This window comes from Streptomyces sporangiiformans (genome assembly GCF_005768555.2).
Taxonomy (GTDB): domain Bacteria; phylum Actinomycetota; class Actinomycetes; order Streptomycetales; family Streptomycetaceae; genus Streptomyces; species Streptomyces sporangiiformans.
On record NZ_VCHX02000061.1, the window covers coordinates 1 to 57,243 of the forward strand.

48 protein-coding genes and 2 pseudogenes (1 of these 50 only partly in view) are annotated in these 57,243 nt (G+C 69.9%); 27 read left to right on the top strand and 23 right to left on the bottom strand.

The genetic code is table 11. The annotated features are described in order from the left end of the window. Positions 1–92: 92 nt before the first annotated feature. On the bottom strand, positions 93–1,349 hold the full coding sequence (locus FGD71_RS05460; RefSeq protein ID WP_162931039.1) for an ABC transporter substrate-binding protein: 1,257 nt from the start codon (positions 1,347–1,349) through the stop codon (positions 93–95). A 294-nt stretch (positions 1,350–1,643) separates the two neighbouring features. Here FGD71_RS05460 and FGD71_RS05465 point away from each other — a divergent pair, with 294 nt between their 5' ends. Continuing rightward, positions 1,644–2,429 (top strand): FadR/GntR family transcriptional regulator, encoded by a 786-nt coding sequence (locus tag FGD71_RS05465; RefSeq protein WP_119099234.1) that lies wholly within the window; start codon positions 1,644–1,646, stop codon positions 2,427–2,429. A 135-nt stretch (positions 2,430–2,564) separates the two neighbouring features. On the opposite strand, the gene FGD71_RS05470 is transcribed toward FGD71_RS05465, so the two are convergent. Next, entirely contained in the window at positions 2,565–3,773 is a 1,209-nt protein-coding gene (locus FGD71_RS05470) for a mandelate racemase/muconate lactonizing enzyme family protein (protein ID WP_240436408.1), read from the bottom strand. 185 nt (positions 3,774–3,958) lie between these two features. On the opposite strand from FGD71_RS05470, the gene FGD71_RS05475 reads away from it, so the two are divergent. After that, entirely contained in the window at positions 3,959–4,720 is a 762-nt protein-coding gene (locus FGD71_RS05475) for an SDR family NAD(P)-dependent oxidoreductase (RefSeq protein ID WP_162931040.1), read from the top strand. Between the two features lie 151 nt (positions 4,721–4,871). Here the strand turns inward: FGD71_RS05475 and FGD71_RS05480 are convergent, their stop codons facing one another. Together FGD71_RS05480 and FGD71_RS05485 are read right to left on the bottom strand one after the other, a co-directional pair. After that, complete coding sequence (locus FGD71_RS05480; protein ID WP_119099290.1) at positions 4,872–5,393, bottom strand: DinB family protein; 522 nt, start codon at positions 5,391–5,393, stop codon at positions 4,872–4,874. Positions 5,394–5,567: 174 nt separating this feature from the next. After that, the gene (locus FGD71_RS05485; RefSeq protein WP_119099236.1) at positions 5,568–6,791 is read right to left on the bottom strand and encodes a DUF6777 domain-containing protein; all 1,224 of its coding nucleotides are present in this window, start codon (positions 6,789–6,791) and stop codon (positions 5,568–5,570) included. Positions 6,792–6,959: 168 nt separating this feature from the next. On the opposite strand from FGD71_RS05485, the gene FGD71_RS05490 reads away from it, so the two are divergent. Continuing rightward, the gene (locus FGD71_RS05490) at positions 6,960–8,255 is read left to right on the top strand and encodes a streptophobe family protein (RefSeq protein WP_119099237.1); all 1,296 of its coding nucleotides are present in this window, start codon (positions 6,960–6,962) and stop codon (positions 8,253–8,255) included. 30 nt (positions 8,256–8,285) lie between these two features. Continuing rightward, positions 8,286–8,930, top strand: coding sequence for a class I SAM-dependent methyltransferase (locus FGD71_RS05495; RefSeq protein ID WP_119099238.1), 645 nt, complete (start codon positions 8,286–8,288; stop codon positions 8,928–8,930). On the opposite strand, the gene FGD71_RS05500 is transcribed toward FGD71_RS05495, so the two are convergent. The 4 genes and pseudogenes from FGD71_RS05500 to FGD71_RS05515 all read right to left on the bottom strand — a co-directional run bounded on the left by FGD71_RS05500 (position 8,927) and on the right by FGD71_RS05515 (position 14,055). Next, complete coding sequence (locus FGD71_RS05500; protein WP_119099239.1) at positions 8,927–9,958, bottom strand: serine/threonine-protein kinase; 1,032 nt, start codon at positions 9,956–9,958, stop codon at positions 8,927–8,929. The genes FGD71_RS05495 and FGD71_RS05500 overlap by 4 nt on opposite strands. Then, positions 9,958–10,431: pseudogene (locus FGD71_RS47260) on the bottom strand (hypothetical protein); the annotation flags it as partial. The pseudogene FGD71_RS47260 and the gene FGD71_RS05500, both read right to left, overlap by 1 nt. Positions 10,432–11,209: 778 nt before the next feature. Further along, on the bottom strand, positions 11,210–13,555 hold the full coding sequence (locus tag FGD71_RS05510; protein ID WP_119099240.1) for an FHA domain-containing protein: 2,346 nt from the start codon (positions 13,553–13,555) through the stop codon (positions 11,210–11,212). 89 nt (positions 13,556–13,644) lie between these two features. Continuing rightward, complete coding sequence (locus tag FGD71_RS05515) at positions 13,645–14,055, bottom strand: hypothetical protein (protein ID WP_119099241.1); 411 nt, start codon at positions 14,053–14,055, stop codon at positions 13,645–13,647. Between the two features lie 482 nt (positions 14,056–14,537). Here FGD71_RS05515 and FGD71_RS05520 point away from each other — a divergent pair, with 482 nt between their 5' ends. Then, on the top strand, positions 14,538–14,837 hold the full coding sequence (locus FGD71_RS05520; RefSeq protein ID WP_119099242.1) for a DUF1905 domain-containing protein: 300 nt from the start codon (positions 14,538–14,540) through the stop codon (positions 14,835–14,837). On the opposite strand, the gene mgrA is transcribed toward FGD71_RS05520, so the two are convergent. Next, positions 14,827–15,816 (bottom strand): L-glyceraldehyde 3-phosphate reductase, encoded by a 990-nt coding sequence (mgrA, locus tag FGD71_RS05525; protein WP_119099243.1) that lies wholly within the window; start codon positions 15,814–15,816, stop codon positions 14,827–14,829. The two genes, FGD71_RS05520 and mgrA, sit on opposite strands and share 11 nt — an antisense overlap. Positions 15,817–15,920: 104 nt before the next feature. On the opposite strand from mgrA, the gene FGD71_RS05530 reads away from it, so the two are divergent. The 3 genes from FGD71_RS05530 to FGD71_RS05540 all read left to right on the top strand — a co-directional run bounded on the left by FGD71_RS05530 (position 15,921) and on the right by FGD71_RS05540 (position 19,026). Further along, the gene (locus tag FGD71_RS05530) at positions 15,921–16,799 is read left to right on the top strand and encodes a LysR family transcriptional regulator (RefSeq protein ID WP_119099244.1); all 879 of its coding nucleotides are present in this window, start codon (positions 15,921–15,923) and stop codon (positions 16,797–16,799) included. A gap of 170 nt (positions 16,800–16,969) precedes the next feature. Next, positions 16,970–18,157 carry a peptidoglycan recognition protein family protein gene (locus FGD71_RS05535; RefSeq protein ID WP_119099245.1) on the top strand — a complete coding sequence of 396 codons (1,188 nt, stop codon included), beginning with the start codon at positions 16,970–16,972 and terminating at the stop codon, positions 18,155–18,157. Positions 18,158–18,315: 158 nt separating this feature from the next. Then, positions 18,316–19,026: a dienelactone hydrolase family protein gene (locus tag FGD71_RS05540; protein WP_119099246.1), complete on the top strand. Its 711-nt coding sequence runs from the start codon at positions 18,316–18,318 to the stop codon at positions 19,024–19,026. Between the two features lie 26 nt (positions 19,027–19,052). On the opposite strand, the gene FGD71_RS05545 is transcribed toward FGD71_RS05540, so the two are convergent. Together FGD71_RS05545 and FGD71_RS05550 are read right to left on the bottom strand one after the other, a co-directional pair. Continuing rightward, positions 19,053–20,426, bottom strand: a complete 1,374-nt coding sequence (locus FGD71_RS05545) for a phosphoinositide-specific phospholipase C-related protein (RefSeq protein WP_119099247.1) — start codon at positions 20,424–20,426, stop codon at positions 19,053–19,055. Positions 20,427–20,516: 90 nt separating this feature from the next. Beyond that, positions 20,517–21,617 (bottom strand): acyl-CoA dehydrogenase family protein, encoded by a 1,101-nt coding sequence (locus FGD71_RS05550; protein ID WP_119099248.1) that lies wholly within the window; start codon positions 21,615–21,617, stop codon positions 20,517–20,519. A 94-nt stretch (positions 21,618–21,711) separates the two neighbouring features. On the opposite strand from FGD71_RS05550, the gene FGD71_RS05555 reads away from it, so the two are divergent. Then, positions 21,712–22,887, top strand: coding sequence for an acyl-CoA dehydrogenase family protein (locus FGD71_RS05555; protein ID WP_119099249.1), 1,176 nt, complete (start codon positions 21,712–21,714; stop codon positions 22,885–22,887). Between the two features lie 62 nt (positions 22,888–22,949). Here the strand turns inward: FGD71_RS05555 and FGD71_RS05560 are convergent, their stop codons facing one another. Both FGD71_RS05560 and FGD71_RS05565 read right to left on the bottom strand, forming a co-directional pair. Beyond that, on the bottom strand, positions 22,950–24,542 hold the full coding sequence (locus FGD71_RS05560; RefSeq protein WP_205571098.1) for a CocE/NonD family hydrolase: 1,593 nt from the start codon (positions 24,540–24,542) through the stop codon (positions 22,950–22,952). Between the two features lie 20 nt (positions 24,543–24,562). Continuing rightward, complete coding sequence (locus FGD71_RS05565; RefSeq protein ID WP_181359128.1) at positions 24,563–25,963, bottom strand: CitMHS family transporter; 1,401 nt, start codon at positions 25,961–25,963, stop codon at positions 24,563–24,565. A 177-nt stretch (positions 25,964–26,140) separates the two neighbouring features. Between FGD71_RS05565 and FGD71_RS05570 the strand changes: the two genes are divergently transcribed. The 5 genes from FGD71_RS05570 to FGD71_RS05590 all read left to right on the top strand — a co-directional run bounded on the left by FGD71_RS05570 (position 26,141) and on the right by FGD71_RS05590 (position 32,437). Next, the gene (locus FGD71_RS05570) at positions 26,141–27,067 is read left to right on the top strand and encodes a LysR family transcriptional regulator (RefSeq protein WP_119099251.1); all 927 of its coding nucleotides are present in this window, start codon (positions 26,141–26,143) and stop codon (positions 27,065–27,067) included. 172 nt (positions 27,068–27,239) lie between these two features. Then, positions 27,240–28,457, top strand: a complete 1,218-nt coding sequence (locus tag FGD71_RS05575; RefSeq protein ID WP_119099252.1) for a CaiB/BaiF CoA transferase family protein — start codon at positions 27,240–27,242, stop codon at positions 28,455–28,457. A gap of 76 nt (positions 28,458–28,533) precedes the next feature. Then, entirely contained in the window at positions 28,534–29,478 is a 945-nt protein-coding gene (locus FGD71_RS05580; protein WP_240436409.1) for an HpcH/HpaI aldolase/citrate lyase family protein, read from the top strand. Between the two features lie 148 nt (positions 29,479–29,626). Continuing rightward, positions 29,627–31,345 carry an IlvD/Edd family dehydratase gene (locus FGD71_RS05585; protein WP_119099254.1) on the top strand — a complete coding sequence of 573 codons (1,719 nt, stop codon included), beginning with the start codon at positions 29,627–29,629 and terminating at the stop codon, positions 31,343–31,345. Between the two features lie 66 nt (positions 31,346–31,411). Continuing rightward, positions 31,412–32,437 carry a zinc-dependent alcohol dehydrogenase gene (locus FGD71_RS05590; RefSeq protein ID WP_119099255.1) on the top strand — a complete coding sequence of 342 codons (1,026 nt, stop codon included), beginning with the start codon at positions 31,412–31,414 and terminating at the stop codon, positions 32,435–32,437. Here FGD71_RS05590 and FGD71_RS05595 read toward each other — a convergent pair. Further along, complete coding sequence (locus FGD71_RS05595; RefSeq protein WP_119099256.1) at positions 32,434–33,147, bottom strand: response regulator transcription factor; 714 nt, start codon at positions 33,145–33,147, stop codon at positions 32,434–32,436. The genes FGD71_RS05590 and FGD71_RS05595 overlap by 4 nt on opposite strands. Further along, on the bottom strand, positions 33,144–34,151 hold the full coding sequence (locus FGD71_RS05600; RefSeq protein ID WP_240436410.1) for a sensor histidine kinase: 1,008 nt from the start codon (positions 34,149–34,151) through the stop codon (positions 33,144–33,146). The genes FGD71_RS05595 and FGD71_RS05600 overlap by 4 nt, the downstream gene beginning before the upstream one ends. A 148-nt stretch (positions 34,152–34,299) precedes the next feature. Here FGD71_RS05600 and FGD71_RS05605 point away from each other — a divergent pair, with 148 nt between their 5' ends. Both FGD71_RS05605 and FGD71_RS05610 read left to right on the top strand, forming a co-directional pair. After that, the gene (locus FGD71_RS05605; protein WP_119099292.1) at positions 34,300–35,082 is read left to right on the top strand and encodes an ABC transporter ATP-binding protein; all 783 of its coding nucleotides are present in this window, start codon (positions 34,300–34,302) and stop codon (positions 35,080–35,082) included. Further along, positions 35,079–37,397 carry an ABC transporter permease gene (locus FGD71_RS05610; RefSeq protein WP_119099258.1) on the top strand — a complete coding sequence of 773 codons (2,319 nt, stop codon included), beginning with the start codon at positions 35,079–35,081 and terminating at the stop codon, positions 37,395–37,397. The genes FGD71_RS05605 and FGD71_RS05610 overlap by 4 nt, the downstream gene beginning before the upstream one ends. A gap of 391 nt (positions 37,398–37,788) precedes the next feature. On the opposite strand, the gene FGD71_RS05615 is transcribed toward FGD71_RS05610, so the two are convergent. Beyond that, the gene (locus FGD71_RS05615; RefSeq protein ID WP_119099259.1) at positions 37,789–39,261 is read right to left on the bottom strand and encodes a glycoside hydrolase; all 1,473 of its coding nucleotides are present in this window, start codon (positions 39,259–39,261) and stop codon (positions 37,789–37,791) included. 299 nt (positions 39,262–39,560) lie between these two features. On the opposite strand from FGD71_RS05615, the gene FGD71_RS05620 reads away from it, so the two are divergent. Continuing rightward, positions 39,561–41,594: a GDSL-type esterase/lipase family protein gene (locus tag FGD71_RS05620; RefSeq protein WP_119099260.1), complete on the top strand. Its 2,034-nt coding sequence runs from the start codon at positions 39,561–39,563 to the stop codon at positions 41,592–41,594. Positions 41,595–41,685: 91 nt separating this feature from the next. Beyond that, positions 41,686–42,678 (top strand): TerC family protein, encoded by a 993-nt coding sequence (locus tag FGD71_RS05625; protein ID WP_119099261.1) that lies wholly within the window; start codon positions 41,686–41,688, stop codon positions 42,676–42,678. Here the strand turns inward: FGD71_RS05625 and FGD71_RS05630 are convergent. After that, positions 42,660–43,736: pseudogene (locus FGD71_RS05630) on the bottom strand (RNA polymerase sigma factor); the annotation flags it as partial. The gene FGD71_RS05625 and the pseudogene FGD71_RS05630 sit on opposite strands and share 19 nt — an antisense overlap. Before the next feature lie 437 nt (positions 43,737–44,173). Between FGD71_RS05630 and FGD71_RS05635 the strand changes: the two are divergent. Beyond that, positions 44,174–45,232 (top strand): acyl-CoA dehydrogenase family protein, encoded by a 1,059-nt coding sequence (locus FGD71_RS05635; RefSeq protein ID WP_119099263.1) that lies wholly within the window; start codon positions 44,174–44,176, stop codon positions 45,230–45,232. A gap of 73 nt (positions 45,233–45,305) precedes the next feature. On the opposite strand, the gene FGD71_RS05640 is transcribed toward FGD71_RS05635, so the two are convergent. After that, on the bottom strand, positions 45,306–45,824 hold the full coding sequence (locus tag FGD71_RS05640; RefSeq protein WP_240436411.1) for a hydrolase: 519 nt from the start codon (positions 45,822–45,824) through the stop codon (positions 45,306–45,308). A gap of 199 nt (positions 45,825–46,023) precedes the next feature. Between FGD71_RS05640 and FGD71_RS05645 the strand changes: the two genes are divergently transcribed. Beyond that, complete coding sequence (locus FGD71_RS05645; RefSeq protein WP_119099264.1) at positions 46,024–46,485, top strand: SPW repeat protein; 462 nt, start codon at positions 46,024–46,026, stop codon at positions 46,483–46,485. Positions 46,486–46,587: 102 nt separating this feature from the next. On the opposite strand, the gene FGD71_RS05650 is transcribed toward FGD71_RS05645, so the two are convergent. Beyond that, entirely contained in the window at positions 46,588–47,355 is a 768-nt protein-coding gene (locus FGD71_RS05650) for an ArsR/SmtB family transcription factor (protein WP_119099265.1), read from the bottom strand. Positions 47,356–47,474: 119 nt separating this feature from the next. Continuing rightward, a complete protein-coding gene (locus FGD71_RS05655; protein ID WP_119099266.1) occupies positions 47,475–48,200 on the bottom strand; it encodes a phosphotransferase in 726 nt (241 codons plus the stop codon). Between the two features lie 90 nt (positions 48,201–48,290). Between FGD71_RS05655 and FGD71_RS05660 the strand changes: the two genes are divergently transcribed. The 3 genes from FGD71_RS05660 (at position 48,291) to FGD71_RS05670 (ending at position 50,907) form a co-directional block, all read left to right on the top strand. Next, positions 48,291–49,523, top strand: a complete 1,233-nt coding sequence (locus FGD71_RS05660) for an aminoglycoside phosphotransferase family protein (RefSeq protein ID WP_240436412.1) — start codon at positions 48,291–48,293, stop codon at positions 49,521–49,523. 77 nt (positions 49,524–49,600) lie between these two features. After that, positions 49,601–49,864: a GlsB/YeaQ/YmgE family stress response membrane protein gene (locus tag FGD71_RS05665; RefSeq protein ID WP_119099268.1), complete on the top strand. Its 264-nt coding sequence runs from the start codon at positions 49,601–49,603 to the stop codon at positions 49,862–49,864. Positions 49,865–50,025: 161 nt separating this feature from the next. Beyond that, positions 50,026–50,907 carry a GNAT family N-acetyltransferase gene (locus FGD71_RS05670; protein ID WP_119099269.1) on the top strand — a complete coding sequence of 294 codons (882 nt, stop codon included), beginning with the start codon at positions 50,026–50,028 and terminating at the stop codon, positions 50,905–50,907. A 79-nt stretch (positions 50,908–50,986) separates the two neighbouring features. On the opposite strand, the gene FGD71_RS05675 is transcribed toward FGD71_RS05670, so the two are convergent. After that, positions 50,987–51,766 (bottom strand): GNAT family N-acetyltransferase, encoded by a 780-nt coding sequence (locus tag FGD71_RS05675; RefSeq protein ID WP_119099270.1) that lies wholly within the window; start codon positions 51,764–51,766, stop codon positions 50,987–50,989. A gap of 100 nt (positions 51,767–51,866) precedes the next feature. Between FGD71_RS05675 and FGD71_RS05680 the strand changes: the two genes are divergently transcribed. Further along, the gene (locus tag FGD71_RS05680; RefSeq protein ID WP_119099271.1) at positions 51,867–52,349 is read left to right on the top strand and encodes a nucleoside deaminase; all 483 of its coding nucleotides are present in this window, start codon (positions 51,867–51,869) and stop codon (positions 52,347–52,349) included. Positions 52,350–52,466: 117 nt separating this feature from the next. Continuing rightward, positions 52,467–53,627, top strand: coding sequence for an acyltransferase family protein (locus FGD71_RS05685; RefSeq protein WP_119099293.1), 1,161 nt, complete (start codon positions 52,467–52,469; stop codon positions 53,625–53,627). Between the two features lie 7 nt (positions 53,628–53,634). Here FGD71_RS05685 and FGD71_RS05690 read toward each other — a convergent pair whose 3' ends face one another. Next, complete coding sequence (locus FGD71_RS05690) at positions 53,635–54,498, bottom strand: GNAT family N-acetyltransferase (protein WP_119099272.1); 864 nt, start codon at positions 54,496–54,498, stop codon at positions 53,635–53,637. Between the two features lie 110 nt (positions 54,499–54,608). Between FGD71_RS05690 and FGD71_RS05695 the strand changes: the two genes are divergently transcribed. Continuing rightward, positions 54,609–55,115, top strand: a complete 507-nt coding sequence (locus FGD71_RS05695) for a GNAT family N-acetyltransferase (protein ID WP_119099273.1) — start codon at positions 54,609–54,611, stop codon at positions 55,113–55,115. A 70-nt stretch (positions 55,116–55,185) separates the two neighbouring features. Here the strand turns inward: FGD71_RS05695 and FGD71_RS05700 are convergent, their stop codons facing one another. Beyond that, positions 55,186–55,842: a chaplin gene (locus FGD71_RS05700; protein WP_119099274.1), complete on the bottom strand. Its 657-nt coding sequence runs from the start codon at positions 55,840–55,842 to the stop codon at positions 55,186–55,188. Positions 55,843–56,139: 297 nt separating this feature from the next. Between FGD71_RS05700 and FGD71_RS05705 the strand changes: the two genes are divergently transcribed. Beyond that, positions 56,140–57,243, top strand: the 5' portion of a protein-coding gene (locus FGD71_RS05705; protein WP_119099275.1) for an alpha/beta hydrolase. The gene runs 492 nt beyond the window's last position; the window shows 1,104 of its 1,596 coding nt (coding positions 1–1,104); the start codon lies at positions 56,140–56,142; its stop codon lies off the right edge, out of view.

The following is a 57,243-nucleotide window of genomic DNA, read 5'->3' on the forward strand; positions in this document are numbered from 1 at the left end:
GCCGGTCCGCCGCTGCGGCGCGTGCCCGCCGCAGCGGCGGCCGGTTTCCCCCGGGGGAGACGGTGCCACCGGCAGGAGGTGCGGTGACACCGCTAGCCATGGGCCGCGTCCCGGACCTTGGGCGCCGCGTCGGACAGGGCCTTGTCCGGTGCGGTCAGGTTGGACACGACGGAGGAGAGCATGGTCTGCAACTCGACCGAGACCTTCGGGTAGTTGGGCGAGACCGGCCGCTGGACGGCCACCTTGGCCACCTTCTCGACCTCGCGGTAGTACGGCGCTTCCTTGAACAGCTCCGGGCTGTACGCGGCCGACACCGACGGCGGGTTGCCCGCCTTCAGCGCCCGGTCGATCTGGACGTCCTTGCTGGTGAGGTACTGGATCAGCTTCCAGGCGGCCGCCGAGTGGGTGCTCTTGGAGTTGATCGCCAGCATCTCCGTGCCGAGTGTGCCGCCCTTGCCGGCGAACGGCACGAAGCCGACCTTGCCCTCGGTGGGCGTGCCCTTGGTGGTGGAGAAGACGAACGGCCAGTTGATCGCGAACGCCGCCTGACCGGAACTGAACGCCTGCTGGACCTCGCCCTCCTTCCAGCCGGTGACCGCGCTGGGTGCGATCTTGTACTTGCGGATGAGGTCGTCCATGAACTGCAACGCCTGCTGGTTCTGCGGTGTGTCGAGGTTCTCGGGGTCGAGCTTGCCGCCGAAGCCGCCGGCGAGGGCCATGAACGCGGTGATCACGCCCTCGTACTTGGCGCCCTCGAAGGCCAGCCCGTACTTCAGCTTCGAGTCCTTCTTCATCGCCTCCTGAGCGGCGGTGACGAGTTCGTCGGGCGTCGTCGGGGGCGTCTTGACCAGGTCGGTGCGGTAGAAGAGGCCTTCGGTGTTGGCGAACCAGGGCACCGCGTAGGTCTTGCCCTCGTACTGGCCCGCGGTGAGTGAGGTCGGCAGGAACTTGGAGGTGTCCGCCTTCACCTTCGAAAGGTCGAGCAGCCAGCCGGACTTGGCGAAGGCGGCGCCGTAGATGCCGTCCAGCTTGAAGACGTCGGGGGCTCCTGAGCCCGCGACGAGCCGCTGCTGGATCTGTTGCTGGTACTGGGTGGCGTCGGTGGAGAGCACCTGCACCTTGACCTTGATCTTCGGGTTCGCCTTCTCGAACGCCTTGATCGCGGCGTTCGTGGCCTTGCCCTCCTCGCCCAGGCCGGTGAGAGCGACGTTGATCGTCTGCGTGCCGTCGGAGCTGGTCGAACCGCTTCCGCCGGTGCCGCAGGCGGCGATCAGGGAAACCGACGCCGCGAGCGCGAGTGCAGCGATGCGTCGGCGCGGTGTCCGTCCTGGCGAAGTGGAGGCTCTCATGTCCCGACCTTTCTCGGAGCGCGGCGCATGGTCGTCTGCATGCGGTGACAGCGCAGTCTGGTCTAACTGGTCAGACCAGACTGCCCGCGGGGCACACCTTCCCATCGCGGTCCGGGAGCGTCAAGGCAGTGGGCGCAAGTTGTGGAGGGCCGCGAGGACGCCCGGATACCCGCCAGGGAGTGACGGGTTGGGCGAGTTCTGCGACCGTATGGAGGCCGGTCCCTTGCCTCACTTGCGGTCTTACCGGTCTATCCTGGCCACGGACACCGTCGCCCTCGAGAGGACTGGACACCCATGGCATCGGACTTCTCGGCGAAGGCCGGCGCCCGGCCGCTCTATCCGAACCAGGACGCCGTGCTGACCCAGCTGGAGCGCCGGATCCTGAGCGGGGCGCTGAAGGTCGGCGACCGGCTGCCGTCCGAGCGCACTCTGTGCGCCGAGTACAACGTCAGCCGGCCGGTGATCCGGGAGGTACTGCGGGGTCTGCAGGAACGCGGCTACATCGAGATCCACCCCGGTCGCGGCTCGTTCGTACGGGCCGTGGGGGCGAGCGACCTGGCGCGGCCTCTGGCGCGGATGGCACAGCGCACCGGAGTCACGCCGAGGGATCTGGTCACCGCACGCACCATGCTGGAGTGCGAGGCGGCGGCGATGGCCGCGTCACGCGGCACCGACGAGCAGATCGATCTCGTGCGGCAGGCCTTGGAGGCTCATCAGGCGGCCCAGGATCTGTCCACCCTCGCCCGCTCCGACCTCGCCTTCCACGAGGCGGTGGCACACGCCGGCGGAAACCCGGTGATCGCGGTGATGTTCGGTTCCATCCGCACCCTGGTCTACGGGCTCATGCTGCGCAGCCTGAGCGACCGGGAGGTCCTGGCGGCCGGCGACCCGTGGCACCAGACGATCTACGAGGGCATCGCGCGCCGGGATCCCGAGGCGGCGCGAGCCGCGATGGCGGAGCATCTGCGACTGGCGCTGGACTTCTACGGCGCGGACCTGGACACGCCTCTGGACGACGTGCTGGCGCGGCGGGGTATCCAAGTCGCCCGGCTGGACGACGAGTTGGCGGGCTTCGGCTGAGCAACTGAGCCCGTGCGGCGGCCGATCCCGTCCAGTGGCTGAACCCGCCCAGTGGCTGAACCCGTGGCAGCGGCTCAAACCGTCCAATGACTGAGGAAGAGTTCGAAGAGTCCCAAGGGTGACCTGGGCTTGCGGTCACCCGCCCGCGTCCAGCCGGGACATCCGGCGCCACGTGTGCGCGGACTCGAGGTACTCCGCACGCAGCGCGATCCCCAGCCCGGGTGTGGTCGTCGGCGCCACCCGCCCGTCGGTCGGCACGGGCAGCCCCTCGGCCATGAGCCCGTACCAGCTGTGATGGAAGGCGCGTACGGTCTCGGCGATCAGCCCGTTCGGCTGACTCGCGACGAATTCGACGCAGGTGGCGAACGACACCGGCCCGGTGCAGTCGTGCGGCGCGACGGCGACGCCGTAGGTGTCGGCCAGCGCGGCAACCTTCCGTGCCTCGGTCAGCCCGCCCGCCCAGCTGATGTCGATGATGGCCACGTCGATCGCGCCGCTCTCCAACAGCGGCTTGAACGCCCGGCGGCCGGCGAGCGTCTCCCCCGTCGCGATCGGCACCGAGGTGCGCGCGCGCAGACTGCGGTAGCCGTCGACGCCGTCGGGCCGCAACGGATCCTCCACCCAGAAAGGTTCGATGTCCTCCAGCGCGGTCAGGATCTCGACGGCGGCCCTGACCGACCACAGTCCGTGCAGTTCGACGAGGATGTCCATGCGATCGCCCGCGGCGCCGCGAATCTCCTCCAGCACCTTCATGCCCTGCCGGATGTCCGCCGGTGAGACGTGCAGCCCGCCGGTCCGCTCCGCGGCGGAGTCGAACGGCCAGACCTTCATCGCCGTGATCCCCTCCTCCAGCAGGGACCGCGCCAGCTCGCCGGGACGGTGGAGGAAGGCCTCCAGGTCCTCGTAGCGGTCGGACTCCTCAGCCAGCCCCCAGTTGGCCGAGGACTGGCGCCCCTCGTCGCGGATGTAGCCGGTGCCCGCGCAGGTGTTGTAGACGCGCAGCGACTCCTGCGCCGGACCGCCCAGCAGCACCGCCACCGGCAACCCCGCGCGCTTGCCGAGCAGATCCCAGAGCGCGATGTCCACCGCCCCGTTGCCGCGCGTCTCCGCCCCCGAACCGCCGAAACCGACGTACGGCGCGAGCAGTCGGGCCACCCTCTCGGGAGCCGGATCCACCAGACCGAGCAGCACGGGAGCAACCGACTCATGGAGGTACGCCTCTACGGCCTCGGCCCCCCAGAAGGTCTCGCCCAGCCCCTGCATCCCGTCGGACGTATGGAGGAGGACCTGGCAGACGTTGGGCTGGACTGCCGACCGCACGGTTTCCAGGGCGGTGATGCGCATGAACGGCCTCCATCTGGTCATGCCGGTCTTACCAGTCAGCCTGGAGCCTGACCGAGAGTTCGCCCGGCGTCAAGCGCGCCTCTCGGGCACAGGGACCCTGACGCACCTCTTGACACGCTGCGGGAGAAAGCGGCAGAAAGAGAGGGCTGGCGGTCAGACCAGTTAGACCGAAGAGAGGACAGCGGGTGCTCCAGGATCTCGTCGGACGACAAGTCGCCATCACCGGCGGTGTCGGCGACATCGGCCTCGCCATCGGGTACGAACTCGCCTCCCGAGGCGCCGACGTCGTACTGATCGACATCGTCGACGAGCCCGAGGCCGCCGCCCGCATCGCCGGCCTCGGACAGGTCGCGGGTACTCTGCGCTACGACATCGCGGACACCACCGACCCGGACGCCCTCACGGCCGCGCTGGCCCGCGTGGCCGGCCTGGACACGGCGATCGGCAACGCGGGCATCGTCCGCTCGTCCCCGTTCCTCAAGATCACGCCCGACGACTGGCAGGCCCAGCTGGACGTCAACCTCACCGGCGTCTTCCACCTGACCCAGGCGGCGGCGCGCCAGATGGTCGCCGCCGGCACCGAGGGCCGCATCGTCCTCACCGGCTCATGGATCGGCTCCGTGCCATGGCCAGAGACCACGGCGTACTCCGTTTCCAAGGCCGGCCTGGAAATGCTCGCGCGCTCCGCCGCCCTCGAACTGGCCCCCCACCGCATCCGCGTCAACGTCCTCGCCCCCGGCATCGTCGACGCCGGCATGGCCGCCCGCCAGTACCGCGAGGAACCGCAGTACCGCGCGCGCGTGGACCGGGCCATTCCACTGGGCGAACTGCAGTCCCTCAGGCAGGTCGCCCAGGCCGCGGGGATGCTGTGCTCCCCGGCGGCCGACTACCTGACCGGCACAGTGTTGCTGGCGGACGGCGGGTGCTCGCTGCTCGCGGGGACCTGACGGCCGGCCGAGGACGACGGCGGACAGCGCCCGTACGGGTGCGCGCTCCGACCGGATGTATGACCGGGAACTGATCGATACTCGGCACGGGGGCAGCGTCACCAAGCGGTTCCTGCATGAGCGGATCCTGGTGAGGCGTGTGTAACGGGGGCTACTGGCCGACCCGTCCGTCGATCCGCTCGCGGAGGAAGTCCGCGTGGCCCATGTGCCGGGCGTACTCCTCGATCATGTGGACGAGCACCTCGCGGAGGGCGATCGGTTCGCCTCCGTTGTCGCCGGCGACCTCGAGGTCGGCGGCCTCTTCCACGAACTGCTCCGCGAAAGCGACCTCGGTCCGCCAGTTCTCCCACGCCTGCGCCACGACCTCGGGGTCGGGCACCGCACCGTTGAAGTCCGCGTTCGGGTCGGCCTCGGTGCGGTAGAGCCGGGGCACGTCCTGGCGCGCCATGACCCGCCGGAACCAGCTGCGTTCCGTCTCGGCGAGGTGGCGGACGAGGCCCAGCAGCGACAGGTTGGACGGCTCCACGGAGCGCCTGGCCATGGCCTCGGCGTCGAGCCCGGCGCACTTCATCTCCAGCGTCAGCCGGTAGTCGCTCAGATACGCGACGAGCGTGGCGCGCTCCCCCACGTATCCGCCGTCACTGCGCGGATCGTCATCGGGATGGAGGAACATGTCCCACCACCCGAAGGTGCGCTCCACCTTCCCGGGCGACCCGTCCGGCTGTGCTTCCTTCTCGGGCTCTGGCTGAAGGGTGTTGGCCATGGTGTGAGCTTCGGGGAACGGCGTGGGATCCGCCACCGGTTTTGTCGCGGTGTCACGTCCGGCCGGCTCAGGGCCGCGGGGCTGTCACGGCTGACTCCGGGGGCTGTTGGCGAGCGCCGACTCGGTCGTCGGGTCGGAGGGCTCCACCGGCGCGGGCTCGGACGGCGGAGACTCCGTCTTCGGCGACTGAGTCTTCGGGGACTCGGTTTCCGGTGACGGCGTGGACGGAGACGACGGCGGCAGCGAACTCACCGACGGGGACGGCCGCTTCACGGGTGGATCGGTCTTCCTGTCCTTGCCGCCCGTGTCGCCCCTGCGCCGCGCGATCCATGCGCCGCTGTCCGGATCGTAGATGACGAAGATGTTGATGACCTGCGCCGCGGGCGAGACGACCACGACGTCCGACGGCCGGTACGACGGCCACGAGTCGCCCGTCCTCTTGGGCGTGCCCTTCTGCGCGACCGGCGGCCGCAGCGGGTTTCCGCAGGCGCAGCGCACGCGGGGCACGCCGCGGTCGTCGACGAGGACGGCGGTGCCGGCCTGGAGGACCGCCTGGTAGCTGGTGGCGGCGCCGTCGCGATAACCGTGGTTGGTGACACGGGTGTCCATCCGCAGCTGTACGGGGGTGAGCGAGCGCAGGTAGCGGGGCACGGTGGAAGGCTCGATGCCCGGCACGGAGGCGAAGGCCCTGTTCTTGGCCGGTGCCGCCTGGAGTGCGCTGATCTGCCTCTCCACGTCGCAGCTGGCCACCTCACGTGTACCGCCGTAGAGGCCGGGGGCCGAACCGTCCACGCCGTGCGTCACGTTGGCGGACTGAGAGGTGCCTGTCGGCGAGGGCGTCTGCGGCACGGTCGAGTTGTCTCGTGCCGTCGACTGCGTGTACGGGTCGGGCCCCGCCTTGCCCGCGGCCTGCAGGAAGACCTCGCTGCCGGAGTTCGAGGCGCCGTCGGGGCGGGTGAAGAGCAGGCCCAGGGTCACCGCGGCGATGGCCAGGACGGCGATGACCGCGACGCGGGGTCCCGATTTCCACCACGGGCGGCCACCTCCGCCTCCGGGGCCGTGTCCGTCACCCGAGCTGTGTCCGTCACCGGGGCCGTGCTCGCCCGGGCCGGTCGGACCGCCAGGCCCGGAAGGACCGCCGGGGCCCGGAGGACCGCCTCCCGTGCCGTCGGCCCCCTCCCCGCCGCCCGACGGGCCCGACGGGCCGCGATCGCCCGACGACGGCCCGGAACTCGGCCGGGAAGGACCCGACAGCGGGCCGGAGGGTGGTCCGGTGGGGCGGTCGGAGGGCGGCGGTTCGGTGCTCACTAGCTCTTCTTCCCGACGTAGGGGATCCTGCGGCGGCATTTCACGTGATAACTAACGCTTTGCACATGCCCGAGGACATTGTGTGCTTCAGTCCTGTGCCGCTCGCAAGCTGACGCGGTCGGCCCTCCCTGGCAGGCGCGCCGCCGGAGCCCTGCCTAGCGTTGCAGCGTGAGCCACCAGACACCCGCTGACCAGGCAGTGGCCCGCCGAGGCCCGGCCGGCCCCCGCCATGGCTGGATCGACGCCCTCGCGACGGTCCTGGCCGCGCTGATCGTCATGGCCGTGATCGCCTCGCTCGGACTGTGGGCGGCGGGGGCGGCGGATCTGCCGGACGGCGCGTTTCCCCGCGTCGTCGCCGCCACCGTGGTGGTGGCGGTCGGCGGCTCGGTCGAGTTCGCGGGCAACGCCGGTTTCCTCGCCGAGACACACGCCGACATGACCGTGATCCCCCTGTCCGTGACGCTCGCCGGAGTCATGGTCATCACCGCCGGATTCCTCCGGCCGCTGCGCCACCGGGCCGTCGCCGGCGCCTCCGAACTCGCGGGCTGGGCCGCCCGGGTCGCGGTCCTGTGGCTCCTTGCCCTGACCGCCGTCGGGCTGTCGGCCCGCCAGACCTTCGAGATCCCGCTCGGCGACGAGACCCTCGGCGACATCGGCGAGCTGCTCGACGCGACGCCCCGGGTGGGCTTCAGGGCCGACGTGCCGGTGACGCTGGCCCTCGGGCTGCTCTGGCTCGCGGGGGTACTGGTCCTCGCGCTGCTGGTCTCCCGGAAGGCTCCGCTGCCGGCCCGGATGCTGCGTTTCCAGGAGTCGGTGCGGCCGGCCGCGTTCGCCATGGTCATGCTGCTGCTCGCGTGCGTCGCCGTGGGGCTCGTCATCGCTCTGGTCGTCGCGGCCACGCGCGGTCATGCCGTCGAGACGTTCGCGGTGATCCTCCTCGGGCTCCCCAACCTCGTCTGGCTCGTCTTCACCATCGGCCTGGGCGCCACGTGGGAGGGCCACGTGGAGGGGCCGTTCGGGCTGCCCATGCCGCAGCTGCTGGACACCGTGCTGCGGACGCCGGACATCTCCACGCTCAACCTGCGGACACTGGCCGAGCAGGACGGCAGAGTGTGGTGGCTGATCGTCGTCGACGCCGTGCTGCTCCTGGCCGCGGCCTTCCTCATGGCCGCCCGCTCCCCGGCCCGGATGCACGCCTGGCAGCACGCTCTGCACATGATGGTCGCCCTCGTGCTCACCGTGCTCACGGTCTGCCTCGTCTGCCGCATCTCCGCGCACTACGGCATGTCCCTCCTCGGCATCGGTGACCTCGGCGGCGAGCTGTCCGGCGACCTGCTGCTGCGGCCACGGCTGTGGACCGCGCTGGGATTCGCCGCGCTCTGGGGGCTGGTGACCGGTTTCCTGGGCGGCCTGCTCGCCTCACGCGTGCACCGGCGGGGCGAGGTCGGCGGTACGCCCGTCTGAGTCCCCGGAGAGGTACTACGGTACGTCTCCATGATCGAGCCGGACTTCCTTCACACGACCCGAACGGCGTACGACTCCGTCGCCGTCCAGTACGCCGAACTCTTCGCGAACGCACTCGACGACTATCCGTTGGACCGGGCGATGCTCTCCGCATTCGCCGACCTCGTGCGGGCGGACGGCGCGGGGACGGTCGCCGACGTCGGCTGTGGTCCGGGCCATGTGACCGCGCTGCTACACAGGCTCGGGCTGACCGCGTTCGGCGTGGACCTCTCCGCGGAGATGATCGCCATCGCCCGTGCGGCGCATCCGGAGCTGCGGTTCGACGTGGGTTCGATGACCGCGCTGGCCCTCGAGGACGGTGAGCTCGGCGGGGTCCTCGCCCGGTACTCGATCATCCACACCCCGCCGGAGCGGCTGCCGGAGGTGTTCGCCGAGTTCCACCGGGTGCTGGTGCCCGGCGGCCATCTGCTGCTCGCGTTCCCGGCGCACGACAAGCCTTCGGAGCTTGCGGAGGCCTTCGACCACAAGGTGGCGCTCGCCTACCGCTGGTCCCCCGACCCCGTGGCCGAACTGCTGCGCGAAACCGGGCTCCTCCAAGTGGCCCGTATGGTCCGAGAGCCGGAGGAGAACGAACGGGCCTTTCAACAGGCCCACCTGCTTGTCCGTAAGGCCTAGGACGACTGCGGGCTCCGGGCCTCTCCGGTAGCCGGGGAACGGGGGAAGACCGGCAGGGCCCAGCGGGGCGGTGCGGGCGGTGGGTCCGGGTGGTGGGGATTCCCGGCGACCCCGAAATCCATCTCGGTCGGGGGGTGATCCGTCGCCGGGGCTCTCGTCGCTGCCGTACGCAGCGCGGCCACGAAGGCGAGACAGGAGTCGTAGCGGTCGTCGGGGCTCTTGGCCAGGGCCCTCGCCAGTACGGCGTCGGCGGGCGCGGCGATGTCGGGGCGCGCCTCGGTCAGGCGGGGCGGCAGGTCGTACTGGTGGGCCCAGAGCAACGCCATGTCGTCGTCGCGCTGGAAGGGCGGCCGGCCGACCAGTGCCTCGTGGACGACGCAGGCGAGGCTGTAGACGTCGCAACGGCCGTCGACGGGGCGGCCGGAGATCTGCTCCGGCGCCACGTAGTCGAGCGTGCCGACGAACTGGCCGACCGTCGTGAATCCCGTGAGCGACAGCGACTTCTTCGTGAGGCCGAAGTCGGTGAGGTAGACGTGCTCGGGGTGGTCACTGTCCGTGCCCTGGGCGACCAGGATGTTGCCCGGTTTGACGTCCCGGTGGACCAGACCGTGATCGTGGGCGGCGTCCAGCGCGGACGCCACCTGGCCGACGATCCGGGTGACCGCCGCGATGGGCAGCGGGCCCTCGCGGTCGAGCAGATGACGCAGGTCGCGGCCGGACACGTACCGCATGGCGATGTACAGGACGCCGTCCGTCTCGCCCGCCTCGAAGACCGGCACGATGTGCGGATGGTCGATCGCGGCGGCCACCCGCGACTCGTGAGTGAAGCGTTTGCGGAAGGTGTCGTTGCGGGCCAGTTCCGGGGCGAGCAGTTTGAGCGCGACCGTCCGGTCGAGGCGCAGGTCTTTGGCCCGGTACACCACGGCCATCCCTCCACGGCCGATCTCGGACTCGATCCGGTAGCCCGCGATCTGCCGACCGATGAGGTCGGAGGGCCGCCCCGAGTGCGGACTCGTGTCGTGCGGCATCAGGCCTCACCGTCACCCGTCACGGGCCGTGTGACGGCGCGCCCCACGCCGTCCCCGCCCTGCGCAGCCTCCGGTCCGCCCTTCCGACCGGGGTCCTCCCCGCCCTGCGCCGACTCCGGCCCGTCCGCCGGATCCGGCCCCTCCACGACCCGCGTCGGCTCCACTCCGTCCCGACCACCGGGATCCTCCAGGGCCTGCCTCGACTCCGGGCCGACCCCACCACCAGCACCGTCGACCACCTGCGTCCGCCCCGGCCCAGAACCACCGGCATCCTCCACGGTCGGCTTCGGCTCCGGACCAGCCGTGGGATCCGGCCCCTCCACGACCCGCGTCGGCTCCACTCCGTCCCGACCACCGGGATCCTCCAGGGCCTGCCTCGACTCCGGGCCGACCCCACCACCAGCACTCTCGAGCACCTGTGTCGACTCCCGCCCAGCACCACCGGCATCCCCGACCACCGGCGTCGGCTCCCGNTCTCGAGCACCTGTGTCGACTCCCGCCCAGCACCACCGGCATCCCCGACCACCGGCGTCGGCTCCCGCCCGGCCCCACCACCGGCACCCTCCACAACCTGCGTCGGCTTCGGTCCGGTCACGCCACCGGCGTCACCCACGACCTGCGTCGGCTCCCGCCCGCGCCCAGCGGAGGCAGGCGGCTCCGGTTCGGAGGCGGCGGACGGTGCTGGTGCCGGCGTGGGTTGAGCGGGCGCTGCGGGCGGTTCCTGGCCCGGCGCGGCGGGCGGCTCTCGATCGGGCGTGGCAGACGGGGGCTGCGGTGTGGCGTACGTGCTCAAGCGTGTGCCGTCGCAGTACACCCACCGCTCATGCTCGGCCTCGTACAGCCACACGGCCTCCCCGTCGACCACGATCCCGACCCGCAGGCCCTGTGTGCGGCCGCGGAACGTCTCCCCGTCGAAGCGCCCGTCCGTCAGCTCCTCGACCGCCTGCCGGTAGCGCCCCAGCCCCTCCTCGACGCGGGCGAGCAGCGGGCGCGGATCCGCCGTGCGGGCCGGCGGTCGGCCCGGGACGGGTGGCTCGTGGGGTACGGCGAGCAGCAGGCGGCCGTCGACCCACGCCGACCAGCCGTTGGCGCAGACGATGTGCCCCCAATCGCCGCGCCGGTCGACCAGCTCGACCGGCAGCAGCGCGTCGAGCGGAAAGGTGGGCCGGCTCGGGTCCGGGGCCTCCCAGGCGGGCATGCCGTCCTGGGGTACGACATGCGTGGGGCGGAAGCCGGGAGTCGTCATCGCACCTACTTCCGCATGACCTCGGGTTCGCGCCGCCGAAGCAGCCGTGCGACCAGGTATCCGAAGAGGACCGCCAGGACGACGAGCATGCCCAGGTTCAGCAGCCACACCCACGCCTCGTGCCGGAACAGCGGGTCGGCGGTCAGGTCGCCGGGCACGATCCGGGCCAGACCGACGGTGCCCGCCATCGCGCCGAGCGCCCACCGCGACGGCACCAGCCACGACAGCTGCTCGAGGCCGGGCACGCCGTCCAGCTTCAGCAGCGCCCCGCAGAAGACGACCTGGACGATGGCGAGGAGCACGAGCAGGGGCATCGTCACCTCCTCCTTGCGCACCAACGCCGAGACGAGGAGGCCGAGCGTCATCGCCGCGAAGGCGAGCAGCGCGACCGCGACCGTGATCTCCACAAGGGGCGGCATGAGCACTCCCTCGCCGCCGGGCGCGTTCAGATCGACGCCCAGCAGCGCCACGAGGGTGAGTACGACGGCCTGCAGCACGGTGACTGTGCCGAGAACGGCGACCTTGGACATCAGATAGGCCGATCTGGACAGGCCGACGGCACGCTCACGCTGGTAGATCACGCGTTCCTTCACCAGCTCCCGTACGGCGTTGGCCGCGCCCGTGAGGACTCCGCCCACGCACAGGATGAGCAGTGCGTTCATGGCGGTCTCCTGGGTGAGCCGGCTTCCGGCGAGGGCCCGGGCCATCACGCCCATCACGAACGGCAGGGCGATCATGATGACGAGGAAGGTCCGGTCGGCGGACAGCGCGGCCGCGTACCGGCGCACCAGCGTGCGCACCTGAGCTCCCCAGCTCTGCGACTTGGGCGGTGGCCCGACGGCTTCGGCGCGGGCGGGCCGCGGAAGGTGCGGCTGCACGCTTGAGTTGGTGATGTAGTGCCGGTGGAACGGCGAGTCTCGGTACTCCCCGGCCCAGTCGCGGTCGCGGTCCCGTTCGAAGGCCTCGAACGCCTCGGGCCACTGCTCGAAGCCGAAGAAGGCGAGGGCGTCGTCCGGCATCCCGTAGTAGGCGATCCTGCCGCCGGGCGCGAGCACGAGCAGCCGGTCGCAGACGTCGAGGCTGAGCACGCTGTGGGTGACCACGATGACGGTCCGCCCGTCGTCGGCCAGGCCGCGCAGCATGTGCATCACGGAGCGGTCCATGCCGGGGTCGAGGCCGGACGTCGGTTCGTCGAGGAAGAGCAGCGACGGCTTGGTCAGCAGTTCCAGGGCCACGCTGACGCGCTTGCGCTGGCCGCCCGACAGACTGTGGATGGGCTGCCCGGCGCGCTGTTCCAGGCCCAGCTCACGGATCACCTCCTCGACCCGCGCCCGGCGCTCGGCCTTCGCGGTGTCCTGCGGGAAGCGCAGCTCGGCGGCGTACGTGAGGGCCCGTCGCACGGTGAGCTGGGGGTGCAGGATGTCGTCCTGCGGTACGAGGCCGATGCGCTGGCGCAGCTCGGCGTAGTCGCGGTAGAGGTCCCGGCCGTCGTAGAGGACCGTGCCCCGGTCGGCGGGACGCTGCCCGGTCAGCGCGTTCAGCAGTGTGGACTTTCCCGCGCCGCTGGGGCCGACCACGGCGAGCAGACATTTCTCGCCGACGGGAAAGGAGACCTCGCCCAGGAGCGTCTTGCGGCCCCGGTCGACGGCGACCGTCAGATCCTGCACGTCGAGCGAGATCTCGCCGGTGTCGACGTACTCCTGCAACTGGTCACCGACCAGGCAGAACGCCGAGTGGCCGATTCCCACGATGTCGCCCTGCTCGATGAGGGCGCGCGTCACCGGCTGCCCGTTGAGGAATGTGCCGTTGTGGCTGTCCAGGTCGACGATCTCGTACGTACCGTCCGGGTGGGCGCGCAGCTCCGCGTGCCGTCGGGAGACGATCAGATCGTCGACCACCAGGTCGTTGTCGCCGCCGCGGCCGATACGGATCGTGCGGGCGGTGTGCGCGGGCAGCGGGCGTACCGTCGTGGGCTGCCGGAAGGTGCCCGTGGCGGCGGGCGCGGAGACGGCGGACGGGCGCTCGGGGGCGGGCGGCCGGGGGCGGCTCGTGAGCACGGCGCTCGGGCCGTCGGCGGGACTGCCGAAGCGGAGGACGCTGCCGGGACCGACGTCCCAGGCGCGAACGCGGCGCCCATCGGCGTACGTACCGTTCGTACTGTTCTCGTCCTCGAGTGTCCAGTGGTCGTTCTCGGGCCGCAGTACCGCGTGGTGCCAGGAGACCCGGGCGTCATCGATGACGATGTCGCTCAGCGGATCGCGTCCCACGCGATAGTGACGGCTCGGGCTCATCAGCGTGGAACTCGTGTCGGTTTCGAGAACGAGTTCGGGCGCAGTCGACCGCTCTCCCATGCCCGAATTCTATCTATTCGCCCATATGTGTGCCTGGTCGGCGGCATCCTAGGCCCGAGCACCGGGCACGGAGGGCGAGCGGTCTGGCGTCAGGCGGCCGGGACCGACAGCACGGGGATCGTCCGCTGCATGCGCAGCGCGTCGACAGATTCCGCCAGCAGCTCGTACTCGGTGGTGTCGTCGCTGGTGGCGATGCGGACGAGTCGCCCGGCGGCCAACTCGTCGGCCACCAGCTCCTGTTGCGCAGTGTCGCCGCACCACGCGCGCAGCTCGCCCGACACGTCCGGTACGGTGTCCGCGACGGGCGCCATCGAGTTCGACGGGAAGTACGGCGCCTCGGGATCCGGGTCGAGCCGCTCGGCGATCCACGAGGCCCGGTCCCGTAACCACCACAGCGCCAGCGCCAGGGTGGGCGCCCGATAGGTTCCCAGAGGTACGCCGATCCGCCGGCCACCACATATGCCGTACGCCGTGACATGACATAAGAACTCGTCGTGCACGATCTCTCCCCCGTTGCCCGGCCTGCCGCCGGTCCGGCCTCTCTTTCCCTGCGTTGTGCTGGTCGTGCACGATGGGGCGGCTCGGCCGCGGCCGAGTGAGTTCAGCATTGCGAGCGCTCAGGACTCGAGTCCTCAGGATTCGAGAGCTCAGAATCCGAGTATCGCCACTCTTGACACTCTGTCACCATGCCATTCCAGCCAGTCTCCTGGCATATTCATGGCCTGGGTTGGCTGAAACGATTCGGTACCCGTGCTCCGACGCCTCCGACCTGCCCTTTCATACGGCACACACCGGCAGAGGGGGACACCGCCGGGTGGGCGCCGGAAGGCAGCGACATCGACTTTCGACGACGTCAGCGGGCACGATGGAATCACCGATGAGTTTTTCCGCTCCCGGCAGTCTGCCCAGGTAGGAGATCACCGGAAGGTACCCGCCAAAGAGGCGGGCACCCCCGGAACGATCACAGAGAGCGGAGGCCGCCATGAACAGCGCCGACACAGTGGGCAGGGAACTCAATCAGGAATTCTCCGCCGTGCTGCGGAAAAGCCCCAGCAAAGGTGGCTGGACCTATCTGGTCTGGCCCGAATCCGTCGCCTTCTTCGGCACGCGGGGGCTCGTCAGGGTCCGTGGAACGATCGACGGCCACCACTTCCGCAGCTCCTTCATGGCCATGGGCGACGGCACCCACAAACTGCCCGTGAAGGCCGACGTGCGTCAGGCGATCGGGAAGGAGGAGGGCGACACCGTGATCGTGCGCCTGGAGGAGCAGCTCATGGCTTGATGATCGCGTCGATCTTGGCCAGCTCGTCCGCGTCGAAGTCCAGGTTGCGGGCGGCCGTCACGCTGTCCTCCAGCTGCCGTGCGCTGCTCGCGCCGACGAGGGCGGAGGTGACACGACCGCCGCGCAGTACCCAGGCCAGGGCCATCTGGGCCAGGGTCTGACCGCGCGACTTGGCGATGTCGTCGAGGGCGCGCAGTTGCCGTACCAGGTCCTCGGTCACCGTGTCCGCGTTCAGGAAGGGGCTGTCGCTCGCGGCACGCGAGTCCTCCGGGATGCCGTCGAGATAGCGGCCGGTGAGCAGTCCCTGCTCCAGCGGCGAGTAGGCGATGGACCCGATCTCCAGCTCGTCGAGCGTGTCCAGGAGCCCGTCCTCGGGGCGGCGGTCGAGCATCGAGTAGCGCGGCTGGTGGATCAGCAGCGGCGTCCCCAACTCGTTCAGGATGCGGGCGGCTTCACGCGTCTGCTCGGGCGAATAGTTCGACACGCCGACATACAGCGCCTTGCCCTGCACGACCGCCGAGTGCAGGGCGCCCATCGTCTCCTCGAGCGGCGTCTCCGGGTCGGGACGGTGCGAGTAGAAGATGTCGACGTAGTCGAGGCCCATACGGGTCAGGCTCTGGTCGAGCGAGGACAGCAGGTACTTGCGCGAGCCCCATTCGCCGTACGGGCCCGGCCACATCAGGTAGCCGGCCTTGGTGGAGATGACCAACTCATCCCGGTGCGACCCGAAATCCGCCTTCAGCGCCTCTCCGAGAGCCGACTCGGCGGCGCCGGGCGGCGGCCCGTAGTTGTTGGCCAGGTCGAAGTGGTTGACACCCAGGTCGAAGCCGCGGCGCAGGATCTGCCGCTGGGTCTCGACCGGCCGGTCGGGACCGAAGTTGTGCCACAGGCCGAGCGACAGCGCGGGGAGCTTCAGGCCGCTGCGTCCGGTGCGCCGGTAGGGCATGTCCGCGTAACGGTCGGGATGTGCGGTGTACACGCGTACTCCTGAAGTGCCGGGAACCAGGTCTCCACTCTCGCCTGCACAGGGGCAGCGGTCCAACAGAAGAATCGGATGGGATTCAGCGGCTACGCTTCTCAATCATGGAACTGCGCCACCTTCAGCACTTCGTCGCCGTCGCCGAGGACCGGCACTTCACCCGGGCCGCGGAACGGCTGATGGTGTCGCAATCGGGGCTTTCGGCCTCGATCCGCGCACTGGAGCGGGAGTTGCGGGCTCCGCTGTTCGTGCGCACGACGCGCCGGGTCACCCTCACCGAGGCGGGGCGCGCCCTGCTGGTCGAGGCCGAGCGGATCCTCGCACAGGTCCGGGCGGCCCACGACGCCGTGGCCGCGGTGCAGGGCGTACTGCGCGGCACGCTCGCCCTGGGCACCGAACAGTGCATCGCCGGAGTGTGCGTCGCCCCGCTCCTCGCCACGTTCCGGCGACAGCACCCGGACGTCGAGATCCGACTGCGGCAGGCGGGCTCCGGCGCGCTGGCCGAGGAGGTCGCGGCCGGACGCCTCGACCTCGCCTTCGCGGTGACGACGCGCCCCGACAGCGACCAGCTGCGCTGCCTGCCGCTGACCAGTGAGCCGATGACCGTGCTGTGCCATCCGACGCACCGCCTCGCGGGCGGCGGAGCGGTCACCCCGGAGGACCTGGGCGGCGAGGACTTCGTCGACTTCCACCCCGACTGGGGTCCCCGCCGCACCACGGACGCGGTCTTCGCGGCCGCGGGCGTGCACCGCACGGTGGCCCTCGAGGTCAACGACGTGCACGGTCTGCTGGATCTGGTCCAGGAGGGCCTCGGAATCGCCGTCGTGCCACGCCACTTCGGCCACAAGCGCGAGGCCAGTGGCCTCGCCGCGCTTCCCCTGAAGGACACCGCCGAGACGTCGTACGAGACGGTGGCCATGCTCCCGCCCGCGGACGCGACCAGTCCGGCGGCCATCGCGTTCATGGCGCTGCTCGACAGCTGAACGGGGCAACCGGTGGGGTGGTTGCCAAGGTGTCGATCAGAGCGCGTACTCTTCCTTGCGACTTCAAGTGCTGTCCGCCGGGCAGAACGCAGAACTACGTGTGCTCGCTTGCGGGTTGCCCGGGACGTACCACCAAGAACGTTGCAACGAACGTTTAAAGGACTCCCCCCATGGCCACTCCCCCCACCTCTCCTTCCTCTTCGCCTTCCTCCTCTCCCGACCCCTCCTCCGCGCCCTCGCACCGGGCCAAGTCCCGCGTCACGCGCCGCGGTCTGATCGGCGCCGCCGGCGCCGTCGCCGCCGGTGCGGTGGTCACCCCCGCCGTCATGGCGGCCACCTCGTCCGACGACTCGTCCGGGTCCGACGGCGCGAGCGGCTCCGACAAGCCGGGGACCACCAAGAAGGCCTTCCCCACCACCCGCTCCAAGGCGGCCACCGGCGAACAGCCCGTCGAGGCCGCCTTTCCCATCGCGTATGTCGGCATTCGCTGGAACGGGTCGAACTCCGCCGACGGCGGCGCGCTGAGACTGCGCGACGCCGATGGCAGCGAGGGCGCCTGGAAGCCGCTGAGCAAGAGCGGTTGCACGGTCGCCAACGGCGGCGCGCTGCTCGTGCCCACCGGCCAGGCCTCCGGGTACGAGGTGAGGTCGCCCGACGGCGCCACCGACGTACGCTCGCTCGCTCTCGACACCAAACAGGGCGCCAAGCGCGAGAAGGCCGTCCCCGCCGACACCACCCGCGTACGCGGTGTCGCCTATCTGTCACGCGCCGCCTGGGGCGCGGACGAGTCGCTGCGCTTCAAGGAGGACGGCACCGAGAACACGCCGACCGCCTACTACCCGTTCCAGACGATCACGGTGCACCACACCGTCACCGCCAACGACGACCCGGACCCGGCCGCCACGGTACGGGCCATCTACGAGCTCCACGCCATCACCAACGACTGGGGCGACATCGGCTACCACTTCCTCATCGACGCCGAAGGCCGTATCTACGAGGGCCGTTACTCCGGCGACGACGGCGTCCCCGCGCATGACGCGGACGGCAAGCTCGTGACCGCCTTCCACGTGGGCGGGTTCAACTCGGGCAACCTCGGCATCGCCCTGCTGGGCGACCTGACCTCGCAGGGCCCCTCGGACGCGGCCCGCGAGTCGCTGACCGGTCTGGTCCGCGCCCTCACTCGCCTGCACGGAGTCGATCCCACCGCCCAGGTCACGTACACCAACCCCGTCAACGGCACGACGAAGGAAGTGTCGGAGATCAGCGGTCACCGGGACTGGATGGACACGGAGTGCCCGGGCGAGACGATGTACGCGGAACTCGACCGCCTCCGCGAGGCGGTGAGCAGCTCTCGCTGAGAGGGACGCCTTCGGCGAAGGGCCTGGACACTTGGCGGTCGGCCGAAGCTGTACGCAGCCTCGGCCGACCGCGGCGCTTCGTCGGCGGGGGTGCCTGCGGGCGCTTTGGCCGCCTCCGGCATGCTGGAGCCAAGATCGAGTGACAGGAGTGACGCGCCATGTCCGAGACGCCCAGGTCGACCGGGGCCCCCGCCCGTCAGAACGTGACCTTCCCCAGTGGCGAGACCACCGCGCACGGCTATCTGGCGCTGCCGAGTTCCGGGCAGGGACCCGGCGTGCTCGTCATCCAGGAGTGGTGGGGTCTGACCGACCACATCGCGGATGTCGCCGACCGTCTGGCGGGGGAAGGCTTCGTGGCGCTCGCTCCCGATCTGTACGGCGGGAATGTCGCGCACGACAGCACCGAGGCGTTCCGCCTGATGAAGGACCTGCCGGTCCCTCGGGGTGTCGAGCTGCTCTCCGGCGCCGTCGACCACCTGCTGGCGCTTCCCGAGGTGACCTCGCAGACCATCGGCTCGGTCGGCTTCTGCATGGGTGGCGGCTTCGTCCTCTACCAGGCGGCCGTCGACTCGCGCGTCCGCGCGGCGGTCCCCTTCTACGGTGTCATCCAGGGCGAGGCACCCGACTTCTCCAAGCTCAAGGCCCAGGTCCTCGGCCACTTCGGCGAGCGCGACGCCGCCATTCCGGCCGACAGCATCGCCACCCTCCGCGCCACGATCGAGCAGCAGTCCGGTATCACCCCGGACTTCCGCCTCTACCCCGCCGACCACGCCTTCTTCAACGACGGCCGTCCCGAGGTCCACGACCCCGAGTCCTCGGCCCTGGCCTGGCGCAGCACCGTCGACTTCCTGCGCGCCCAACTGAGCTGAGCTTCCTCAGACTGAGCTGAGCTTCCTCAGTAGGTGTACGTGTTCAAGGTGGTCACCGCCGATGACGCGGAACCGAGGTCATAGCGGTCCACCGCAAGGAAGTTGGGCTTCTTGCGGGCGGCCGGCTGGCAGAAGCGCTGGGCCCGGTCGGTGAGTTTGGTGTTGTCGGTGGCGGCGGTGGACGTGATCGCGGCGTCGCGGAAGTGGTTCATGACGAAGAGCGGGCGGAAGGACGGCTCGGTGCGGGTCAGCGGGATGTTCGTGGCGGCGTCGTACCAGCGGCTGTAGCAGGACCAGTCGGAGCTGCCGACGCCCGATCCCATGGACCAGTAGTTCTCGACCGTCCACTCTCGCTGGTACATCACCCCGAAGCTGTCGCGCGTGAGGCCTGCGGCCTGGTCGGCGGATCGACTGTGGTCGGTGAAGAGGAGCAGGCGGTCGTTGTCGGCGATCAGGTCCGCCATGCGGGGCCAGCCGTTGGCGCGAACGCCCGTCCGGTCGGGGCGGTAGAGCACGTCGGACAGGCCGTTGACCCGGGCCAGTTCACTGCGCAGGACGCCCGGATCGACGTAGTCCTCCAGGAATACGGTGATGAACTCACCCGGGTTCTGTTTCAGGAAGTCCACCATGCGCTGCACATCCACCCACAGCGCGACCGGTCTGCTGACGAGCGTGCAGCTGTTGTGGCACAGAATCGCGCCGTCCGAGGTCTTGTGGATGTCCATCATGAAACCGCGTACGCCGTCGGTGAGTTGCTGATTGATGCCTCGGCTCTGGTTCGGCACCAGGTTCACGAAGGGCGGGGCGAAGCCGCCGTCGACGCCGTTCGCGTAGGCGTTGTGGGCCGTGAGGAACGTGACCTGGTCCAGGGTGCGTTGGTCCGGGGACGGTATCGGGCCGGCCGGGGAGGCCACCGGGGTGAGATACCAGGCGGCCAGGCCTCCGGCGGGGCCCACGACGAGCTGAGCGGGGTAGTTGGCGCCGGAAGGCTTCGCAGCCACGGTCAAGTACCGGTCGGCTCCGGGGACTTTGAGCGTGTACTGGTCGGCGCCGGCCGGCCGCACCTCCCACGCGGCATCGGCGCCGGCGCAGGCCACGGTTCTGGCCTGGTTTCCGATGCGGCCCAGGCAGCTGCCCGCCGTGTCGGTGCTCTCCAGCACGTACGACGTGCCGCTCGGGCGCAGCGTCCACTGCTGATGGTCCTCGTTGCCCTTGGGGTTGCGCTGGACGACCGCTCCCCCACTGTCGACGGCGTTCAGCCCTGTGGTCACGCTCTGTACGTAGTACGCGCCGGCGCCGGGGACCTCCGCGGAGAGCGCGGGCGAGGGGGCGATGAAGACGGTGGCCAGCGCCGCGCCGGCGGCGATGATGGCGAGCAGGGGGTGGTGCGTCCGGAGCATGGTTTCCCTTCCGCTGCACGGGGATGCGGCCACGAACCGGGTCAATTCCGCTGCGTGGCCGCGCAGTTGGCGTTCGGCATCTCGCGGATGTTATCGAGCCGCGGTGAGCCCCAGGTCGGCCGCGAGTCGGCCCCGGTGCCAGCTCGGCGAGCCGAAGAGATGGGCCGAGCCATGGGCGCGTTTGAAGTAGCGGTGGGCATCGTGCTCCCAGGTGATGCCGATACCGCCGTGCAGTTGGATCATCTCGCCCGCGACCGACGAAAAGGCCTCCGAGCAGGCGGACTTGGCGGCAGCGGCGCGGCGGCGCAGCTCCGCTGAACCCTCGTCGACGGCGAACGCGGCGCCCAGTGCGGCCGAGCGTGCCGACTCCACCCGTACGTAGGCGTCCGCGAGCCGGTGCTTCACCGCCTGGAAGGAGCCGATGGGGCGACCGAACTGGACGCGCTCTTTGGCGTAGGCGACCGTGACCTCCAGGCACCGCTCGGCGGCGCCGACCTGCTCGGCGGCGAGTGCCGTGCAGGCGATGTCCAGCACATGGCCGAGGATGCGCCCGCCGTCGCCCTCCCGGCCCACGATCCGGCCCTCGGCTTCCTGAAAGACAAGGCGCGTCTGAGGGCGGGTCTGATCCATGGTGACCGTCGGCCGATGGCGTAACCCCGGGTCATCGGTGGCGACTTGGAACAACGACACCCCCCGCGCCGTCCGTGCGGCCACGAGCAGCACACCGGACTCGGCCTCAGCCTGGCCCCCGGACTTCTCCCCGTGCAGCACGTGTTCCTTCGTGCCCGTGATCCGCCACACCGCACGCGGCCGCGGGGTCGCTTCGGCGCGGATGGCCGCCGGGTCCCAGGAACCGCTCTCGGCCCACGCCAGAGTCCCGACCGCCCCGCCCTCGGCGAGTGGCGGGAGCAGCCGCGCGCAGGCCGGTTCGTCGCCGGAGGAGAGGAGGGCCTGGATCGTCAGTACCGCGGATCCGAGGTACGGGACGGGGCTCAGTCGGCGCCCCAACTCCTCCATCACGACGTGGACTTCGCGGGCTCCGCACCCCGCGCCGCCGTACTCCTCGGGGACGGCGAGGCCCGCGATGCCGATCTGCCGAGTCAGGTGACGCCAGGCCGTCGCGCCCTCGTGCCGGTCGAGGACCGATCGCACGGCGGACCGCAGCTCTTCCTGTTCCTCCGTCAGCCTCACCCACCCCTCCTCTCCTTCCCTAACAATTGTTTGGTAGGTTATCGTGCGGGACATCGGCCGTCGAGGACGCCAACAGCCGTACGGAGAGCCGCCCATGAGCAGCGTCGAGGAGTTCCGTGCCGAGTTCCGGGCCTGGTTGCGCTCCCATCTGACCGGTGAGTTCGCGGGTCTGCGCGGGCGCGGAGGACCCGGGCGGGAACACGAGGCGTTCGCCGAACGCCTCGCCTGGGAGCGGCACATGGCGGCCGCCGGGTGGACGTGCGTCGGCTGGCCGAAGGAGTACGGCGGCCGAGGCGCGACTCTGGAGCAGCAGGTCGCCTTCCACGAGGAGTACGCCCTCGCCGACGCCCCCGCCCGGGTGGGTCACCTCGGCGAGCAGCTCCTCGGCCCCACTCTGATGGCCTTCGGTACGCCGGAGCAGCGCGAGCGCTTCCTCCCGCCGATCGTCACCGTCGAGGAGTTGTGGTGCCAGGGTTACAGCGAACCGGAGGCAGGCTCGGACCTGGCGAACGTACGAACCCGGGCCGAACTCGACGGTGACCGGTGGGTGGTCACCGGCCAGAAGATCTGGACCTCGCTCGCCCAGGAGTCCGACTGGTGCTTCGTCCTCGCCCGCACCGGGCCGCGGCCGCCCGGTTCCGCACGCCATGCCGGTCTGTCGTACCTCCTGGTTCCCCTCAACCAGCCCGGTGTCGACATCCGGCCGATCACCCAGCTGACGGGCACCTCCGAGTTCAACGAGGTGTTCTTCGACGGCGCCCGCACCCACACCTCCCATGTGGTCGGCGCGCCGGGCGAGGGCTGGAAGGTGGCGATGGCCACCCTGGGCTTCGAGCGAGGGGTGTCCACGCTCGGCCAACAGGTCGGCTTCCGGCGGGAGTTGGAGGCCGTCATCGAACTGGCCAAGGACAACGGCGCCGCCGCGGACCCCTTGATCCGAGACCGCATCGCCCGGGCCTGGACCGGCCTGGAGATCATCCGTTGCAACGCGCTGCGCATGCTCGACGGGGTGGCCGCCGGAGCACCGGGGCCCGAGGCATCGATCGGAAAGATCTTCTGGGCGACCTGGCACCGTCAACTCGGCGAACTCGCCATGGACGTCTGCGGCGCCGCCGGCATGGCGGCCGCCGGCGAGCCGTACGACCTGACCGGCTGGCAGCGGCTGTTCCTCTTCTCCCGTGCCGACACCATCTACGCCGGATCGAACGAGATCCAGCGCACCATCATCGCCGAGCGCGTCCTCGGCCTGCCGAAGGAGCCCCGCCCGTAACTCGGCGCTCGAACCGTACTCGTGGCGCGGACCGCACTCGCCGCTGAGGCCGCACTCGCTACTCAGAGCGTCCTGACCGTGAGGCGCAAGGTGGAACCGCCCGCGCCGGTTCTCACGCCGACCCGGCCCGCGGGCACGTCGGAGTCGATCTGCGGGTAGTCGTCGCTGGAGATGCGCAGCACCAGCCGGTGGCCCGCGGAGAGTCGGTAGTGGACCGGCCAGATGTGCACGCCGAGTGCGTAGGCGGTGCCTGGTTCCACCGGAGAGAGCCGAGTGTGGGTGGCGCGGTGGCTCGCCTTGAGCCAGCCTTCCGTGATCCGTGTGCTGGTGCCGTCGGGAGCCTGGTCGTACAGCACTGCCGCGATGTTGCCGTCGGCGGCGGTGAACGAGGCCCGGATGTCGGCCAGGCCGTCTCCGGCGAGCACCAGATCGTGGCGCAACGGCGGTGTGGTGAAGCGCAGTTGCTGGTGCTCCGCCGGGGGCGTCGTGCCGGTGTTGACATCGAACGCCGCCACGCCGGGGGCTGTTGCTCCGGGGCGCAGGGTTCCGTTCGCCCCGAGCCGGAGGGTGAGTGCCCGTGCGTCGCGCGGGGGCCATTGCTCGAACCGGTGCCAGCCCCTGCCCGCTCCGGGGCCGGGCACTTCGTAGGAGGTGACGTGGGTGGCCGGCAGCGGCGCGTCACGGTTGCGGGCCAGCCAGTGGTCCCACCAGGCGAGGTAGGCGCCGCTGCCGATACCCGCGTACTGGCCTTCGGGTGAGCCGTGTTCCCAGGGGCCCGATACGAGCCATACGTTGTGGGGGCGGGCTCGGTAGTTCTTGACCATGCCGTCGCGGTAGCGGTCGTACCAGCCGTTGATCTCCAGCGTGGGGACGGTGAGGTCCTCCCAGCGGGACATGACGCTGCGGGCCCGCCAGAAGTCGTCGTAGAGCGGGTGCTCGGCGTAGGTGCGGAGTGTGTCCGGTGCCACCGTCTGCTGCCATTCACGGATGCGCGGTGAGTAGATGCCGCCCCGATAGATGGTGTTCTCGTACCAGTCGTGCAGCGCGTTGACCGGGATGACGGCCTTCAGGTGGGGCGGCCGGTTCACCGCGGCCAGGAGGGTGGTGTGACCGCCGTAGCTCACGCCCATCTGCCCGATGCGGCCGGTGGAGGCGGGGTGGCGGGCGAGCCACTCGATGACGTCGTAGTTGTCGCGCTGCTCTTGCGGGCCGAACGGGTCGACGGTGCCCGGCGAGTCACCGGACCCTCGGACCTGGCACACGAGGGCGTTGTAGCCACGGCGCACGAAGTAGGCGGCACCGGCACCGAAGGACTCGGCAGCGTCGGCGTACGCGGTGTACTCGTACACGATGCCGGGGAAGGTGCCGGTGGCGGGCCGGGTCGCGGACGTTCCCGGTCGGTACAACTGGCCTGCCAGGTGGCCGCCGTCGCGGAGGGGCACCTTCACGTCCTCGCGTACGACCTCGTACCGCGCCGGACGGCTGTAGGAGAAGAACGGGCCGGGCGGGAGTTCTGGCCCGACGGCGGCGTCGGCAGAGGGCGCGGCGAACGCGGGGAACGGCAGTGCGGCGGTCAGGGGCGCCGCCAGAGCCAGGGAACACATGGCCCGCCGGGACAGCAGTGCCGGCTGCCGGCTCTCTCGTGGTGCACGCATGGTCGCTCCTGGGTGCTGTGTCAGAGGGAGAAGGCGCCGGTGACGAGTGCTCCGACGGTCATGACGAGGGTGGTGGCGAAGGCCCAGCGGAAGATGAAGCGCTGGTGTTCGCCGAGCTGTACACCGCTCATGCCGACCAGGATGAACGTGGAGGCGGTGAGCGGGCTGAGCGGGAATCCGGTGGTCATCTGGCCGAGGATGGCGGCCCTGGCGACCTCGGCCGGGGGGACTCCGAAGCCGTCGGCGGTGTGGCCGAGGACGGGGAGTACGCCGAAGTAGTAGGCGTCCGGGGTGAAGACCAGGCTGAGCGGCATGGACGTGAGGGCCACCAGAACGGGCAGATGTCCGCCGAGCGAGTCGGGGATGACGGAGACGAGCGCCTCGGCCATGGAGTCGATCATCTTGGTGCCGGTGAGGACGCCCGTGAGGACACCGGCGGCGAAGATCATCGTGGTGACCAGGACCACGCTCTTGGCGTGCTTGTCCAGCAGCGCCTGCTGCTGTTCCCAGGTGGGGTGGTTGACCAGCATGGCGACGGCGAACCCGAGCACGAACAGCACGGGCAGCGGCATCACTTCGAGGATCAGACCGACGACGAGGGCGATGGTGAGCACCAGGTTGAACACGGTCAACCAGGCAGGGGCGGCGGGAGCGGCGGTGGCCGGTATCCGGAGGGTTCCCGGCCCCTCCCCCGCGGCGGCCGGCCGCGCCTGCGGTGCCTTCTCATCATCAGCGTCGTCGACGACGTCGTCGCCGCCGCGCTCTTCCGTACGGCCTTCCGTAAGACCGTGGCCCTGCGGGTCGAGCGTGCCCAGGCGGCGGCGCTCCCGACGGCCGATCAGGTACGAGGCCACCAGCACCCAGACGATGCCGAAAGCCATCGCCGGCAGGACCGGCGTGAAGACCTCGGAACTCTCCAGTTTCAGCGCCGCCATGGCCCGCACGGTCGGGCCGCCCCAGGGAACCATGTTCATGACTCCCGCACCCAGGCAGACGACCCCGGTCAGCACCAGCGGGCTCATGCCGAGTCGCTTGTAGACCGGCAGCAGGGCGGAGACGGTGATGAGGAACGTCGAGGCACCGTCACCGTCCAGTGCCACGCACATCGTGAGGACGGCCGTGCCGACCGTGATGCGCAACGGGTCGTTGCGGACCACGCGCAGGATGCCGCGGATCAACGGATCGAAGAGACCCGCGTCCACCATGAGGCTGAAGTACAGGACGGCGAAGGCGATCATGATGCCCGTGGGGGCCACCGTGGTCAGCCCCTCGAGGACGAGCTCGCCCAGCTCGTCGCCGAAGCCGCCGACCAGCGCCGCCAGCACCGGGAGCAGGACCAGGGCGACCAGAACCGAGACACGCTTCGTCATGGTCAGCAACAAGAAGAGGCCGATCGTGGAATAGCCCAGGGCTGCCAGCATGGCGTCGGCTCGCTTTCTCGGGGAACGGCTCCTGGCGGCGGGGAACAGAAGTCCGGCCTGGAGCACCGGTGTCGCGGGAGAGTTTCCGAGCCGTGACAGATCGGTGTCCAGCATCGAACCGGGATCAACTCATGCGATCTCAGCATCAATGCCGGAGCGTGTGCCTATCCTCCGGCCATGGATGCCACCTTGCGCCAACTGGCGGCCTACGCGGCCGTCGCCCGAGCGGCGAGCTTCACCGCCGCCGCCGCTCAGATGCACGTGTCGCAGTCGTCGCTCAGCCGTGCCGTCGCGGATCTGGAGCGGCTGCTCGGCGCGCAGTTGCTCGAACGCGACACGCGCAATGTTCAGTTGACCGCGGCGGGCGCCGAGGCGCTGCGGATAGCCGAGCAGATCGTGAACGCCCATCGAGCGGGCATGAAGGAACTCCGGCGGTTCCTGCTCGGCGAGTCGGGCACGGTCGCGGTGGCCACGCTGCCGTCCGTCGCCGCCGTGCTGCTACCGCAGGTGATCTCCCGGTTCCGTACGCTGCGGCCGCAGGTGACCGTGCGCATCCTCGACGGCCTGGAACGGTCGGTGCTGGACCAGGTCCTGTCCGGCGACGCCGACTTCGCGATCACCACGGTCGGCAAGTCGTCGGTCCAGCTCGAGCAACGCCCGCTGGTGCGGGACCGGTTCGTCGCGGTGCTGCCGACTGGCCATCCGCTCACCGAGCGCACCGAGGTGTCCTGGGAGGACCTGGCCCGCGAGCCCTTCCTCGCCGTCGGGCGAAATTCGAGCGTCCGCAGACTCACCGATGCCGCCTTCGCCCAGGTCGACGCACACGAGGAACCGGCGGCCGAGGCCGGCAGTATCGCCACCGTGGGCGGACTGGTGGCGGCGGGACTGGGAGTGTCCGCCCTGCCCGCTCTGGTGCTGCCCCTCACGGGTGCGGGTCAGGTCGTCTGCCGCGATCTCGTCGGGCCCGTGGTCGACCGGCGTCTGGACATCGTCCTGCGCGCCCGGCGAACCCTGCCGCTCGCCGCCCACCGTCTCCTGGAGACGCTCGACGAGTTGCGGGTGCGGGGACACGACCTGCCCGACGGGGTCGCGTGGTCCGAGTAGCCGCCGCGGGTGGGTGTTCTGACGGCGCGCCCTCACTCTGATTCATGCGCAAGCCGCATGGATTGATCGGCTTCCTTTGCTGGACAGGCATTTCTCCGCTTCGGCACGCTGAGATCCCGGGCCCGGTACGTCACCGAACGAGGGAGAGCGTGGATGGCGAGGGAGTGCAGCGGTGTCGGATGAGGAGCGGGACACCGGCGGACAGGGGCAGTTGCGGGGGCTGAAGGTCGTCGAGTTCGCGCATGTGGTGGCCGGACCGCTGGCCGGTTCGATGCTCGCCGACCAGGGCGCCGACGTCGTCCACGTCGAGCCGCCCGGCAGCGGGGACGCGGCGCGCGCGATGGGACCGCAACGGGACGGCGTCCCCTTGTGGTTCAAGGTCGCCGGACGCAACAAACGGTCCGTCACCCTGGATCTGCATCACGAGGCCGGCCGGGCCGTCGCCCACCGGCTCGTCGCCTGGGCGGACGTCGTGATCGTCACCCTGCGCGCCGGACGCCTGCGCAGCTGGGAACTCGACTGGGAAGCGGTGCACCGGATCAACCCGAAGGCCGTCCTCCTGCAGATCTCCGGCTTCGGCGCGACCTCCTCGCAGGCCGACGCCCCCGGCTTCGGCAAGATGGGCGAGGCCCGCAGCGGGGTCGTCCACCTGACCGGGTTCCCGGACGGCCCGCCCGTCCACACCGGCTTCTCCCACGGCGACGCCGTGACCGGCCTGATGGGGGCCTACGCCGTGCTCGCCGCCCTCCACCGGCGCGAGCGAGAGCCCGACTTCGAGGGCGAATGGATCGACCTCGCGCTCTTCGAGCCCCTGTTCCGGCTCGTGGAGTGGCAGGTCATCGTTCACGACCAGCTGGGCACGGTGCCCGAACGCGCCGGCAACCAGCTGGCGGTCGCCCCCGCGGCGGTGATCAACACCTACCGTTCCCGTGACGGCGAATGGATCACCGTGACCTCCGCGACGCCGCGCTCGGTACGCAACGTGGCCCGCCTGCTCGGGCTTCCCGACGAGGAGTTCGCCACGACCCAGCAGCAGCACGCCCGGCGCGGTGAGCTGGACGAGGGGCTGCGCGCCTGGGTGGCGGGCCACTCGACCACCGAGTGCCTGGCGGAGTTCGCCCGCAACGAAGTGGTGGCCTCACGGGTGTTCAGCGCGGCGGACATCGCCGAAGACCCCGTCTACGCCGAACGCGGCGACATCGTCACCGTCGACGACCCCGATCTCGGCCCCGTACGCATGCAGGGGGTCATCCCGCACTTCCACCGGAACCCGGGGCGCGTCTGGCGCACCGGACCCGCGCTCGGACAGGACAACAGCCTCGTCTACCGCGACTGGCTCGGCCTCGACGAGAAGGAACTCACCGACCTCGAGGAGCGAGGTGTCGTGTGAACCGGGCGAGGGTGCGACGGGCCGGGCGACACTCCCCTCCCCGCACCCTCCGAGCCCTCCCCATCCCCTGCGCCCCTTGCGCCCCTTGCGCTCCCTGCTCTTCGTGCCGGCGAACAGGACGGAATGGCTGCCGAAGGCGCGGGCGGCAGGCGCCGATGCCGCCATCCTCGACCTGGAGGACGCGGTGCCCCGGCAGGACAAGGCCTCAGCCCGCGCGCGGGTGGTGGAGGCCGTCGCAGGCGCCGGCACGGACCCTTCGGGCGGCATGGCACTGTTCGTCCGGATCAACCCGCTCGACAGCTGGGCGGGCGCCGAGGAACTGCGCGCGGTCGCCCGCCCCGGACTGGCCGGCATCGTCCTGCCCAAGGTGAGCTGCGTCCAGGACGTACGCCTTGCCGACCGGTTGCTCACCTGGTGCGAGGACGAACAGGGCCTGCCCCGGGGGCAGTTGGCGCTCGTGCCCCTGCTGGAGACGGCTCGTGGGCTGCGCGAGGCCCATGAGATCGCGTCGGCCGCCGCACGGGTCGCGTATATGGGTGCCCTCACGGCGCCCGGCGGCGACGTCGAACGTGCGGTCGGCTATCGGTGGACCCCGGAAGGAACGGAAACCCTCGCACTGCGCTCGCGCGTCCTGCTGGACGTCCGCGCGGCCGAATCGCCCCACCCCGTCACCGGGCTGTGGACCAGCCTCGCGGACCTCGCCGGCCTGCGCGCCTTCGCCGAACAGAACCGATCCCTCGGATACGAGGGGATGATGGCCATCCACCCTTCCCACGTCCCCGTGATCAACGACGTCTTCTCCCCCGGCCCCGACGAACTCGCCCGCTACGCCCGTCTGATCGCCGCCGTCGAGCAGGCCCAGACACAGGGACAGGGCGCGGTGTCCTTCGAGGGACAGATGGTGGACGAGGCCATGGCCGCGACGGCACGCCTGGTGCTGGAACGGCATGCGAGGCGTGGGACACAGGAGAAGGGTGGAGCGCGGGACAGCAGTGGAGCGCGGGACAGGAGTGGGGAGTAGGAGAGAAGCGGGGCGTAGGAGAGAAGCGGTGCCGGCCCGAGGCCGTCGGCAGGGTGCTCGGCGCGCGCCGCTGTTCAGCGGCCCTTGCCGATTGCTAGCGTGATCGATCCACCCGAGCCCGTGCGTGTGCGCGACGGAAGGACGATGGATGCCGTCTGAACTGCGAAGCGCACAGTGGTACGCCGGGACGGATCGCAACGCCTACATCCATCGTGCGTGGATGCGGCGCGGCCTTCCCCAGGACGCCTTCTCCGGCAGACCGCACATCGCCATCGCGAACACCGCGTCGGACCTGACCCCCTGCAACACCCATCTCGGCGAGGTCGCGAAGTCCGTGCGGGACGGCGTGCACGAATCCGGCGGCATCCCCCTGGAGTTGCCGGTGGTCTCGCTCGGCGAGACCCAGATGCGGCCCACCGCCATGCTCTGGCGGAACATGGCCGCGATGGCGGCCGAGGAACTGCTGCGCGCCAACCCGATCGACGGTGTCGTCCTCCTCGGCGGGTGCGACAAGACGATCCCCGCCCTGCTCATGGCCGCCGCTTCGGTGGGCCTGCCCGCCGTCGTCGTGCCCGGCGGCCCGATGCTCACCGGCACCTTCCGCGGCCGGCCGCTCGGATGCGGGACGGATGTGTGGCGGCTGAGCGAGGAGGTCCGCGCGGGGACTCTGTCCCAGCAGGACTTCACCCGCTCCGAGTCGTCCATGATCCGTAGCCGGGGACACTGCAACACGATGGGAACCGCGTCGACGATGGCCGTGGTAGCGGAGGCGCTCGGCATGACCCGGCCCGGCCTGGCCGGAACGCCCGCTCCCGACAGCCGACTGCTCGAAGCCGCCCACGAGACGGGGCGGTTGGCCGTCGAGCTCGTGGCGGAGCGGCGAACGCCCGCCGACGTCATGACCGCCGCCTCCTTCCACAACGCGATCGTCGCGCTCGCGGCCACCGGCGGGTCCACCAACGCGGTCGTGCATCTGCTGGCCATCGCCGGCCGTCTCGGCGTACCGCTCGCCCTGGACGACTTCGACCGGATCGGCTCGCATGTCCCGCTCCTGGTCGACCTCTTGCCAGCAGGCACGTACCTCATGGACGACTTCCATCGCGCGGGCGGGCTGCTCGCTGTCCTCCGTGAGGTCCGCGACCTGCTCGACCCCACGGCCGTCACCGTCACCGGCCGTCCGCTCGTCGACTTCCTCGACGAGGCGGAGAGCTGGGACCGCGAGGTGATCCGCCCGCGCGAGTCGCCTCTGCAGCCGGACGCGGGCATCGCCGTGCTGCGTGGCAATCTGGCCCCGGACGGCGCCATCATCAAGCCCGCCGCCGCCTCGCCCGGTCTTCTCCGGCACCGCGGCCGGGCGGTCGTGTTCGACAGCATCGAGGACTTCCACGCCCGCGTCGACGACCCGGACCTGCCCGTCGACGCGGACTCCGTGCTCGTGCTGCGCGGCTGCGGTCCCAAGGGCTACCCCGGCATGCCCGAGGTGTCGAACATGCCCCTGCCGCGCAAGCTGCTGGAGCAGGGCGTACGCGACATGGTGCGCGTGTGCGACGGCCGCATGAGCGGCACGGCGTACGGAACGGTCGTCCTCCATGTCGCCCCGGAGGCCGCCGCCGGAGGCCCGCTCGCTCTGGTACGCGACGGCGACTGGATCGCTCTCGACGTTCCCGCACGCACGCTCACCGTTGATGTCGACGACTCCGAACTGGCGCTGCGCACGCCCAACAAGGCGACCGTGGACGGTTTCGCGAACCCCGAGCGCGGCTGGGAGCGCCTGTATGTGGAGCATGTGACGCAGGCCGACACCGGTGCCGATCTCGACTTTCTGACCGGTTCCTCGGGGTCGGTGGTGAGCCGTGAATCGCACTGACCGGACGAAGCGCGTGCGCTCCATGGGCGGCGCGGTCGGCTCACGCTGCCGCCCGGGTCACCGCCGATGAGGGCCTTCGTCGTGTTCGGGCCCGGCGAGTGCGGCGTCGTGGACGTCGAACCGCCGACGGCCGCACCCGGCGAGGCCGTCGTCGACGTGGCCCGGGTCGGCGTGTGCGGTACCGACGTCGAGTTCTTCAGCGGTGAGATGCAGTACCTCCACGAAGGTCATGCGCGGTATCCGCTGCGCCTGGGCCACGAGTGGACTGGCAGGGTCTCGGCCGTGGGGGAAGGTGTCGACGCGTCCTGGATCGGCTGTCGGGTGATGGGCGACACGATGCTCGGCTGCGGGCTGTGCCGTCGCTGCCGCGACGGTCGGCAGCATGTGTGCGACGCACGGGAGGAGGTCGGGATCCGCGGTGGCCGGGCCGGGGCCTTGGCCGAGCAACTCGCCGTACCGGCCAGGTCGTTGTATCGGCTGCCGGATGCCGTCGACGACACCCTGGGGGCCTTGGTGGAGCCGGGTGGCAACGCGTTCCGGGCGGCGCGGGCGGCCGCGATCGACGCCGGCGACCGGGTGCTGGTGCTCGGGCCGGGCACCATCGGCCTGCTGGTGGCGATGTTCGCCCGCCGGGCCGGCGCGGAGGTGCACCTGATGGGGCTCACCCCTCAGTCGCTGGACTTCGCCCGCACCCTCGGATTCGACGCCCTGTGGCAGGAGAAGGAGCTTCCCGGCCTGCCCTGGGATGCCGTGATCGACGCCTCCAACGCGCCCGAACTGCCCGCGAAGGCGGTCGAGTGGGTCGAGCCCGGGCGACGGGTGGTGTACATCGGTCTCGCGGGCACATCGAGTCCCCTCGACACACGATCACTGGCCCTCAAGGACATGACGGCCGTCGGAATTCTCAGTGCCTCACCCGGACTCGGCGCCACGATCGACGCGTACGCGAGCGGCGAGGTCGATCCACGCCCCCTGGTGGCGGCGACGGTGGGCCTCGACGACGTGGGCGCGGTACTGGCGGGCACCCGGCCCGCCGGCGCCGGGCCGGGACCCAAGATCCATGTGGTCCCTGGCGGACAGGACAGGTTCTAGTCGGCGCATCCCCGAGGGGAGACGAGCCCGGTCTCGTAGGCGACCACGACGGCCTGGGCGCGGTCGCGGAGGGTGAGCTTGGCGAAGATGCGGGCGACGTGCGACTTCACCGTGGCCTCGCTGAGGGTCAGCTCGTGGGCCAGCTCGGCGTTGGACAGGCCTCGGCCCAGGAGCGTCAGGACCTCCAGCTCCCTGGGGGTCAGCACGGCGAGGTCACGGTGAGGGGGCACGGGCTGGGTGCCCCGGCCGGGAGTGCTGTGTTGCCGGCGCGGCACCGGAGTGGCAAAACGCTCGACGAGTCGCCGCGTGATCGAGGGGGCGAGGAGGGCGTCGCCTGTGTCGACCAGGCGTACGGCGGCCGCCAGGTGTGCGGGGGTGACGTCCTTCAGGAGGAAACCGCTCGCGCCCAGGGCCAGGGCCTCGTACACGTAACGGTCGAGGTCGAAGGTGGTCAGCATCAGCACCCGGCAGTCCGGGCTCTGCTTCAGGATGAGCCGGGCCGCCTCCAGGCCGTCCATGTTCGGCATACGGATGTCCATGAGGACCACCTCGGGGCGCAGTTCGCGCGCGGCCGCCACCGCCTCGGCTCCGTCCGCCGCCTCGCCGACGACTTCGATGCCACGGGTCGACAGGATCAGCCGGAACCCCGTACGGATCAGCGTCTGGTCGTCGGCGATGAGGACGCGCGGCGCCCGCTCGGCCGTACTCATGGACGGTCCAGGGGTATGCGAGCCCGGACGCGGTAACCGCCGCCGAGACGCCGCCGGGCATCCATTTCGCCTCCGTAGACGGCGACCCGCTCGCGGAGACCCAACAGCCCTCGGCCCGTGCCGTCTCCGCGCCGGGCCCGCTCGGGCCGCTGGGGCACGGAGACGCCACCGGCACGCGGCTGCGCTCCGGTCAGCACACTGGGCCCCGTGTTCAGTACCTCCACCCGCAGTGAGCGGTCGGCGTAGCGTACGGTCACCTCGGCTCGTCCGCCGTCGCCGTGTTTCAGGGCGTTCGTCAGAGCCTCCTGGACGATCCGGTACGCGGTCACGTCGATCCCGGCCGGCAGGGAGCGGGGTTCGCCGGAGATCCGTACCTCGACGGGCAGTCCGGCGAAGGCGATCCGGTCGACCAGCCGGCTCAGCACGCTCAGACCGGGCTGGGGTGCCAGGTCCGGACCGGCCGCCACGACGTCACCGTGCCGACCGTCCCAGCCGTCTCGGCCGTCCCAGCCGTCTCGGCCGTCTCGGCCGTCCCGACTGGCGTAACGGTCACGGTCGTTCTCGTTCCCGCGGTCCTTGCCGCCGCCACTCTCATGGCCCGCACCGCTCGCGTCGTCCTCGCCGCTCTGCGACGGCGCCAACACACCGAGCAGATGCCGTAGTTCGGTCATCGTGGAGCGGCCGGCGTCCTCGACGGCCCCCATCGCCGCCTCGGCCTCGTCGGGCATGGTCCTCAGTACGTCGCGCGCGGCCCCGGCCTGCACCACCATGAGGCTGACGTTGTGGCTGACAATGTCGTGCAACTCCCTGGCGATACGGTCCCGTTCGGCCCGGACGGCGCCGCGGGCCGCGCTGTGCCGCTCCCGCTCCAGCAGCCAGCCCCGTTCCCCCACGGCCCTGCGATAGCGGCGCCGCGCACGCAGGAACGCCACGCCCAGCCATCCGGCGGCGGCACACGCCACCGCCAGCGCCGCGACAAGCCAGCCCACCCCCGACGACCCCACGCGCTCACCTTCGCAGACCGGCCCGCGATCCGCATCATCCTCCGGATGCAGGCCCCTGCATCCCTGGGACGAGGCGCGCCGCGTCGCTCCGGAGTTTGCCATCCCGGGACGGATGTCCGGCCGCGTCCGCCGCTCTACCGTCCTGTGCATGGTCATAGGAGAGAGCACGGGACAGACGGAACCGGCGGCCGGACAGGTCGTCGTACGGCTGGAGGACGTACGCAAGGAGTACGGCGAGACGGCGGCGCTGGACGGTGTGTCGCTGGAGATCAGCGCCGGAGAGGCGGTCGCGGTGATGGGACCGTCGGGCTGCGGCAAGTCCACGCTGCTCAACATGATCGCCGGCCTCGACCGCCCGACGTCGGGCTCGGTCGTCGTGCACGGAGAGGATGTGGGACGACTCGGCGAGAAGGCGCTGGCGCTGTACCGGCGCCGCCACATCGGCATGATCTTCCAGTTCTTCAACCTCATCGACGACCTGTCCGCCCTGGACAACGTCGCGCTGGCCGCACAGCTGACCGGGACCCCGGCCGGACAGGCGCGCAGGCGTGCGCTGGAACTGTTCGACGAACTCGGAATCGCCGACAGGAGGAACGCCTATCCCGCGGTACTCAGCGGTGGCGAGCGCCAGCGCGTCGGCGTCGCCCGTGCCCTGATGAACCGCCCCGCCCTGCTGCTGGCCGACGAACCGACCGGCGCCCTGGACAGCCGGGCCGGCGAGCAGGTGATGGACCTGCTGCTCGACCTCAACCAGATCGGCCAGACCCTGCTCCTGGTGACGCACGACGAGCGACTGGCACAGCGCTGCGCCAGTCGGCTGGTCGAACTGGCCGACGGCCGCGTGGTCGGTGAGCACAGTCTGGACGACGGCGAACACGGCCTCACCGAGGACGAGAAGAACGACGCGCACAGCCTGGGGCGGACCGCGTGAGCGCCGTATGGCGGGCCGCGCGTGGGGCCGTACGCCGCCGCAGGATCCAGACGTTCGTGATCGGCCTCGTGGTCCTGATGTCCACGGGGACGATCGTGGTCGCGCTGGGCCTGCTGGACGCCGCGTCCGCCCCTTTCGACCGCGCCTTCGGCAAGCAGCGCGGCGCCCATGCCGTCGCGCTGTTCGACTCCGGCAGGGTTTCGGACTCACAGCTCACGCGGGCGGCCCGGCAGCCGGGCGTGGAGGCCGCTTCGGGGCCCTTCCGGCGGGCTGTGCTCGAACTGCCGCGGAAAACCGCCTCGTCGTTCGGTATGGACACCGGCATGGCGGTTGTCGGCCGCGCCGCTCCCGGCGGCCCGGTGGACCGGTTGGACCTTTGGGCCGGCCGCTGGGCCGACCGCCCCGGTGAGATCGTCCTGAACCGCGCTCATGGCTGGGGGACGGACGAACTGGGCAAGCAGCTCGAGGTCCCCGGCGGCCCGAGCCTCACCGTTGTCGGGTACGCCTTCAGCCTGAGCCGGTCGGCCGACGCCTGGGTCGCGCCGGGACAGATCACCGGCCTGCGCCCGACCACCACGCAGATGCTCTTCCGCTTCAACGACTCCTCGACGGCCAGCTGGATCCGCGCGGGCCTGTCCGCGGTGACCGAGGAGTTGCCGTCGGACTCGCTGACGGCATCGCAGTCGTACCTCACCATCAAGCGGCAGATCGGCAGCTCGGCCAACGCCTATGCCCCGTACCTGATGACCTTCGGAGTTCTCGGAATCGTGGTGGCGGTGCTGATCGTCGCCAACGTGGTGGGCGGTGCGGTCATCTCGGGCTTCCGGCACATCGGGATCCTCAAGGCCATCGGCTTCACGCCCGGGCAGGTGCTCGCGATCTACCTCACGATGGTGTCCGTACCGGCGGTCGTCGGCTGCGTGCTCGGGACCGTCGCCGGCAACCTCCTGGCACGGCCCCTGCTGGAGTTCGCGTTCACGGGACCCGACGCGGGGGTGATGCACAGCAGCGTCGGTGGTGTTCCGACCTGGGTGAACGCCGTCGCCCTGCTGGGTCTGCCGTCCGTGGTCGTCCTCGCCGCGTTCTTCCCCGCATCGCGCGCGCACCGTATGTCCGCTGCCCGGGCGATCAGCGCGGGCAGCGCACAGCGCGCCGGGCGCGCTCTGCGCATCCAGCGCCGGCTGGCGAGCAGCAGGCTGCCCCGCTCGGTCAGTCTGGGCCTGGGGCTGCCGTTCGCCCGACCGGGACGCAGCGCCCTCACGCTGGCGGCCGTCGTCCTCGGGGTGACCACCGTGACGTTCGCGACGGGCCTGGCCACGACGATGCACCGGTTCGGGAGCGTGGGTGAGGACGCGTACCAAGTCGTGGTGTACGCAGGCACGTTCAAGGACGGCCGAGAGGTCGACCCGGAGCACAGCGACCGGGATCTCCAGTCGCTCCTGCGTTCCCTGCCAGGCGCTAGTGAGGTGACCGCGCGGGGGTACGCCCACGTTCGCGTCGCCGGGTACCCGCAAGGCGTGGGGGTCGAGGGCCGTCGCGGCGACAGGACCGACCTGGGCGATGTACTCGTCGAGGGACGGTGGATGCGTGACGCGGGTGAGATCGTCGCCCCGACACCGTTCCTGCGCGAACGTGACTTGAAGGTCGGCGACCGCATCCTCCTGGAGAAGGGCGGCCACCGGGAACGCGTCACCGTGGTCGGTGAGGCCATGGCTGGCAACTCCCGCACCGTGTACTCGAATTGGTCGACGATGATCGCGGTGTCGCCGGAGGAGGAGGCCATCGCGTACCACGTCAGGCTCGCCGACGGGGCGGACACGGCAGCCTATATGGCCGCGGCCCGGGCCGCCGACGCCGGCATCAGCCCGACGGCGAACGGGCCGAACGCCATCACCCAGACCATCGTCGGCTCGGCATCGGTCCTCACCCTGATGCTGGCGGCGGTCGCCTCCCTCGGCGTCTTCAACACGGTCGTCCTCAACACCCGGGAACGCCGCCGCGACCTGGGCATGCTCAAGTCCATCGGCATGACGCCGCGTCAGGTGACCGTGATGATGGTGTCCTCGATGGCGGCCCTGGGCCTGGCCGGAAGCCTGCTCGGCATCCCCCTCGGCATCCTCGGCCACCACCTGATCGTGCCGGAGATGACCGACGCGGTGGACCTCGCCCTGCCCGCGTACATGACGGACGTCTGGCAGCCCTCCGCCCTCACGGCCCTCGCCTTCGCGGGCCTCACGATCACCAGCGTCGGCGCCTTGGTCCCCTCACGCAGGGCGGCCCGCCTGACGATCGCGGAGGTCCTCCACAACGAGTGATCCCCTGAGTGATCCGCGGGGCCGGAGGCTCATCTGTCACTCGAGCAACGAAATTTCCCATCCGTCCCACAAGCCCCATCACCCCCACTGAGTGGTGGCAACACCGGGCAAAAAATCATGATTTGAGGGCTTTCATATGCTATTGGCAGCGCTAGAATGAAAGTCGGCCTGCGGGACGAGCGAGGGAGTTCAACCGGAGTAGCCGACTTGGGCGTGAAGTGCAGTGACGGCTTCCGCTTAGGCCGACGTCGACGGTTGGGCTGAGAGGCCAGAAGGTCGAGAGACTGGAAGGCGACCCCCACTACCTGATCCGGACAATACCGGCGCAGGGAGCCCGTCTCGTAGGTCTTTCGTGTGCCGCGCGGGCCCTGCCCCTGGCAGGGCCCGCGGCTCACACCGCCACGCCCTCCACCTGAAGCGTCTGCACGGAACCCGCCGCGAACGGCACGCGCAGCAGCTTGCCGCTGAGGTACGTGTCCGCGCGTTCCGTGTACAGGTCGCCACCACCGGCGGTGACCGTGTTCCAGCGGCGGACCACGCCTCCGGAGCCGCCCGTCACGGTGCCGAAGCGGGAGAGGTCGAACGTGAGGGTCTGGGCCGCGCCCGTGTTGACGGCCACGATGACCAGGCGTCGGGCAGCAGCGTCCAGGGCGGCCACCGCGTAGCCGACACCTGTGTCCAGGATCGTCATCCCGGGGCGGATGTGCCGGCTGAACTGGGCCATCACGTAGTACTTGGTCTGGACGGCGCCGGCCTGGAGGGTGCTCGGGTCGTAGTGGATCAGTGCCCAGCCTGCGGTCGGGTCCATCACCTGCCAGTAGCACCAGGCCGTGGGGTGCAGCCAGCGGAAGTCCAGGCACAGGTTGCTCGCCAGGGTGAGGCCCGTGCCGTCCTTGTCGCCGTACTCGGAGTTCCACAGCTGCTTGCGCGCCGTGGTGACGACGTCGGTGTAGAGGAGGTCCCGGCGGCCGCCGGAGCCCTGGTAGCCGTGCACGTTGAAGCGGCCCACGAGCGCCTTGGTCGACGAGCTGAACGAGTTCCACGTCGTGCGTGCCAGGTCGTAGCTGGTCTCGTCGGAGGCGGAGATCCGTGTTCCCGTCAGTCCGCGCTTGTCGAGCTCGCTGCGCAGGTGCGGGAGGACGGCCGACTGGACGGAGGCGTCCATGTGGCAGCCCTCCTGCGCACCGGTGGCGGTCCACCAGTCGGACGAGGGCTCGTTGAAGGGATCGACGGTCGCGAAGTTCACGCCCCAGTTGTTCTTGGCGTACAGAGCGACGGCCGCCAGGTGGGAGGCGTGCTGACGGTAGTTCCACGACTGGAGGTTGTTGCCGCCGCCGGACGCGCCCGAGGGGTTGTGGTTGAGGCACATCCACCACATCGGTGAGTTGGCGAACAGCTCGCTGACCGCGCCCCGCCCGGTCGCCTTGACGAGCGCGGCGCGCTGGGCGGCGTCCGCGGACCACTTCCAGGCGGACGAGGCCGGATCCTCGTTGTTCCAGTCCTGCCAGAAGCCCTCGATCTGCTTGAAGCGCGGGATGTTGGGCGAGGCGACCATGCTTTCGCCGCCGACGCTGTTCCAACTGCACGCGCCGAGGTTGTAGCGGGCGATGTTCAGACCCAGACCCGGAAGCGTTCTGCCGTTGTACGCGACGGACTTCGTGGTGAAGAAGATGTCGGCGAAGTCGTCCCGCTGCCCGAACACATTGGCCCACCACGCCAACGACGTGCCCCAGCCGTCCCAACGTCCGTAGGTCGCACCGGGGTTGACCGCGATGGTCGCGTCGGCCCGTGCGGTTCCCGTCGCCAGGGCGCCACCGAGAAACGTACCGCCCGCCGCAGCCAGTAGTGCCCTGCGTCTGATCATGGATCCTCCTGTCACGCTCATGCCATGCATCGCGTCTGCTGAAGGATGGGGCGGCGCATCAGGGCTTGTCGAGAGGCGTGACAGCGCTTTCTATCCGCATGACGATCCGTTCGCCCAGCCGAACATCTCGACCCCTGACGAACCCCTCTCGCGCAAGCATTCCCTTCGCGTACATGCCAGAAATCGACGCCGGATCCCTTGACGCTGAACCGTTTCATTGCTTCTCTCGAAAAGCTGCTCTGGGAGCGCTCCCATGTCCTGTGTCGGCTCCCAACCCCCTTCTGTGGAAAGGGAACTCCGTGCAGACCACCCCCCACTGGCGCGCGCCGCACCGCCACCTCAGACGCGCCCTGCAAGCCGTCCTCACCGCGGCCCTCGTAGCCTGCCTGCTGTCCTGGACGGGCGGCGCCCCCGCGCATGCCGCTCCGGGCGACGGCTCGGTCTCGGACCCGAACATCGTCTACGTCGGGCGCTGGGACACGGGTTCAGGCACCGCGGCCGTGCCCGGCTGGACCGGCGCGTATCTGCGGACCTCCTTCACCGGCACCACGGTGAAGGTCAAGGCCCGAGACGCCGTCAACCTCTACGTGAGCATCGACGGCAAACCCGACGTCTTCCACGCGGGCGTGCGTGGCACGGTGAACCTCACCCCGCAGCCGCTGCCCGCGGGCACCCACACTCTCCGGATCTCCTATCGCTCCGGCGACACCGTCTTCCAGGGCCTGGTACTGGACTCCGGCGCGCGCACGGTCAGTCCGAGCGTGCCGTCGGGGCTGATCGAGTTCGTCGGCGACTCCATCACCGCCGGCGCCCTGACCGACCGGCTGGCGCTCGACTCGTACGCCTGGAAGACCGGCGAGCAGCTGAACATGCGACATACGCAGATAGCCCGCGCCGGCTACTGTCTGGTCGCCCAGTCCGGATGTACCGGGCTGAGCGGCCAGTTCTTCAGGACGGGCAGTACCGGCAGCCAGAACTGGGACTTCTCGCGCTATCAGGCGAGCGCGGTGGTCATCAATCTCGGCACGAACGACATCGGGCACGGCGTCTCCGGTGCCACGTTCCAGTCGGCGTACACCACGTTCCTGCGCGACATCCGCGCGAAGTACCCGAACGCCGCGCTCTTCGCGGTGCAGACGCTCAAGAAGCGCTACGTCACCGAGACCAAGGCCGCAGTCCGCGCCCGCAACAGCGCCGGCGACACCAAGGTGCGGTACGTCGACACCACGGGCTGGCTCACCGACGGCGCCGACTACGAGGACGGCAACGGGCATCCCAACGAGTCGGGCCACACCAAGTTCGCCAGTCGTCTGGCCCCGGTCGTCCGTGCCGAACTGGGCAGCGCCACCGCCCGTTCCGCCGGGGCGGCGACAGAGGCAGCGGCAGCGGCCGCGGCTCCCGGCCAGCCGGGGGATCCCCACATCAAGTTCGTCGGTCGCTGGGACACCCAGAGCTCCAGCACGCTCTACACCCCGTACTGGGCAGGTGCTTACTACCGGGTCGGCTTCACGGGCAGGACCGTCAAGCTGAAGCAGCGGGGCACGATCGACTTCTGGGCGCGGATCGACAACGGGCCCGTGAAGTTCTACGACGACGTCAAAGGGACGGTGAATCTGACCCCGTCGGCGCTGTCCGCCGGCAACCACACCCTCCAGGTCAACTACCAGGTGGTCGCGGGCTCCTACCGAGGCGACGCCGTCTTCCAAGGGCTCGTCCTCGACAGCGGCGCGACGACCTTCGCGCCGTCCTCCCCGTCCAAACTCATCGAGTTCATCGGCGACTCCATCACCGTGGGAACGACGTCCTCGCAGAACGCCCGGACCGCGTACGGCTGGCTGACCGGAGAACGGCTCGGCGCCGAGCACACCCAGATCGCCCAGGGCGGCGCCTGTCTGGTCGCCGCGGCAGACGGATGCGTGGGCCTGGAACGGCAGTTCAGCAAGCTCAACCCCAACGCGTCCACCCCCGACTGGAACTTCTCCCGCTACCGGGCGGACGCGGTCGTCATCAACCTGGGCACCAACGACGTCGGCCACGGGGTGAGTTCCGCGCAGTTCCAGTCGGCGTACACCAGCCTGCTGCGCAAGGTACGCGCCGCCTACCCGCAGGCGTGGATCTTCGCGATGGAGACCTTCCGCGGACGGTACGTCCCGCAGACCGAGGCGGCCGTGAAGGCGGCTGTCGACGGCGGCGACTTGCGGGTCTCCTTCGTCGACACGACGGGCTGGCTGGGCTCGGGCGACCTCACGGACTCGGTCCACCCCAACGAGCAGGGGCACCGCCACATCGCCGACCGGCTCGCACCGGTCATCGCGGCCAGAATCGGCGGCTGACGGCAGAATCCACGGTTCCGGCGGATGAGCGGGGCGTTGCCAAAACGCCCCGCTGGTGACAATGATTCTCACCTCAGTCTCCGGAGGAACAGTGAACGTAACTCTCAACATCTGGGTGCTGACCGTCGCAGCACTGTGCGCGCTCATCGCCGTGGACTTCTTCATCGGGCGCAAGCCGCACGAGGTGTCGATCAAGGAAGCCGGCATCTGGTCGGCCGTCTGGATCGCCCTGGCCGTGCTCTTCGGGCTCGGCCTGCTGACCTTCGGCGGTGCTCAGCCGGCCGGCGAGTTCTTCGCGGGGTTCATCACGGAGAAGTCGCTGAGCGTCGACAACCTCTTCGTCTTCGTACTGATCATGGCGAAGTTCTCGGTGCCGCCGCAGTACCAGCAGCGGGTCCTGATGATCGGCGTCCTGATAGCGCTGGTGCTGCGCACGGTGTTCATCGCGGCCGGTGCCGCGATCATCTCGACCTTCTCGTGGGTCTTCTACCTCTTCGGCGCCTTCCTGATCTGGACCGCCTGGAAGCTCGTCCAGGACGCCCGCCATGACCAGCACGACGAGGAGTACGAGGAGAACAAGCTGCTCAAGGCCGCCGAGCAGCGCTTCGGTGTCGCCGACCGCTATCACGGCACCAAGCTGTTCATCGTGGAGAACGGCAAGCGCGTGATGACGCCGATGATGGTCGTCATGCTGGCCATCGGCTCCACGGACGTGCTGTTCGCGCTGGACTCGATCCCCGCCATCTACGGGCTGACCAAGGACCCGTACATCGTCTTCACCGCCAACGCCTTCGCGCTGATGGGACTACGGCAGCTGTACTTCCTCATCGGCGGACTGCTCAAGAGGCTGGTCCACCTGAGCTACGGTCTGTCGATCATCCTCGGGTTCATCGGCGTCAAGCTCGTGCTGCACGCGCTGCACGAGTCCGGAGTCCACGTTCCCGAGATCTCCATCCCCTTCTCGCTCGGCTTCATCGTCCTGGTACTCGCCGTGACCACCGTGACCAGCCTGCGCGCCTCGAAGAAGCAGGCACTGGAGCAGGAGGCGGACGAGACCGGCGCCGATCAGTCGATGTCGCGGTAATCCTGCAGCGCCTGGGAGCGTGTGGGGTGGCGGAGCTTGGACATCGTCTTGGCCTCGATCTGGCGGATGCGCTCTCGCGTCACTCCGTACACCTGGCCGATCTCTTCCAAGGTCTTCGTCCGGCCGTCGTCGAGGCCGTACCGCAGGGAGATGATCCCGGCCTCGCGTGGTGTCATCGTGGCGAGGAGGGCCTTGATTTCGTCCTTGAGCAGCAGGAACGTGACCATGTCCGAAGGAGAGACGGTCTCGGTGTCCTCAATTACGTCACCGAGTTCGGTGCCGCCTTCCTCTCCCAACGGCATGTGAAGCGAGACAGGATCCTTGGTGTACCCGTCGACCTCTATGATCTTCGCCACGGGGACGTCCAGCTGCTCGGCCAGTTCCTCCAGTGTCGGATCGACGCCCAGGTCCTGGAGCATTTCCCGACGGACCTTTGCCACTCTGTTGATCATCTCCACCATGTGGACCGGAATCCGGATGATCCGGCTCTGATCGGCCAGGGCGCGCGATATCGCCTGGCGTATCCACCAGGTCGCGTACGTCGAGAACTTGAACCCTCTGGTGTAGTCGAACTTCTCGACGGCACGAATCAGGCCCGTGTTTCCCTCTTGAATCAGGTCGAGAAACATGAGCCCGCGTCTGCTGTAGCGTTTGGCGATGGAGACGACCAGTCGCAGATTCGCCTCGATGAGGTGGGATTTCGCCCTGCGTCCGTCCTCGGCGAGGATCTCCAACTCCCGGCGGAAGCGCGGATCCAGCAGGCCAGGGTCTTCCTCGAGCTTGTTCTGGGCGAGCAGGCCGGCCTCGATACGCTTCGCGATCTCCACCTCCTGCTGGGCGCTGAGGAGACGGACACGGGCGATGATTTTGAGATAGTCCCGTACTTGGTCAACCGTGGCGCTGCCCGAGGCGAGTTGAGGGACTGGGCCGTCGGCCTCGTCGTCGTCCTCGTCCACCCGGGGCAGCGGAACGGGATCCTCGTCCAGCGCCTTGATGATCATCTCCATCGCGCTCAGCTTCTCTTCCCGTTTCGGGCCGCTGGAATCCTGAATTACCGTCGCCACGCCACACACATCAGGTTCGCTCAGTTACCGTACACCTGGTTGCTCGCTCGTAGACCGCAGCGCATTACGGGAAAAACCCGGTGAAATGAATCATGTCGGCCGCGCTGTTGATTTTCCCGGCTATTTCTGGAGCCGTTGCCGGTGGCGATTGCCGGAGAAGGATCATTCGGTCCGTACGCATGACATCGCCGCCCTCCGCGACGCGCTCACCGTCTTCACCGCCCCGGAGGCGACCGAGGAAGGCGCGTGACGACGGCCACTTGCGGGAGGCGTTGAGCGTGTGAACAGGTGTTACGGCGTGTCCTGCTTGGCGTAGTGTCGGCCTCCAGGCTTGTCTGCCGGTGTTCCACTCTCTGCCCGTAGGGACGAAGTGGAGACGAACGGCCCGTAGGGACGAACGAGGACGCTGCCACGACACCGGGAGATCTCGCATGAGCACTGCGCCTCACCCCCTGCTCGTCCGAGCGCGGCACCTCGCCACGGAAGTACTCGCGCCGTGGGCGGAGCAGGTGGACCAGGAGAGTGTGCCCACGAGTCACATCGAGGCCCTCAAGGCGTCGGGGCTGCTCGGGGCGACCGCGCCGATGGCGTACGGCGGCTCGGCGGCACCCGCCGCGGTGGTCCGCGAGATCGCGGAGATCCTGGCTGGATCGTGCTGCTCCACCTGGTTCGTGCAGACACAGCACAACGCCCCCCTGAAGACCCTGGTCGAGAGCGAACTGCCCATCCGGGAACAGCTGTTGCGCCGCCTGGCCGAGGGCGAACTGCTCTCCGGAGTCGCCTACTCGCATCTGCGCGCGTTCCCCCGCGTTCCGGTCCGGGTCACGCCCGAGAGCGGGGGTGTGCGCTTCGACGGCCGGGTCGCCTGGTACACGGGCTGGGGCCTCAACGACGTGATGATGCTCGCGGGCGTGACCGCCGAGAACGAGGTGCTGTTCGCCTTCACCGAGGCACGCGAGCGGCCGGGTGTTCGCCCCTCTCACCCGATGCGCCTCGCCGCACTGACCGCCGCGCGCACCGTCTCCCTCGATCTGACGGGTCTGTGGGTGCCCGAGGATGCCATCGCACTGCGGACCTCGTACGAGAAGTGGTCGGCCGCGGACCGGGCCAAGAGCGCCAATGCCAATCCGGCGGTCTTCGGCGTCGCGCACGCGGCACTTCAGATCCTGGAGGAGGCCGGCGAACGCGACACCAAGGAAACCGGCCGCGCGCTGCGCATCCGCCTCGACAGGGTCCGCCGCCAGGCCTACGCCCTCGCCGATCACCCGGTGCCGCACGAGTACATCGAGGAGCGGCTGGCGTACCGGACGCAGGCTCACCACCTGATGCGCGCGGCGACGACCGCGGCCCTGGTCGCCGGTGGCGGAAGGTCGATGGCGCTGGGCAGCCGGGCCCAGCGACTGGCGCGCGAGGGGATGTTCCTGCTGGTGCAGGGGCAGACCGCCGAGACGAGGGCGGCACACCTCGGCTCGTTGGCGGACAGCTGCTGACGAGGGCCTCCTGTGCCCGCGAAGGCTGTCACGGCTGTCACGGCCGTGACAGCCGCGGCAGCGCCAACGGCGGTCATCCAGGCGGCGGTTCAGCCTGCCGCGGCATCGTTTCCTCCGGGCTCTCGGGGGTTTCCGGGTCCTCCCGGCCCTCCCGGTCCTCCCAGGGACACCGCAGCATCCGCTTGAAGCCCAGCAAGGTCCGGTACCGGTCTCGGGCGGCGAACTCCCCCATGGTCCACACCGCTGGACGCCCGGCCTCCGCACAGAGATGAAGGATCCGGTCCTGCCCCACGACTACGCCTATGTGCGCGCCCCATGCCTCGTCGGTGGCGTTGAAGAGGGCGAGATCGAGGGGTTGAGCAACCGTGACGCGGCGCGTTCGTCGCGCATCGGCCCACAGGTCGCTGGAACGCCAGGCCTCGGGCGCCAGACCGAAGAGTTCGAGGACCGCGTACGCGAACAACTGGCAGTTGGCGCCGTCGGTGAGGCCCGGTCGGTCGCGTACCGCCGCGGATCCCGGAAACCGTGCCCCGGCGTACGGGGTCGCCCACATGTCCGCGGGTATCCGTGCGAGCACGTCATTCACGTCCACCCTCGGCCCCTCCAGGAACACGGGACGTTGCAGCTCATCACGCTGCGAAGCAGCTTCGGTGGCCCGCTTCCCCTCCTGCCTCTATGGACTCGCTCACCACTACACATAAAGGAGAAATAAGCGCAGAATGGACGTAGGCGGCGCTTACCGCACACCACACCAGAGCGGTCAGGCCGGCAGAGAACAAAGGAGACGAGTCATGTCCAACGTCTCACACACCAGAGGTGACATCACCACCCACCCTGATGTATCCGAGATGCGGGAGCGGTACGACCGCGTGCTCGGTGGTCGCGATGTGGCGCTCGTGGACGGACCGGTGTTCCTGCTCGGTCTGTACTGCGCCGCATCCCCGTGGATCCTCCACTACACGACAAGCCAGCCCCCGCTCGTGACGCACAACCTCATCATGGGCATCGCTATAGGCGTGCTGGCTCTCGGATTCACCACAACTCCGGCGCGCATGTATGGCCTGAGCTGGGCCATGTCCGCCGTGGGCGTGTGGCTGATCATCTCGTCGTGGGTCGTGGGCGACAGCCCCGACGCCGGCATCATCGTGAACAACGCCATCATCGGCGGTCTCGCCGTGGTGATGGGGTTGATCTGCGCGGCCGCATCGGCGAAGTCGAAGGGCGCAGGCGCACGGCGCACATCGCAGACGTAGCAGGGTGTCTGCGGGGATGAGGACGGTCGACCGGTCCGCGCGTTCAGTCACGGGCCGGCCGACTCACGTCCATGACTGAGCCGGTAGGTGCGCTCCACCCTGTCAGCCGATCGGTACGCTCCACGGCTCCTCCGGCAGTGGGCTGCCGGTCTCGAGGAGCGACTTCAGATTCGACAGAACGGCCGCCCAGCCGGAGGCCGCCTCTGCGGCCTCGCCCTCGTCGGCGAGGTCCTCGTGCGTGACGGTGAGCCGGACGATCCCGCCGTGCGGCCGGATGTCGAAGGTGACCCTGGAGTACCTGTCCTGCTGCCCCTCGTCCTCGGGCGCGGCCCACGTGGTCACCAGCCGGACGGGCCGTTCGCTCTCCACGACGGTGCCCACCACGTCGGCGATGCCCGAACCGTCCGTGCGCCGGTGCTCCCAGCGGGAGCCGGCCCTCCAGTCCGAGACGTTGCTGTGGCCCCAGTAGGCGGCGGTCAGGTCGGCGTCGGTGAGAGCGTCCCAGACCTTTTCGGGTGTGCTCTCTATATAGGTGACGTACACGAACGTCGGCTTGTCAGTCATGGCTTCCTCGGCTCGTCGCTTGAGGTCGCTGAGCGCACGCAGGCGTGGGCGCTCGAATTTGTCGATCCACCGCTCCTGCATCTCGTGGAGCGGTACGGGATTGAGGTAGTGCAGCTTTTCCCGGCCCCGCCGCACCGTGCTGACCAAATGGGCATCCTCCAGGACAGCCAGGTGCTGGGTCACGGACTGACGAGTCATGGCGATGCGCTCACACAGCTCGCCCAGGGTCTGCCCGTTGTGCTCGTGCAGCCTGTCGAGCAGCTGCCGACGCGTACCGTCCGCCAGTGCCTTGAAGACCTGGTCCATCTCCGAGTCCCTCTCTGATCGCACACTCCACGTTATGCAGGCAGTTACCTGCATGTCAATGGTGGAGAGGGCGCCGGACCTGCACATTCGACCTCAGCGCGTCTCCGGCTTCGACAGTCTCAGCCGGCCAGTTCCTTCTGGTGCGCGAGCACCCACTCATGGGCGGCAAGCACCTCGTCGACCACGCCCAGGTCACGGAGACCGATCATGGCCGGTTCGCCCCGGGCCGCACCCGCCTCGATACCTCGCCGGCAGCGGTCCTGCCACCACAGCACCGTCTCCACCACCGCCGGGCGCTCGACCGGCCCGTACGCGTCACAGATCATCCGCAGCCGCCGGGCAGCCTCCGGAATGTCCGCGACGCCCGGACCGAGATCCAGGTACTGCCAGCACACGTGGGCCACGTCGTGGATGCGTTTCCCCGGTGCGGCGAGATCCCAGTCGATGAAGGCCACTGGGCGCCATCCCCGGTAAATGGTGTTCCTGGGAGACAGGTCGTTGTGACACACGACCTCCTGGTCCTCTGCCAGCGGCGTACCGCATGTCAAGTCATGGAACGCGCGGACGAGTCGGGCCACACGCACCACACCCTCGTCCGTGCCCGCCTGCCGACGCTCCTCGGGAGTCAGAGCAGCCTGCCCTTCGAGGTACTCGTAGATCTCCCGCCCCTGGTCGTCCGTGCCCAGCAGGCGTGGCGCTCCGCTCCAGCCGTGCTCCTCGAACAGCGTGAGGAGTTCGCGGACGAAGTCCGAGCGGGCCCCCGACCGGCGCCGCACGGTCGGGCCGACGCGAACGACCTGGTTGATGAAGCCCCCGGCGAGAGCCGATTCGTCCTCCACACCCATCACTCCTGTCCTGACGGATTGCCGTGGCCCCGGCGCGTTCCCGCACAATATTCACTGGCTGAGCGCGGCGGGCCCGCTCACACTGGCGCGGTGAGTCGAACTTTCAGTGCTTGGGTGACGTCGGGCGAGGACTTCCTCGGGGTTACGGGCACCTTCTCCGTCCACGTGCCGTGGTGGGCGGAAGTCGAGCCGGTCGTCGGGCAGTTGCGACAGACGCTCGGGGTACCGGTGCGGGTGTTGCGTCTGCTGTCCGTCGAAGGCGGCGAGGGCGGGCGGGACGGTCATGTCACGTACCACGTCGAGGCGCTGGAGCGGCCGGGGCACGAGCTGTCCGCGGGGGAACCGTCGCCTGACGTCGGCGAGTTGAACGGGTACGAGGCGCTGCGGGCGCCGTGGGCGCGGGCCGACGGACTGCGGGAGCTTCTCGACTGGTCGGCGCGTACGTTGGCGGCAGCGGGACGGCCTGTGACCGGCCCGGTGGAGCAACGCCGCACCTGGAACCTGGCAGGGCTCTTCCGCCTGCCCACCGCCCGAGGTCCGGTGTGGCTCAAGAGCACCCCGCACTTCGCCGCCGACGAGGCGGCGGTCATCGCAGCGTTCGCACGCATCGATCCTGGCCTGGTGCCGAGGGTGCTCGGCTCCGCCGACCGGCGCATCCTGATGGAGCACATCCCCGGCGCGGACTGCTGGAACGCCTCGCCCGAGACCATCGCCGCCGGAGTGCGGCGCTTCGTCGCCGCGCAGGCCGCGCTGGCCTCTCGGCCCGACGAACGCCCGCGCGGCCTTCCGGACCGCCGTACACCGGTCCTGGCCGAGCGCGTCCGGGAACTGCTCGACGGGCCGGTCGCCTGCGAGCTGACCGCACAAGAGGTCGCTGTCGCCGGGGAGTTGGCGGGACGCTGGACCGCGCTCGACGAATGCGGTCTGCCGGACACGGTCGTGCACGGTGACTTCCATCCGGGCAACTGGCGCAGCGACGGCGGGACACCCGTGATCCTCGACTTCGCCGACGCCCATTGGGGCCATCCGGTCCTGGACAGCCTGCGCCTGCACGACTTCCTTCCCGAAGCCGTCCGGGCGACCGCCGCCCGCGCGTGGGTCGACGCATGGCAGGCCCATGTGCCCGGCAGCGACCCGGCACGCGCCCTGGCCGTGGCCGAGCCGCTCGCCCCTCTCGCGAACGCGGTCCGCTACCAGGAGTTCCTGGACGGCATCGAACCGTCCGAGCGGATCTACCACTCCGGAGACCCCGCCTCGGCGATCCGCGACGCGGTGCGATGCGCCATGCCTCCGGACCCGGATCTCGCCCCCGAGCGACGCTGACCGAGGGCGAAACCAGGAGTGCGCCGACCTCCAGGGGGCACTCATACCAGTGAGGAGTATGACGAAAAGGGGCTGAGATGGAGATCTCGGGCATCATCAGTGCCATCGTGATCGGTGTCATCATCGGCACGATCGGCAGGCTCGTCGTCCCGGGCCGTCAGCGCATCGGCATCCTGTGGACCATTCTGGTCGGCATCGCGGCCGCGCTCGTCGGGTCGGGTCTCGCGTCCGCGTTCGACGTGGCCGACACCGACGGGGTGGACTGGATCGAGTGGCTGTTCCAGATCGGACTCGCGGCGCTGGGCGTCGCCGCGCTGGACCGCTCGAAGGTGCGCCGCTGACCACCGCACGAAACTACAGACAACACACAACACACGGCCTACGGCACTAAATCTGTTGCACACCTGTCTCCGTCACGGCTAGCTTCCGCGGGTTCCATACCGCCTGCATCACCGCTTTCATCATCACCTTCACCCACGCAGCCGACCGTGACGGAGACACCGTGCCGCCTCGCATCACCGCCCTCACCGATCCCGAACCCGCCGCGTCGAGCCGCCGCTCGGCCTGGCTCGCGTCGGACAGCGAGGGTGTGCCGATCGGGTCCGCCTTTCTGCGACTGTTCGCCAAAGAGGGTCAGGAGCACCTTGCCGAGCTCCAAGTCGCCGTGCACCGGGCCGAGCGGCGGCAGGGCGTGGGTACCCGCCTGCTGGAGGCGGCCGTCGCGGCGGCGCGGAGCGAGGGGCGCCGGTCGATCCTCGCGCAGACGAACGAGGGCTCCCCGGGTGATCTGTTCCTGGCGGCGCGCGGCTTTCGCCGAGTACTGACGCTGACGTACGCCCGGCTCCCGCTGGCCGACGCCGATCTCACCCGGATCGACACGATCGCCGAACAGGTCCACGACGGCTACCGGATGACGCACTGGGACGGCACGGTGCCGTCCGCACTGGCACAGACCTACGCCGCGTCGCGGCGGGCCATGGACGACATGCCGATGGAGGGGACCGACTACGGCACGGTGGTGTGGGACGTGGAGCGGGTGGTGTCGGCGGCCGAGGTGATCGCGAAGCGCGGTGATCTGCTGCACACCGTCGCTGTACTGGACACGGCGGACGGGTCGGTCGTCGGCTTCTCCGAGCTGGTCGTTCCCGGCAGCGGGCGGGGCGACGGTCAGCATTACGGCACCGCCGTGCTTCCTGAGCACCGCGGACACGGCCTCGGACTCTGGATGAAGGCCCATTCCATTCGGCTGGCCCGCCGACGCCACCCCGACCTCGCCGGCCTGCTCACCGACACGGCGGACAGCAACTCGCTCATGCGCGGCATCAACGACACCCTCGGCTATCTGCCCACGCACAAGGCCGTGGAGTACCAGCTCGATCTGTGAGAACGAGGGCGGTCACTCGTCGGTGCCCCGACGAACAGCATGCCAAGGACGCGGCCCGGCCGCCCAAGGCCCAAGGTCGTCAGCGAGGGGCGTACACGTACGGCGTGGTCGTGGTCAGCGGTGCGAAGCCGAGCCGTTGGAGGATGGGGCGGCTCTGGTCGGAGGCGTCGACCTGGATATAGCGGTAGCCGCGGTCGGCGGCGATGCGGGCGCGGTGGGCGACCAGGGCGCGGTAGATGCCGCGGCCACGCCAGTCCGGGACGGTGCCGCCGCCCCACAGACCCGCGAACCGTGTGCCGGGCGTGAACTCCATACGCGCCGAACTCACCGGCACGCCACCGGCGAGGGCCACGACGGCGACGACCGTGTCCGGGTCCGCGTCGAGCTGGGCGAGCAGCTGGTGGCGAAGCCGGGAGCTGTCCGTCCCGAAGGCCTGCTCGTGGACGTCCGCCACGAGGTCGACGCCCGCGCTGTCGGTGACGGTGCGCAGTTCGATGCCCTCGGGCGGCTGGGCGTCGAGGCGCAGCTCGCCGCAATCGGCGATCATCAGCGTCTCCTCGGGCTCGGGAGTGAGCCCCGCGGCGCGCAGCCGCCGGCCCAGGTCGACCGGCAGGTCGTGGCCGTACAGCTTCCACTCGAACTCGCGGCCGAGCTCCGCGAAGTACCGCACCTGCTCGGCGATCATCGCGTCCGCGTCCGTCTCGGCCAGGTCCGACCAGAGCACGCCGCTCCAGCCCTGCCCGGCGCCGACCTGGCGCACCACCCCGCCCATCCGCTCCACCACGGCTCCAGGGCCGTCGGGCCGCGCACACTCGCGCATCTCCCGGTCGAACAGCGCCAACACCGCCACGTGATCCATTCCGTCACTCCAACACGCAAATGCCGAGCGGGCAACGCGATTTAGTGGCAGCCCGTACCCTGCACGCCGGAATCCGGTCCCGAGGAAGGCGAGTACGGAAATGGTCGACGACGCCGAACTGAAGTATCTGCGCCGCTGTGTGGAGTTGGCGAGGGAGGCACTGGAGGTCGGCGACGAGCCGTTCGGTTCGGTGCTGGTGGGTGCGGACGGCACGGTCCTGGCCGAGGACCACAACCGGGTGGCCTCCGGCGACCGCACCCGGCACCCGGAGTTCGAGCTGGCGCGCTGGTCGGCGGCGCACATGGCGCCCGAGGAGCGCGCCGCCGCGACCGTTTACACCTCGGGCGAACACTGCCCGATGTGCGCGGCCGCACACGGCTGGGTGGGGCTCGGCCGCATCGTGTACGTGGCGTCGTCCGAGCAACTCGCCTCCTGGCTGGGCGAGTGGGGCGTACCCGCTCCCCCGGTCCGGACGCTGCCGATCGGCGAGATCGCGCCGGGCGTGATCGCGGAGGGGCCGATCCCCGGCCTGGCCGACGAGGTGCGCGCCCTGCACCGCCGCTTCCATCACGGTGCCGACTGAAGCAGGGCCCTGTGCCGGGTGGCCGCACAGGTGTGAACGTCCGATACGCACGAGCCGTATGTGACAGTGGCAAGCGGGAGGGACCAGAACAGCGCATCGAGGCTTGGAGATGATGTGGTGCCGCAAGACTTAGCAGCCCCGGCTCCCGTAGCGGCGGCGGACTCGGCTCCCGTAGCGGCGGCCCCAGGGCCCGCAGCGGCCGCGGAACCGCCGGTCGGCACACCGGCCAAGCGCCCACCCGCCCGCCGGGATCCGTACTTCGACAACGCGAAGTACCTCACCATCGTTCTGGTCGCCTGTGGTCACGCCTGGGAGCCGCTGACACATGGGGGTCGCGCCGCGACGGCGGCGTATCTGACGGTCTACGCCTTTCACATGCCCGCGTTCGCGCTCATCTCCGGCTTCTTCTCCCGGAGTTTCGACATGGGGCCGGGTATGGTGCGCAGGCTGTTGACGGGCGTCGTCGTGCCGTATCTCGTCTTCGAGACCGCATACAGCCTCCTCTACCGGTGGGCGGGGGACGATCCGGACCTTCCACTGAGCCTGCTGGATCCCGGGTATGCGATGTGGTTCCTGGTCGCGCTCTTCATCTGGCGGCTGACCACCCCGCTGTGGCTGTCGCTGCGTCATGCGATGCCGATCGCCATGGCCCTGGCCGTGTTCGCCGCGGTCTCGCCGAATCTCGGCGGTGACATCTCGATCCAACGGGTCCTGGGATTCCTGCCGTTCTTCGTGCTGGGGCTGAAGCTGCGGGCCGAGCACTTCGCCCGACTGCGCACTCGACGGGTACGGATGCTCGCCGTGCCCGTGGTCGTGGCGGCGTTCGGGGCGGCGTACGCGGTGGCACCGTGGTTCAACGCCACGTTGCTCTATCACAGCAGCAGCGTCACGGAACAGGGGCTGCCGAGATGGGCAGGGTTGTTCACCACGCCCGTGTTGTTCCTTGGGGCGCTGGTCCTGACCGCCTGCTTCCTGGCCTGGGTGCCGGGGCGGCGTTGGTGGTTCACGGCGCTCGGCGCCGGGACGATGTACGGCTATCTGCTGCACGTTGTGATCATCAAGGCATCGCGCTTCTGGGACTGGTACGACCACTCCTGGCTGTACACCCCGCTCGGCCAACTGGCAGTCACCGCAGTCGCGGTGGGCCTCATCACGGTCCTGTGCTCGGGGCCGATCCGCTCTGTCTTCCGGTTCGTCGTCGAGCCGCGTATGTCATGGCTGTTCCACGACCGGACAGACGCCGGGAAGAGAGCGACGGCCGCGGCGCCGCCGCGCTGACCACGGATCAGCCGAGTTCGAGTGTGGTGACTCCGTGGACACGGTCCGTGGCAAACGGCCGGATCGGTCCCGTATACATGCGGGCCGTCTCGAACGACGGGGTGAGGCCGTGCTCTTCCGCCAGAGCGACGCCGACGGCGCTGGTCTCCGGGACGTCGATGGCGACCGGGCGGCCGGCGGCTTCGGCGATCAGCGCGGCGAAGAGAGCCCGGGCGTCGTCGGGCGTGTCGGCGAACAGGGGCCCGATGCGCAGGGAGTCGCGGGCGGGCCGGACGACTCCGTACCCGGTGAGGCGTCCGCCGACGAAGCGGACCACAGGGCGGTGCCCCGGCCCGTTCAGCCAATGCTCCACGAAGCGCGGCCGGTCGGCCGGGCAGCAAGCGCTGTCGTACGCCGTGATCGACGCCAAGTCGGCTGGTTCGGCGGCCCGTACACCGGTGGCCGTGGCCGCGGCGGACGCCACTCCGGTGAACCGCGCGGTGTTGTAGGCGAGTTCGAATCCGGACTTGCGGTAGTTGTCCTGCTCCGCGGGCACTCCGTCGAGACCGATGGTCCGGTCGCCCGCGTGGGCGAGAGCCGTCTTCCATGTGGCGATGCCGTAGCCACGGCCGCGCAGGTCGGGGCGTACGAGATAGAAGCCCAGGAAGGCGTAGTCGGGGCCGTGGTTGACGACTGAGATCGCCGATACGGGTTCGCCGGCGATCCTGCCGAGGAAGAAGCCCTCGGGATCCTGAGCGAAGAAACACGGGCCGTCGGACAGCCCCGGGTTCCATCCCTCGTCCGCCGCCCATCCGCTGACCACCGGCCAGTCGTCGAGCGAGGCCCGCGTGACGACGAGGCCATCGGGACCCGGGGAACCCGGAGAGGTCATGGGTGCGCTCCGTTCATCGGGGGTGGCGTGACGCGGCTTTCAGCATCCTGAGCCGGTCGATCGGCCCGCGGCGAACCGCAGTTGGCCTCACAGCGGCATAGGTTAGCCCCATGGACCACGTGATACTGCGCCCGGTGACCGAGGACGACCTGTCCGTGATGGAGCTGTTCCTGACCGATCCGGAAGAGGCCTCGCCCTTCCAGTGGTTCGGCTGGGGGGACACCGGACGCTGGCGACGCCAGTGGGCGGAGACGGGCCTGATCACCGATGACGCGGGCCATCTGATGGTGGTGCACGGTGACGCGGCGCTGGGCTTTGTGGCCTGGCGCAAGATCGTGGCCTCGCGAAGCTCGTACTACTGGAACGTGGGCATCACCCTGCTCCGGGATGCCCGCGGCAAGGGGGTGGGCACACAGGCACAGCGACTGCTCGTCCAGTACCTGTTCGCGCACACACAGGTCATGCGGATCGAGGCCGACACCGAGGTCGACAACGTGGCCGAGCGACGCGCCCTGGAGAAGGTCGGGTTCACCCGCGAGGGCATTCTGCGCAGCGTCGTCTTCCGCGACGGGCAGTGGCGCGACGGAGTGCGGTACAGCATCCTGCGAGGCGACTGAGGGGAAGACCCCACCGGTCGGCGTGGCCGGTGGGGTCCTACTTCCTCGATGGGTCGCTCTTTCGGAGGATTCAGCGTCGGGCCGCGGGCCGCGAGCGGCGGTACAGCACGGCTCCGGCCACCACCAGAGCCGCGCTCGCGGCGACCGCCGGTCCCGTCAGGTCCGTCCCGGTGTGTGCGAGGGCGGCCGCGTGCTCAGGCGCGGCGTGGCGCTGCGTCGGCGGTTGCGCCTGCGTCGGGCTGTGCCCCCGCGGGGGTGCGGACGACTGCGGCCCCGGATCGGCCGGGCCCTGCGGCCGGCTCCCGGACTCGTTCGTGGATTCGTTCCCGACGGCGGCGTTGCCGACGCCGGCGACGTTGACCGAGTTGCCGCTGACGTTCACCGGAGCGTGGACCGGGAGCTGGACATCGTTGCCCGACAGCACGCCCGGCGAGTCTCCCACGGACCCGTCGGCCACGGCCGCGCTGTCACGCTGCTCGGTTCCGCCGCCCTTGTTGGCACAGCTGTTGCCCGCCGTGGGGTTGAGCAGCCCTGCCACGTTCACGGTGTTCCCGCACGCGTTCACCGGAGCGTGGACCGGGAGCTGGATGCTGTTGCCGGAGATCACCCCGGGCGAGTTCGCCGTGCCGCCGTCCGCCGCGGAGTCCGCGTACGCCGGCATCGTGACGCCCATGGCGCCCGACGCCGCGGCAACGATGATCAAACCATTCCGGGTAACCCGTCTCATGAGTTCCCTGCCTTCCAGACATGGGTCGCGAGCCCTCGCCCGCACCCGTTAAAACGCGGGCGCACCATCGGAGTTATGGCTAATCGGCCTTTCACCCCATCGAGCGGCATGCTCATCGAACTGTCTTTCAAGGGCTTCGGCGGCAGAGAACATCCGCTCTGATCGGCACGCGGGGTCGCGCAGGATAAGGCCTCCGCGGGCGAAGCGCTCGCCCAGAGGCGCGGTCAGGGGCACGCCCTTATCGTGATCGAGGGGGAATCCCCGGCCCTTGCGCCGAGGCGTCCCTGGAGGCTTGCCATGCTGTCCACGCACCACAGCTGCGCTTTCGCAGGCGCCGTGACGCTGGCCCTGCTGGGAGCCGTACTGTCACCTCACGCTCTGCCGGGAACCGGCCCGCAGGCGTTCGCAAACGAGCCCGCCCAGCCCGACCAGCCCGACCTGTCCCGCTTCTACGACCAGCAAATCGACTGGTCCGACTGCAGGGGCGACGGCCTGCCCGAGGACCTGCAGTGCGGCAAGGTCACCGTCCCGCTCGACTACGCGAGGCCCGCCGAAGGGACGCTGGACGTCGCCATGGCCCGCTTCGAGGCGACGGGCAAGTCCAGGGGTTCCGTACTGCTGAACTTCGGCGGGCCCGGCGGCTCAGGAGTCGATCAACTCGCCGTCGGCGGCGAGGACTTCATGGGCCTGGCGGAAGGCTACGACGTGGTGACCTTCGACCCGCGCGGCGTGGGCAGAAGTTCGCCGGTGAGCTGCGGCGAAGCTGCCTACGGGATGTCGGACACGACCACGGACACCGCCCCGGACGACCGGAGCCCGCACGCCGCTCTGCGATTGCTGCGGAAAGCCGCCGACGCATGCGCCAAGCACTCCGGTCCCGTGTTGCCGTACATCGGCACGGTCAACGCCTCGCGGGACCTGGACGTGATGCGCCAGGCCCTGGGCGACGAGAAGCTCAACTACCTCGGCTTCTCGTACGGAACGCGGCTGGGCGCGGTGTACGCAAGCCAGTTCCCCGAGAAGACCGGCCGGCTGGTGCTCGACGGCGTGGACACGCTCACCGAACCGCTCAGCGAACAGGGCATCGTCGCCGCCGAGGCCCAGCAGACCGCGCTGGAGGACTTCCTCGCCTGGTGCACCGAGGACATCAACTGCGCGTTCGGTCAGGACCCGCGCCGGGCCAGACAGGAAGTCGTGCGGCTGGTGGACGCCATGGACGAGGCCCCCGTGCCGACGGACTTCGGTGATCGGTTCTCCGGCCAGGACCTCGTGGGCGCCATCGGGCTGGCCCTCTACAGCGAGGAGTTGTGGCCGACCCTCGCGCAGGCGCTCCGCTCACTGGTCGAGGACGGCGACACACGGGACATCGTCCGGTTCTCCGCCTTCGGCATCGCGGCGCCC

What these genes read in the sequence shown, in the direction of transcription:
- FGD71_RS05650 (WP_119099265.1), bottom strand. Translation starts at nt 47,355, where the DNA reads ATGGACCAGGTCTTCAAGGCACTGGCGGACGGTACGCGTCGGCAGCTG.
- FGD71_RS05665 (WP_119099268.1), top strand. Translation starts at nt 49,601, where the DNA reads ATGGAGATCTCGGGCATCATCAGTGCCATCGTGATCGGTGTCATCATC.
- FGD71_RS05605 (WP_119099292.1), top strand. Translation starts at nt 34,300, where the DNA reads ATGGTCATAGGAGAGAGCACGGGACAGACGGAACCGGCGGCCGGACAG.
- FGD71_RS05695 (WP_119099273.1), top strand. Translation starts at nt 54,609, where the DNA reads ATGGACCACGTGATACTGCGCCCGGTGACCGAGGACGACCTGTCCGTG.
- FGD71_RS05615 (WP_119099259.1), bottom strand. Translation starts at nt 39,261, where the DNA reads ATGATCAGACGCAGGGCACTACTGGCTGCGGCGGGCGGTACGTTTCTC.
- FGD71_RS05460 (WP_162931039.1), bottom strand. Translation starts at nt 1,349, where the DNA reads ATGAGAGCCTCCACTTCGCCAGGACGGACACCGCGCCGACGCATCGCT.
- FGD71_RS05520 (WP_119099242.1), top strand. Translation starts at nt 14,538, where the DNA reads ATGAACAGCGCCGACACAGTGGGCAGGGAACTCAATCAGGAATTCTCC.
- FGD71_RS05635 (WP_119099263.1), top strand. Translation starts at nt 44,174, where the DNA reads ATGAGCACTGCGCCTCACCCCCTGCTCGTCCGAGCGCGGCACCTCGCC.
- FGD71_RS05565 (WP_181359128.1), bottom strand. Translation starts at nt 25,963, where the DNA reads ATGCTGGCAGCCCTGGGCTATTCCACGATCGGCCTCTTCTTGTTGCTG.
- FGD71_RS05480 (WP_119099290.1), bottom strand. Translation starts at nt 5,393, where the DNA reads ATGTTCCTCCATCCCGATGACGATCCGCGCAGTGACGGCGGATACGTG.
- FGD71_RS05690 (WP_119099272.1), bottom strand. Translation starts at nt 54,498, where the DNA reads ATGACCTCTCCGGGTTCCCCGGGTCCCGATGGCCTCGTCGTCACGCGG.
- FGD71_RS05495 (WP_119099238.1), top strand. Translation starts at nt 8,286, where the DNA reads ATGATCGAGCCGGACTTCCTTCACACGACCCGAACGGCGTACGACTCC.
- FGD71_RS05700 (WP_119099274.1), bottom strand. Translation starts at nt 55,842, where the DNA reads ATGAGACGGGTTACCCGGAATGGTTTGATCATCGTTGCCGCGGCGTCG.
- FGD71_RS05645 (WP_119099264.1), top strand. Translation starts at nt 46,024, where the DNA reads ATGTCCAACGTCTCACACACCAGAGGTGACATCACCACCCACCCTGAT.
- FGD71_RS05585 (WP_119099254.1), top strand. Translation starts at nt 29,627, where the DNA reads ATGCCGTCTGAACTGCGAAGCGCACAGTGGTACGCCGGGACGGATCGC.
- FGD71_RS05680 (WP_119099271.1), top strand. Translation starts at nt 51,867, where the DNA reads ATGGTCGACGACGCCGAACTGAAGTATCTGCGCCGCTGTGTGGAGTTG.
- FGD71_RS05655 (WP_119099266.1), bottom strand. Translation starts at nt 48,200, where the DNA reads ATGGGTGTGGAGGACGAATCGGCTCTCGCCGGGGGCTTCATCAACCAG.
- FGD71_RS05595 (WP_119099256.1), bottom strand. Translation starts at nt 33,147, where the DNA reads ATGAGTACGGCCGAGCGGGCGCCGCGCGTCCTCATCGCCGACGACCAG.
- FGD71_RS05465 (WP_119099234.1), top strand. Translation starts at nt 1,644, where the DNA reads ATGGCATCGGACTTCTCGGCGAAGGCCGGCGCCCGGCCGCTCTATCCG.
- FGD71_RS05535 (WP_119099245.1), top strand. Translation starts at nt 16,970, where the DNA reads ATGGCCACTCCCCCCACCTCTCCTTCCTCTTCGCCTTCCTCCTCTCCC.
- FGD71_RS05590 (WP_119099255.1), top strand. Translation starts at nt 31,412, where the DNA reads ATGAGGGCCTTCGTCGTGTTCGGGCCCGGCGAGTGCGGCGTCGTGGAC.
- FGD71_RS05570 (WP_119099251.1), top strand. Translation starts at nt 26,141, where the DNA reads ATGGATGCCACCTTGCGCCAACTGGCGGCCTACGCGGCCGTCGCCCGA.
- FGD71_RS05470 (WP_240436408.1), bottom strand. Translation starts at nt 3,773, where the DNA reads ATGCGCATCACCGCCCTGGAAACCGTGCGGTCGGCAGTCCAGCCCAAC.
- FGD71_RS05555 (WP_119099249.1), top strand. Translation starts at nt 21,712, where the DNA reads ATGAGCAGCGTCGAGGAGTTCCGTGCCGAGTTCCGGGCCTGGTTGCGC.
- FGD71_RS05530 (WP_119099244.1), top strand. Translation starts at nt 15,921, where the DNA reads ATGGAACTGCGCCACCTTCAGCACTTCGTCGCCGTCGCCGAGGACCGG.
- FGD71_RS05500 (WP_119099239.1), bottom strand. Translation starts at nt 9,958, where the DNA reads ATGCCGCACGACACGAGTCCGCACTCGGGGCGGCCCTCCGACCTCATC.
- FGD71_RS05545 (WP_119099247.1), bottom strand. Translation starts at nt 20,426, where the DNA reads ATGCTCCGGACGCACCACCCCCTGCTCGCCATCATCGCCGCCGGCGCG.
- FGD71_RS05540 (WP_119099246.1), top strand. Translation starts at nt 18,316, where the DNA reads ATGTCCGAGACGCCCAGGTCGACCGGGGCCCCCGCCCGTCAGAACGTG.
- FGD71_RS05675 (WP_119099270.1), bottom strand. Translation starts at nt 51,766, where the DNA reads ATGGATCACGTGGCGGTGTTGGCGCTGTTCGACCGGGAGATGCGCGAG.
- FGD71_RS05510 (WP_119099240.1), bottom strand. Translation starts at nt 13,555, where the DNA reads ATGGGAGAGCGGTCGACTGCGCCCGAACTCGTTCTCGAAACCGACACG.
- FGD71_RS05560 (WP_205571098.1), bottom strand. Translation starts at nt 24,542, where the DNA reads ATGCGTGCACCACGAGAGAGCCGGCAGCCGGCACTGCTGTCCCGGCGG.